Here is a 56140-nt window from a genome sequence, read left to right as displayed (position 1 = left end):
CACCGGCCCCCGTCCGCGCCCGGAGACAACCGTGTCCCCACACCCCCATGAGAGCGGGCCCGAGCCCGACGACCACCTGTTCGTGCGCCCCTACGTCGCCGTGCCGGAGGACCCGTCCGGCTCCGCCTACCCCGCCTGGCCCTCCGGCCCGGAGTTCCCGGAGCCGTCCGGGCCGGCGGACACGACCCAGCCGCTGCCGCCCGTGCCGCCCGCGGCCACGGCCGCTGCTCCGGTCGCCGCGGCCCGCCTCCGCACCCCCGCGCGGCGGAGGAGCCGGCTGCCGCTGACCGTCCTCGCGCTGCTGGCGCTGGCCGGGGCGGGCGCGTTGGCGTTCCTGGTGAGCGCGCCCGAACCGGCGCCCGCGCCGGCCGCGGGCCGGCCCGACCTGGCCCTGCCCGCGCTGCCCGCCCGCAGCCCGGGCGCGGGGGACTCCGACGTGCGGAGCCGGGCGGCGACGGCGGCGCCCTCGGGCTCCGCCTCCCGGCACAGCCCCACCGCGTCCCGGTCCTCGGCGAAGCCGACGGGCTCCGCGACCCCGGGGCCGGGGGGCTCCGCGAGGCAGCCGGCCGGGTCCGGGACCCTGCGCCCGGGGGACAAGGGGTCCGAGGTCAGCGCCCTCCAGGAGCGGCTGTACGCGCAGGGGTTCACGTACGTACGGGTGACCGGGGTCTACGACGGGCAGACCAAGCGCGGTGTCGCCCAGCTCCAGCGGGACCGGGACATCAAGGGCGACCCGATCGGCGTCTACGGTCCGGCCACCCGGGCGGCCTTCGGCTGAGGCCGGGAGCGGCGGAAGCGGCGGGACGCAGGCGAATGCGGCGCCCCGGCCGGAGCCCCGGCCCGGCTCACCGCCCGCCCGAGACCCGCAGCACCGCCCCCGTCGTGTACGAGGCGTCCTCGGACAGCAGCCAGGCGATGGCCCCGGCGATCTCCTCCGGCTGCCCGGGCCGGCCCAACGGGATCCCAGGGGCCGCCTTGGCCGGACGGTCCGGGTCGCCCATCGCCGCGTGCATGCCGGTCTCGATGATGCCCGGCGCGACCCCGTTGACGCGGACGCGGTCCGGACCCAGCTCCTTGGACAGGCCCACGGTGAGCGCGTCGACGGCCGCTTTGGTGGCCGCGTAGTGGACGTACTCCCCGGGGCTGCCCGTCGTCGCGGCCGTCGAGGAGACGTTCACGATGGCGCCGCCGCCACCGCGCGCCATGTCCCGGGCGGCCCGGCGGCAGCAGAGCAGGTACCCGAGCAGGTTCACCTCCACCACCCGCCGCAGGTCCTCGGTCCGGGCCTCGGCGAGCCGGCCCAGGGGGCCGGTCACCGCGGCGTTGTTCACCAGCCCCGTGACCGGGCCCAGTTCCGTCCCGGCGATGTCGAAGAGCCGCTCCACCGCGTCCTCGTGGGAGGTGTCCCCGCGTACGGTCACGCACCGCGCGCCCGCCGCCCGCACGCGCTCGGCGGTCGCCTCGGCAGCCGCACCGTCGCGCGCGTAGCCGAGCACCAGGTCGTGCCCGTCGGCGGCGAGGCGCACGCAGGTCGCGGCGCCGATGCCACGGCTGCCTCCGGTGACGACCGTGACGGGACGACGCGGCATGTGAACCTCCGTATGGACAAAGGCGGATGGGTTCCGCGCGGGCAGGCTAACACCCGGCAAATCCGCTGGACCAGCGGAAATGGCGGCGCCGAAAGTGGCCGGGACATCCGAACCCGTCCCGTCCGCCAGGAGCGCCCATGTCCACCCTGCGAGTCACCGTGGAAGAGCTGACCGTGCACGAGCATCCCAACGCCGACGCGCTGGAGCTGGCCCAGGTGGGCCTCTACCGCGCCGTGGTCGCCAAAGGCGCCTACCGCACGGGCGACTTCGCCCTCTACATACCCGAACAGGCGGTCCTTCCCGCCGCCCTGATCGAGGAGCTGGGCCTGACGGGCCGCCTCGCAGGAGGCTCCCACGACCGGGTCAAGGCGGTCCGGCTGCGCGGGGAGCTCTCCCAGGGCCTCATCTGCCTGCCCCGCGCGCTGGCCGGGACGGACCTGGCCGGCGCGGCCGAGGAGGGCACGGACTTCGCGGAGGCGCTGGGCATCGTCAAATGGTCGCCGCCCGTCCCCACGACGATGGCCGGTGAGGTCGAGGCGGCGCCCGACCTGCTGCCGTGGGTGGACATCGAGAACCTCCAGCGCTATCCGGGGATCTTCGAGGAGGGCGAGTCGGTCGTCCTGACGGAGAAGCTCCACGGCACGGCCTGCCTGCTGACCTACGTCGCGGGGGAGGAGCGGGTCCTGGTCTCCTCCAAGGGAGTCGGCGCCAAGGGGCTGGCGCTCAAGGAGGACGGGCGCAACGTCTACTGGCGCGCCGTACGCGGCCACGGCGCGGCGCGGGCCGCGGCCCGGCTGGCCGAGCGGCTGGGCGCGAGCCGGGTCGGCGTCTTTGGTGAGGTGTACGGGGCCGGGGTGCAGGACCTGGCGTACGGGGTCCAGGCCGCGACGGCCGACGCGCCGCCCGGGTACGCCGTCTTCGACGTGGCCGCCGAGATCGACGGCCGGGTGCGCTGGCTGGACCCGGAAGAGGTGTTCCCGGACGGCGAACTCCCGGTGGCCCCCCGGCTCTTCGAAGGGCCGTACGCCCTGGAGACGGTACTGGAACTGGCGAGCGGCCGGGAGACGGTCTCCGGGCGGGGCCTGCACCTGCGGGAGGGGGTCGTCATCCGGCCGGCGGCCGAGCGGTACAGCCCGGTGGTCGGCGGACGGGCCATCGCGAAGGCGGTCAGCCCGGCCTACCTCACGCGCAAGGGAGGCACGGAATACGAGTGAGCCCGCCGGCCCGCGCCGCCCGCCGCTGCCGCACCGGCCCGGCGGCGGCGTTGCGCTCGGCGGCGCGGGTGTCCTTCCGTGATGGGATGGAACCCAGGGGCGATTCCGCCGGTCCGGGTTCGAGGAGAGGCCGTATCCATGTCGCAGGACACCGAGGACACCATGCGGGCCATGGCGTACCAGACCTACGGCGGGCCGGAGGTGCTCGCCGAGACCCGTCTGCCCGTGCCGAAGGTCGCTCCCGGTGAGGTCCTCGTCCGGGTGCGCTGCGCGGCGGTCAACCCGGTCGACTGGAAGATCATGGCGGGCGGGCTGGACGGCCTGATGGACGCCGTGTTCCCCGTCGTCCCGGGCTGGGACGTGTCCGGCACCATCGAGCGGGTCGGCATCGACGCCCCCGAGTTCGCGGTGGGCGACGCCGTCATGGGGTACGCCCGCAAGGACTGGGTGCACCGCGGGACCTTCGCCGAGTTCGTCAGCGTCCCCGTGCGCTGCCTCGCGGCCAAGCCCGCCTCCCTCGACTGGCGGCAGGCGGCGGGCCTGCCGCTGGCCGGACTGACCGCGTACCAGCTGCTCACCCGTCTCGGCACCGGCAAGGACGACACGGTCCTCATCCACGGCGCGGCGGGCGGTGTCGGCTCCCTCGGGGTCCAGATCGCCGCCTCCCTCGGCGCCCGGGTCATCGGCACCGCCTCCCCGCGCAACCACGACCGGCTCCGCGAACTCGGCTGCGAACCCGTCGCCTACGGGGACGGACTGACGGAACGCGTCCGTGCCCTCGCCCCCGAGGGCGCCACCGTGGTCGCCGACTTCGTCGGGGGCGTCGTCGACGTCACCCGCGCCGTCCTCGCCGAAGGCGGACGCCACGCCTCCATCGCCGACCACGCGGTCCTGGGGGCGGGCGGCCAGTGGATGTGGGTCCGCCCCGACTCCGCGGACCTCGCGGCCCTGGGCCGCCTCGCCGACGAGGGCCGCCTGACGGTCACCGTAGCCAGGACGTTCCCGCTCTCCGAGCTCGCGGCGGCCTTCGCCCTCAGCCAGGAGGGCCACACCGCGGGCAAGATCGTCATCGAGGTGTGAAACGAGGGCCGCCCCTCCACGACGCGCCGGGCCGCGGGGCGCACCGGGCCGCGCGTCCCCTCACGGCAGGTCCGGGACCTCCCCCGACGCCCTCCAGGCGACCTCCACGCCCGGCAGGGACGCCGCCCAGGGCCCGGCGAGCGAGGCCAGGGCGGCCGCGTCCGGCGCGGTCGGGCCCAGACCGACGGCGTAGCGGGCCAGGGTGGCGGTCCGCTCGAAGGGCCGGGGCCAGGCGTGGGCCCCCGGCAGCCCGGCCAGCAGCGCCCGCAGCCGGCCCCTGACCCGGCCCAGCCGCTCCTCGAACTCCCCGGCCGCACCGCCCCGTACGGTCACCACCGCCCACGCCGCGTGCCGTCGGTGCAGCGGCGGCGGCGACAGCAGCCGGCCGAGGCCGTCCGGCTCGGCCTCCAGTACCTCCCAGGCCCGGTACAGCTCCTGGACCAGCAGGTCCCGCAGGCCCGGCCCCACCTGCGCGGTGCAGCTGCGGACCGGCGCGCAGGGGGTCAGGACCGTGACCGGGTCCGGGGAGCGGCCCGTCCCGCCCGACGGGAGCAGGGACACCGGCTCGCTCCAGTCCCAAGCGGCCCAGGTCCCGAAGAACTCCCGCCGCAGCGCGTCGGGGGAGAGGTCCCCGGCCTCCCGGACGGTCCGGGCCGCGAGGACCGCCCAGGCCAGCCCCGGCAGCCCGCCGAAGGGCGCCGAGTCCAGGCCCCGCGCCCGCGCCCACGCCTTGACCTCCCGCCCCAGCCCGGCGAAAGCGGCGTGCTGCGCGCCCACGGACCCGCGTACCGCGTCGGCGTCGTCGAGGGCGCTCAGCGCCACGGCCGCCGCCTCGCCCAGCTCCGCCCGCCGGGCCACCGCGCGCCCCGGGTCCAGCTCCCCGGCGCCGACCAGCACCAGGTCCACGTCCAGCCCCGACGCGCGCATCCGCAGCCCCGGCACCCGCGCCCCCGTCACCTCGCGCAGCCGCCGCGCCTCCGGCAGCGCGGCCGCCACCCGCGCCCGCACCCCGGCGGTGTCCACCCGCCCGGGCAGCACGGCCACCAGGTCCAGGTCGGCCCCCGGCAGCGCGCAGCCCATGCTGCGCGAACCCGCCGTCCGCACCAGCCCCTCGGGGAGGGCCGCCGCGATCCGCGCCGCGAGCTCCCCGGCGGCGCCCGCTGCCTCGGCGTCCCCCGCCGGGGCCGCGGGCCGCGTCCACCGCACGGTGCCGGTGCCCAGCTCCACCACGGCGCGGACCCGCATCGGCCCGTCCCCGCGCCGCGACAGCACCGCCAGCTCCCCGACCCGCGCCGTACGCCGGCCGGGCCCGAGCCGCTCCGCGAACTCCCGTTCCGCGCGCCGGGGATCCGTGCTGCGGCCCAGCGTCAGGTGCGGGGTCCAGCCCTCCGCGCGGCCCCGGCAGCCCGGGAACCGGTCGGCCAGGGCACGGCGCAGCTCCTGCCACGGCGCGTCACCGTCCGCGCCCGCCGCCGGATCCAGCCAGAGCGTGGCGTCCTCCCGGTGCCCGAAGGACCGCACCCCCTCCAGCCGGGCGGTGAACGGCTCCGTCCCGGCCGCGACCTCCGCCAGCAGCGGCAGAGCCTCCTCGAAGGAGGACTCCGGCACGAAGCCGAACAGCAGGTTCACGTGCGCCGGCCAGCGGTCCGCCTGCGGGTCGTGCGCCCGGCGCAGCTCCCCGACCACCGGGTCGTGCGGGGCCAGCCACGCCACCGCCGTCCGGGCCGTCGCCGGTACGCCGCACCGAGCGGTCCCCGCGTCCGGTGCCGCGTACTCCACGGTGGCCTCCACCCCGAAGTGGTCGGAGACGAACAGCCCCTGCGGGCCAGGGGAATCACCCCGCAGCGCCGCCTGCCGCACCCGCGCTCCGCCGGAGGGGCGCAGCAGGATCCGGTCCAGCCGGGCGGCCCGCCCCGACAGCGAGCACACCGCCGCCAGCGGGTTGACCCGGGGGTCGAAGGTGGGGGTGTCGTCCCCGGGCCCGTGCACGTCGCTCCACGCGTCCAGCAGCCCCAGCGCGGCGGCCGGCCCCTCGGCGCCGGACCGGCCGTCGTTGAAGTCGCCGAGCAGCGCGACCCCGGCGTCGATCCCGCCCAGTCCCTCGGCCAGCCGCGCCAGTTCGGCCTCCCGCCGGCCGGCGCCGTTCTCGGTGTGGTCGCTGGTCAGGTGCGTCGCGGCGACGACCAGGGGCCCGCCCGCGGTGTCCACGGTGACGGCGGTGACCGCCTTGTGCCGGCCCAGCGCGTGCAGCCCCGCCTCCCGCACCGGCAGCCGGCTCAGCACCAGCAGCCCGTGGTCCGGGACGTCCTCGCCCTGCGGATCGGTGCCCACGGTGTAGCCGGCCCGTACCCAGGGTTCGGCCAGCAGCAGGGCCAGCAGCGCCGGTTCGACCTCCTGGAGCGCGATCACGTCCGCGTCGGCCGCCGCCAGGTCCGCCAGCAGCATCGGCCTGCGCCGGGCGGTGGCGATGCGCGGGGCATCGTACCGGTCCCACAGGGTGTTCCAGGTCAGCAGCCGCACGCGCGCCGCGGGGTGCTGCCCCGGCCCGTCCGGACCGGGCTGGACCGGCCGCCAGCAGCCGGCCGCCGGATCCCAGGCGTGCGGGGTCCTCGCCGTGAAGAACGGGGCGGACAGCAGCCGCCGCTCGCGCACCCGCCCGGCCCCCGTCGAGTCGATCCGGTCGACGCCGGTGGCCCGGTCCCACACCAGTTCGCCGTCCGCCTCGACGAACAGCACCCGGTGCCAGGGGATGTCGCCGCCGGGCACGAAGGAGGGCAGCGGCACCCGCTTGGGCGCGGCCCCGCGCTGGAGCAGGCCGAGCGTGAACCGTGCCGGGTCGAACCGGGGGTCCCAGCGGACCTGGTGGTAGAGCTGCTCACTGGTGCGCATCACAGATCGTCCCCCTCGCCGGCCGGCCCGAGGGAGCCGGCGGTGTCCTCGACCGTGCCGCCCGCCCCGACGTACCGGGTCCGGTGCGCCTGCCCCGGGTGGGGCGGGCTGAACCGCCGCAGCTGGGCGGCCAGTACGGGCTCCGGCACGGGATGCGGCCGTACGGCGTTGCGCCGCGCCAGTTCCGCTTCCCCGACCAGCATCACCACCCGCGTGACCAGGGCGTCGCGGCGCCGTGCGACCGCACCGGCCAGGCCGCGCTGCTGCTCGGTCAGGGAGGTGGCGTCCCAGACCACCGTGCCCCCGGCGGCCAGGGCGCGGTCCAGCCGCTCCAGGCCCTCGCGCAGCACCTCCGGATTGGCCCGCTGGTCGGCGCGCGCACCCCGGGCCCCGCGCAGGTCGTCCAGGCAGATGTACGCGTCCACCCCGGGCAGGGTCCGGGCGTAGGTGCTCTTCCCGCTGCCCGAAGGCCCGCACAGCTGTACCAGGCGCGGGTACGCGGACCCGTCCCGCCAGCGCCAGGTCGCGGCCACGGCCTCCTGCGCCGAGGAGACCGAGCCCCGCCCGAAGGCCTCGCGGGCCTCCGCCCAGCACCGGTCGGCGGCGTCCGCGTCGAGGCCGCCGAACGCCCCGCGCAGTCCGGTGCGCAGCTCGCCGAGCGGGTCGGGGCCCAGCAGGCCGGCGTCCTCGGCGCACAGCGCCGACCACTGGGCGCACTCCAGCTCCTCCGGCGTCGCCGGGAGGGCCGTCGCCAGCGCGTGCAGCACCCCGAGGTCGGCGGCCGCGGCCATCCGCACCAGCCCGGCCCGCCGCTCCTCCTCCGGGAAGGGCCTGCGCAGCGCCGGATACAGGCCCACCAGGTCCGCCACCCGCCGTGCCGTGCGCATCCCGAGCGGTCCCGCGGCGAGCCGCGCCGCGAGCGCGCCGCGGTGCCCCTGGTGCAGGGCGGCGGCCAGGACCCCCGCCAGCCGGGCCTCCCCGGTGCGGCCGGCGCCGTCGAGCCGGGCGGTGACCTCCCGGACGGCACGCTCCGCGTCCGGGCCGGCCGGCGCGGGCACCCCGACGGCGGCGAGCAGTGCGGCGGGATCCGGTTCGGAGCCGGAGCGGACCGCCCACAGCGGTGCGGCCGGGCCGAGCCCGTTGGGTACCACGGGCGCGTACATCCAGTGCGTGTCGGTCCGCACATGGCCGCCCCGCACCCACTTGGCCGCGTACCGCCCGAAGTCCGCCCGGTCGAATCCGGCCGTCGTCCGTACGACGTAGCCCTCCTGGCGGGTGGTGTCGATCCGCAGCCGGCGCAGCGCCCGCTCGTCGTAGGTCCCGCGCCACAGGACGCGCGGCACGGGGACGCCGAGCCGGCCGAGGAAGCGCACCGTGCGGTCCCAGTCGAGGCAGTGGTCGCCGTCCCACACCGAGAACCCGTAGAACCAGCTGTCGAGTTCCTCGTAGGCGAGCGAGTGGCGGGCGTACACGTTCTCCCCGCAGACCCGCCACCCCTGCGGTATGCGGGCGCCGATCCGGCTCTGGAGGCCCTTGACCCAGGCGCGGGAGGGGTGGTGGGCGGAGTCGAGCGAGCGGGCGTGCAGGCCGTCCGCGTACAGGGTGGTGTTTTCCCCGTCGAGCTTCTCGGTGACGACCACCTCGCGCCCGGCCAGCGCCGAGGTCCCGGTGGCGCGGACGTCGTCCGCCGTGGCACCGGGCGACCACGGCAGGTGTGCCGTGCGGGGGTAGTGCGTACGCATGATCGGCTCCAGCTCGGCGACGGGTGCCCGGTCACTCTAGGTATCCGGAGCGGCCCCAACCACCCAATTTGCCACGTACCCGCCCGCCGGGCCCGGCCCGGGCCCGCACGGTCAGCGGCACAGGGCGACGATGGCCGGATCCACCACCCCGTGGGCCGCCTCGCACAGCCGGCCCATGTCGTACGAACGCTGCGGCGCGGGTGGGGGCGCGGGGCGTGCGGGCCGCCGCTCGCGCGGCTTCGGGGCGGGGGCGCGGTACGCGGGGCGGGCGGGCCGGGCGGGGGAGGCGCGGCGGGGCGGCCGGTCGTCGGAGCGGTGCCCGGGGCGGGGCGGGGCGACGGGCCGCCGTGGGGCACCGGCCGGCGGCGCGGGGGCCGCGGCCCCGGCGGGCGGCGACGGCACCGCCACCGGATCCGGCGCCGGTCCCAGGGGCAGGCCCTCCGCCACCGGCTGCCGGGGGGCCCACCCGGTCGGAGCGGGCGGTTTCCCGGGCGCCCGTACGGTCACGCACCCGGTGGCCGGCACCAGCAGGGCGAACACCAGGGGCAGGGACAGGGCGAGCGGCAGGCTCCGGTGCGACGGCATCCGCCCACCCTGCCGCAAGGGGGCGCCGGCGGTCGCGCCCACTCACACGGACGGGTGAGCGTACGTGGTCGGACCAGCCGCTTTCACACCGCCGGTCCGCAGCACGGACCGTAGCGAGACGGGCGTAACACGGCAATAAGGAGGCGCGCAGCGGTGGAGCGGTCACAGCGGGTGCCCGGACGTCCGCCGTAACCCGGCGCCCGGAGCCGCTGTTGCACAGGCGGCTGGTCCACCCACGGTGAACGGAGTACCGATGCCGCAGCTGACCGACGACCCCGGACGTGCGGGCACCTGGATGACCCCGGCGGAGTACGGGGCCTCGCGCGCCGCGCTCTGGACCGGGGCGACGGTCCTCGTCACCGACCCCGACGGGCGGGTCCTCGTCCAGACCGTCGACTACCGCACGGACCGGCTGCTGCCGGGCGGCGCCGTGGACGCCGGGGAGGCGCCCTCGGCGGCCGCGGCCCGCGAGATGCGCGAGGAACTCGGCGTCGACGGCCACTACCCGCGCGGGCTCGCCGTCGACTGGATTCCCGCCGACATCCCCGGCATCCCGCCCGAGATGCGCTTTCCCGGCGAGATCCTGCACGTCTACGACGGCGGCACCTGGACGCAGGAGCGCATCCGCGCCGTGCGCCTGCCCGCACAGGAGATCACCGGCATCGACTTCGCCGAGCCCGCCGACCTGCCCGCCCTGATGGACCCGGGCGACGCCCGCCGCGCCCTGTCCGCCCTCCGCGCCCGGATCAACGGCGCCGGCCCCGCCCTGCTGGAGGACGGCCGCCCCACCACCCCCACCGCCCTGGACCGCCTCGGGGTCCTGCGCGGCCGGCGCACCCCGCAGCACGGCACCTGGCACCCCGGCCCCGTCCCCGCCCGCCTGCCCGTACGGGACCACACCGGCTGGCTCTTCGCCCCCGACGGGCGGGTACTGCTGCTCATCGCCCGCGCCACCGGCGCCGCGCACCTGCCCGCCCCGAACGCGGAGCCCGCCGTCGGGGCGGTGCCGCTCGGCTACCGGTACGCCGACCGGGGGGCACTGGCCCGCACGGCGGCCCGGCTCACTGCGGTGGCCCCGGCCGCGGACCCGGCGTACGCCCGGCTGCTGGCCACCCCGGAGCAGGTGCGGGAGCTCAGCGACTGGGGCCCGGCCGGGTGGCACGAGCTCGCCGCGGTGCACGCCGCCCGCGCCCACTTCGGCCTGCCCGCCGCCTTGCGGACCCCGCCCGTGGAACTGCCCGAGCAGGGACTGCGCTGGTGAGGGACCGGGCCCGCCAATGCCGGGCCCGCGGCGGCCGGTCCCGCAGCATGGGGCCATGACCGACAGCGTGATCGACTACACCGTCTACATCCAGGCCGACCCCGACCGGGTCTGGCAGGCCCTCACCGACCCGGCCTACACCCGCCGTTACTGGGGGCTGACCTTCGAGACGGACTGGGCGGTGGGCTCGACGATGGACTGGGTCGAGCGCGGGGCCCGCACCAGCGACCCCGAGCAGGTGGTGCTGGACTGCGTCCCGGACCGCCGGCTCTCCTACACCTGGCACACCTTCAGCGCCGAGTGGGCGGCCTCCGCAGGTATCACCGAGGAGCTGCGGGCCGAGCTGGCGGGCGAGCCGCGCACCAGGGTGACGTACGAGATCGAGCCGGTCGGGGACACCCTCGCCCGGCTCACCGTCCACCACGAGGGGTTCACCCCGGGCGGCACCCTCATCGGCATGTGCTCCGCCGCCTGGCCGATGCTCGTCTCCAGCCTCAAGACCCTCCTGGAGACCGGCGCCCCGCTGCCCGAACCGGAGCCCGGGCGGCCCGGCCCGGGCCGGTGACGGCCTCCGGGACCGGCACGGCGTACCGCACGGCCACCGCCCGGTGAGCTCGCCGCGGACCTCCCGGCCCACCCCCCGCCCCGGGCCCGCGTACGGCGGTCGTGTGGAATACGTGCCATGGGCAGCCCAGAACACCAGATGCGCCGCACGCCGTCGGCCGGCCCGGCGACGACGGCCCGGCCCCCGCAGCAGGCGGGGCCGACCGACCGCTGGCGGTACGCCCGCCACCTCGACCGGCTCGCCGCCGCCGGGGCGGCCGGCGTGCCGGGGGAGGCCGCGGCGGTGGCCGAGGTCCTGCGCGACCGCGACCCGGTGATGGCGCAGAGCGCGGTGGTGACCCACCTGGACCGCAGGGCCGTACGGCTGCTGCCCGGCACCGCCTTCCACGACTGGGCCCGCGCCCTGCACCGCGTGCTCGACGGCCACGCGTTCCCCGCCCGGCGACTGCGCGAGTGGACCCTGCTGAAGGCCGTCGAGGCCGGTGGGGAGTGGTCTCGGGCCGAGCTGGCGGCCGCCTCCGACTGGTGCCAGCGCACCGCGGCCCGGTCGCCGGCCCCCGACGAGGCGCTGGCCCTGCTGGCCGCCTCCGGCCGGACCCGCGGCGTGCGCAACGCCGCGGCCCGGCGGCTGCACAGGCGCGCCACCGCCTGAGCGGGAAACGATCAGTGCGGGAGAACTCTCGCCATACGCCTGTTCGCGGGTTTATGGTCTGCCTACCTGGCCGGGTATCAGCGCCGAACCGTTGCCATTCCGCTGGAGGATGACTCCCCGTGTCGCACGTTTCACAGGCTCCCGTCACCACCCCCGACGCCGAGCCCGTACCACCCGTTCCCACGTCCTTCGACGAGGTGAAGGGCTGGTTCTCGGCGCATGACCAGGTCCTCTTCGACTGGTTCCTGACCCGCCAGAACGAGGCCGCGCCCGTGGCCGGTGACCTCCTGGAACTGGGCGCCTTCATGGGCAAGAGCGCGATCTTCCTGGGCGGGTACCTGCGTGACGGCGAGGAGTTCACCGTCTGTGACCTCTTCGACTCGCCCGCTCCCGACGACTTCAACCTGGAGGAAGTGCGGGACTCGTACCCCACCCTCACCCGCCGCGGGTTCGAGACGAACTACCTCGCCTTCCACGAGGCGCTGCCCACGGTCATCCAGGCCCCGACCTCCGTCGTCGCCGAGAAGGTGCGCCCCGGCAGCTGCCGCTTCGTCCACATCGACGCGTCCCACCTGCACGAGCACGTCGTCCAGGACATAGCCTCGTCCCGGATCGTCGCCGCCCCGGACGCCGTGGTGGTCTTCGACGACTACCGCTCCGCCCACTGCCCGGGCGTCGCCGCCGCCGTCTGGGCCGCCGTGGCCACCGGCGAGCTCCACCCGATCGCCGTGTCCGCCTCGAAGCTGTACGCGACCTGGGGCGACCCGCAGCCGCAGCAGGCGGCGCTGCTCGGCTGGCTGGAGGACCGCTCCGACCTGTGGCACGGCGTCGACGTCATCGACGGCAAGCCGCTGGTGCGGATCGGCGACGAGGGGGCCCCGGTGCCGCCCGCCCCGCAGCCGCTGCACCCGCCGGTCCCCGTTCCGGCCGCAGCTCCGGCCCCGGCCGCCCCGCGGCCCGCACCCCGGCCGGGGGTGCGCTGGCGCAGGCTGGCCAAGGACCTGCTCCCGCCGCTGGTCACCCGCGCCATCGTGGCCCGGCGGCGCCGCGCCCGGGCCTGAGGCCCGCGCCGTTCGCGTGGTCCGGCGGGCCGCCGCCCGCCGGACTTCCCCGTTCCCCGTTCCCCGGAGGCCTCAGAGGCCCTTGCGGACCCGGGCCGCGCGGCGGGCCTCGGCGGCCTGACGCGCCTCGATGGTCTTGCGGGACTCCTTGCCCTTGCCCGGGCGGCCCGGGCGGGTGCCGATGCCCCGGAAGCCGAGCTCGGTGCCGCTCGGGCGGCCCTTGGCGTCGGTGGGCAGCGCCCCGGACAGCGGAACTCCCGACGGTCGCCGCGCGCCGGTGATCCGGCTCAGCGCCGCCTCGCCGGAGCGCACCTGGGTGATGGTGGGCCGGATCTTGGCGTCGGCCATGAGGCGCACCATGTCACGGCGCTGGTTGGGGGTGACCAGGGTGACCACCTTGCCGGACTCGCCGGCCCGCGCGGTGCGCCCGCCGCGGTGCAGGTAGTCCTTGCTGTCGGCCGGGGGGTCCACGTTGACCACGAGGTCGAGGTCGTCGATGTGGATGCCCCGGGCGGCCACGTTCGTCGCGACGAGGACCGTGATCAGCCCGTCCTTGAACTGGCCGAGGGTCCGGGTGCGCTGCGGCTGGGACTTGCCGCTGTGCAGTCCCTCCGCCCGTACGCCCATGGCCCGCAGGTGCTTCACGAACTGGTCCACGCCGTGCTTGGTGTCCAGGAACATGATCACCCGGCCCTCGCGGGCCGCGATCTCGGTCGCCGCCGAGACCTTGTCCGCCGCGTGGATGTGCAGCACGTGGTGGTCCATCGTGCCGACCGAGGCCGACTGCGGGTCCACGGAGTGCGAGACCGGGTCCTTCAGGTAGCGGCGCACGAGCTGGTCGACGTTGCGGTCCAGGGTGGCCGAGAACAGCATGCGCTGTCCGGCGTGGTGCACCTGGTCGAGGATCTCCGTGACCTGCGGCATGAATCCCATGTCGCACATCTGGTCGGCCTCGTCCAGCACGGTGATCCGCACCCGCTCCAGGTGCACGTCCCGGCGTCCGACCAGGTCGCTGAGGCGTCCGGGCGTGGCGACCACGACCTCCGCGCCGGTGCGCAGGGCGCTGGTCTGGCGGCCGATGGAGAGCCCGCCGACGACGGTCGCCATGCGCAGCTTCAGGGCCTGCGCGTACGGGGTCAGGGCCTCGGTCACCTGCTGCGCCAGCTCGCGCGTGGGTACGAGGACCAGCGCGAGGGGCCGCTTGGGGTCGGCCTGCTGACCGGCCGTGCGGGCCAGCAGGGCCAGGCCGAAGGCGAGGGTCTTGCCGGATCCGGTGCGGCCGCGGCCGAGGATGTCACGGCCCGCCAGGGAGTTGGGCAGGGTGGCCGCCTGGATCGGGAAGGGTTCCCGCACCTCCTGCTCGGCCATGGTCCTCACCAGCTCAGGGGGCAGCCCGAGTTCGTCGAACGAGGCCACCGGGGGCAGTGCCGGGGTGGTGGTCCGCGGCATGGCGAACTCGCCCTGCGGACCGAGGGTCCGGGGGGCCTTGCCGGCTCCCCTGGCTCCCGGCTTGGAGCCTGCCTTCGCTCCGGCCTTGATGCCGAAACGCCCGTGAGCTGACGGGTTCTTCATGCAGAACCTTCCGTGAGGAGAGTGAGGCTCCCGGTGCCCGCACCGGATGAACGGCGACGAGCCGGGGTCCGTACCCCTCGGTACGGTCCCCGGCTCGTCGTACGCGTCCGCCCGGGCCGCAAGCGCCCCGCGCCTCAAGTTTCCCGGCCATTTTACCAGCCGGTCACCGCCCCGGCCGGGGGTCGAGCTCCCCGGACCGCACCTGGGCGAGGTGGGCCCGCATCTCGACCGTCGCCCGGCCGAACCAGTCGGCGATCACGGCGATCTCGTCGGGGGTGTACTCGGCGAACACGGCTCCGAGCCGGTCGTAGAAGGGCTGGTAGGTGGCGATGACCCGGGCGGCGGCCTCGGGGTCGGCCACCACCCGTACCCGCCGGCGGTCGGCGGGATCGGGCTGCCGGCGGGCGTACCCGGCCCGTTCCAGCCGGTTGAGCACGCCGGTGACGGCGCCGGTGGTGAGGTTCACCAGCCCGGCGAGGTCGCCGGCGGAGAGGGGCTTGTCGCAGGCGGCCAGGATGTGGGCGAGGCAGGTCAGGTCGGTGACGTTGATCCCGAGGAGCTGGGCCACCTCCTGCTGGCCGATGAGGCCGAGGGCCACGTACTGGTCCATGCGCGCGATCGCCTCCCCGGCCGTGGCCGCGGGACGGGGCTTGCCGTGCACCGACACACTCCTTAGTATCTAAGTTACTTAGCTCGTGAGATAAATGACCCTGCTCCGAGCGTACTGCCGCCTGCCCTACGAGGGGGAATCATGAGTGCCCACGGCGACGTCGACCTCGGCCACACCGTGGCCGGCTGGACCGGTACCACCCTGGCCCTGCTGGGCTGCGCCGGAGCGGGCGTGGCCCTCTGCGCGGCCTGGACGCCGGGCATCTGGCTGGGCCTCGGCCTGGTCGTGGTCGCTGGGCTGGTGACCTGGCTGCTCCACCTCGCCGGATGGGGCAAACCGAGCGGCCCCCGCCCGCGCGGGGCCTGGGACTGGCGCACCCGGGACACCGCCGCCCGCAGCGGGCACGCCGACTGCCTGGGCTGCCGGGCCGGCGGCCCCCGCCGCGCCGCGGCGGCGTCCGCGCGGCGCCCGTCCGTCGCCCGCCGTTCCACCGCTCCACTGCCCGCCACGGACGGCGACGCCTGACCCGGCCCCCGGTTGGCCGCGCCCGGTTGGCCGCGCCTGGCGTGTGGCCCGCGGGACAGGCGGGCAGTATCGAGACGGCCGCGGGTAAGCGGTCCCAGCGGAACGTTGAGAAGGATCAGTACCGATGGCAACTGGCACCGTGAAGTGGTTCAACTCGGAGAAGGGGTTCGGCTTCATCCAACAGGACGACGGCGGCCCCGACGTGTTCGTGCACTTCTCCGCGATCGAGGGGACGGGCTTCAAGTCCCTGGAGGAGAACGCCCGCGTTTCGTACGACGTCACCCAGGGGCCGAAGGGCCCGCAGGCGGAGCGCGTCGTACTCGAATAGCGCGCCCCGCCCGAGCGGTACCACCGGCCCCGCGGTTCCCGCCGGCCATGGAGCCCCCTCCGGTCGACCGGAGGGGGCTCACCACGGGGCAGGGCCCGGCCGCGGCCCCCGGCTCAGCTCTCCGAGGCCCCCTCCGGGGCGCCCTCCGAGACGCCCGCACCGTCCCCGCCGGCCTCCCGCACGGTGATCGCCGAGACCGGGCAGGCGCGCGCGGCCTCCCGGACCAGCGGGCTGCCGTGGCCGTCCGCGCGCCCGGGGAGCACCTCACTGAAACCGTCGTCGTCCTGGGTGAAGACCTGCGGCGCGGTCAGCACGCACTGGCCGGCGCCGATGCAGACGTCCTGGTCGACGGAGATCCGCACGGCGCTCACCACGTCACCGGCAGTTCGATCATGCCCTGGATGGTGTCGCCGGGCTTGAACGGGATCCGGTCGGGATCGGCCGCCAGACGCAGGCCGGGAAGCCGCTGGAACAGGGTCCCGAGGGCGATCTCCATCTCGGCTCGGGCCAGGTTCTGCCCCAGGCACTGGTGGATGCCGAAACCGAACGCCAGGTGGTGGCGGGTCGGACGGTGCCAGTCGAGCCTGTCGGGGTCGGCGAACACCGCCTCGTCCCGGTTGATCACCGAGGTGGAGAAAACCACCCCCTCGTCCGGCCGGATCGTCACCCCGCCGATCTCGATCTCCCGCGTGGCGACCCGCAGCATGCCGTCCGCGATCGACAGGTACCGCATCAGTTCCTCCACCGCCTCCGGCATCAGGGAGGGGTCGGACCGCAGCTCCGCCAGCTGCTCCGGGTGCCGCAGCAGGGTGAAGGTGCCGAGCGAGATCATGTTCGCCGTGGTCTCGTGCCCCGCGATCAGCAGGATCGCGGCCAGCGACACGAGCTCCTCGACATCGGTCTCGCCCGCCTCCAGCCGGGTCGAGACCAGCTCGTCCAGGAGCCCGTCGCCCGGATCGGCGCGCTTGCGCCGGATCAGGGCCTCCAGGTAGGCGTCGAGCCGCCCCCGGGCGTCCTCCACGTCGGCGGTCGTGGGGCCGCGCAGCAGCCGCCGCGACTGCTCCTCGAAGAACTCGTGGTCCTCGTAGGGGACCCCGAGCAGCGCACAGATCACCATGGACGGCACCGGCAGCGCGAAGTCACCCACCAGCTCGGCCCCGGGACCCCGGGCCTCCATCGCGTCGATCAGCCGGTCCACCGTCTCCTGGATCCGGGGCCGCAGGGCGGCCGTCCGCTTGACCGAGAAACTCGGGATCAGCATCCGGCGCTGCGTGTTGTGCTCGGGATCGTCCACCCCGAGCAGGGCCGTACGCCGGTTCTGCAACCCCTTGAACCGGGGGGTGGGCGCGGGGAAGGCCTCCCTGGTGCGGTCGGTGGACAACCGCGCGTCGGAGAGCAGCGCCCGCGCCTCGGCGTGCCCGGTGACCACCCATACGGAGCGGCCGTCGAAGAGGGTGACCCGGGAGAGCGGCCGCCCCTCCCGGAGTGGCCGATAGGCGGCCGGGGGGTGGTAGGGGCAGGTTCGGTCCTGCGGGAAGGCAACGGCATCGGACATGGAAAGCAACACCTCGCAAGCGATGGTTCCGTCTCGCCGGACTCCATTACATGCCTAAGGCACCTATCCCACCTATGCCACTTTCGGCCAGCCTGCCCGAGTTCACCCGCCGGACCGGCCGGGGGACGGTCCGGGGCGCGCGGGGACTACAGGTGCGCGTCCAGGAAGGCGCGCAGCTCCGCCCTCCCCATCGGGCCCGCATGGGTCGCCACTGCCTGGCCCGACCGCAGCAGGACCACGGTCGGGGCACCCGTCACCCCGTAGCGCCGCACCGTTGCGGGACAGCGCGTGATGTCGGCGCGCACGGCGGTGAACCGCGCCCCGTACTCCTCGTCCCCCGCCAGCTCCGCGACGACGGAGTCCAGCAGCCGGCAGGCCTCGACGGCCTTGGGCCAGGTGCCGGTGAAGCAGGCGAGGACCGGGCCCGGCGCCATGGCGGCGATGAAGTCGAATTCCTGGTCCTCCAGCGGCCGGTGTACCCGACTGGCCATGGGCGGTGCTCCTCGGTTCGCGTCTGACGGGACCGCCAGCCTAGGTCCTCTCCGCCCCGGTCCCCGGACCGCCCGTTGTCAGTGGCGGCTGTGAAGCTGGGCGCATGGACGACAGGATGCCGCGCCGCCGCGTCTACGGCGCCGACCACGAAGACCCCGACCCGGGCCCCCGCCCCGGCCACGTCTACGGCGAGCTCGTGGGCGGTCCCCTCGACGGGCTCCTCCTCGACGTCACCGGCTGGAGCGCCCGGCAGCTCGCCGAAGAGGCCCGGCTGCCCACGGAGATAGGCCGCTACGGCGCCGGTGGCCGCGCCCACTACCGTCGCCGTCCTGCGGACCCCGGGCGCTGGGACTGGTCGGGCGACAGCCGGTAGCGGCGCCCCCGTCTCCGGGCGCCGCCCGGCCCGGCCGCGACGGCGAGCCCCCGGACCGCCGACGTGTGACCGGGGGCTCTGCCCCTCCCTTCGGCCGCCGGGGCGCGACCGGATGCGGAGAAGGGGCGCCCGGTGGCCGGTTCCGCGGAATCTCCGAAGAATTTTCCGGAGGGCTGTCGATCCGGGCGTCTCCCGTTCGACGCAGAGGTGAGGGACGGGGAAGGCCCCCGCCCCCACGACCGAGGAGTCACCATGCCGCGCTTCCTGACGCTGATCCGCATCGACGAGCAGACCCTGACCCCCGACACCCCCTTCCCGCCGGACTTCGAGCAGCGCATGGGCGCCCTCATGGAGGAGATCACCAAGGCCGGGGTGATGCTCGACACCGCCGGCCTCCTCCCCACCTCCGAGGGCACCCGGGTCACCTGGTCCGGCGGAAGGACCACCTTCACCGACGGCCCCTTCACCGAGACCAAGGAGGTCGTCGGCGGATACGCCTTCCTCCAGTGCAAGGACAAGGCGGAGGCCCTCGAGTGGACCAGACGGTTCCTGGAGACCCACCCGGCGGAATGGACCGTCGGCGCCGAGGTCCGCGAGGTCCAGGAGATGTGACCCGGCCGCGGCCCGCTCCACGCGCCGCGTTTGCCCCGCCCCGTCGCGGCTGCTCTGATGGGTGGCCGTGACGGCAGTGAGCGCGGCCCGGGCGGTCGAAACGGTGTTCAGGATCGAGTCCGCGCGGATCATCGCCGGTGTCACCCGCATCGTGCGGGACGTCGGGATCGCCGAGGAGATCGCACAGGACGCGCTGGTCGCCGCCCTGGAGCAGTGGCCGCACTCCGGGATCCCCGACCGGCCCGGCGCCTGGCTCATGGCCACCGCCAAGCACCGGGCCGTCGACCTCGTCCGCCGCAAGGAAACCTACGCGCGCAAGCTCGCGGAGGTCGGCCGGACCCTGGAGGACGTACCGCCCCCCGACGAGCCGGCGGAACCCGACGACATCGACGACGACCTGCTGCGCCTGGTCTTCACCGCCTGCCATCCGGTGCTGGGCACGGACGCCCGCATCGGGCTCACCCTGCGCCTGGTGGCCGGTCTCACCACCCAGGAGATCGCCCGGGCCTTCCTGACCTCCGAGTCCACGGTCGCCCAGCGCCTCGTCCGTGCCAAGCGGACCCTCGCCAAGGCCCGGGTGCCCTTCGAAGTCCCCTACGGCGCCGACCGGGAACAGCGGCTGGCCTCCGTACTCGAAGTCATCTACCTCGTCTTCAACGAGGGGTACTCGGCCACCGCCGGCGACGATCTGCTGCGTCCCGCCCTCTGCGAGGACGCCCTGCGCCTGGCCCGCGTACTCGCCGCGCTGATGCCCGGAGAGCCGGAGGCCCAGGGACTCGCCGCGCTGCTGGAGTTCCAGTCCTCCCGCACCGCCACCCGCACCGGCCCCGACGGCGAGCCGGTGCTGCTCGCCGACCAGAACCGCGCCGGATGGAACCGGCTGCTCATCCGGCGCGGGGTGGAGGCCCTGCACCGGGCGGGCAGCGGCCCCTACTCCCTCCAGGCCGCCATCGCCGGCTGCCACGCGGCGGCCGCGCGCTACGAGGACACCGACTGGCGGTCCATCGCCACCCTCTACGGGAGACTCGCCGAGCTGGTCCCCTCCCCGGTGGTCGAGCTGAACCGGGCGGTCGCCGTCTCCATGGCCGACGGCCCCGGGGCCGCCCTGCCGCTGGTCGACGCCCTCGCCCGGGAACCGGCCCTGCGCTCCTACCACCTGCTGCCGAGCGTACGGGGAGACCTGCTGGAGCGGCTCGGGCGCGGTCCGGAGGCCCGCGCCGAATTCGAAAGGGCGGCCGCCCTCACCCGCAACGCCCGGGAGCGGGAGCTCCTGCTGGGCCGCGCCGCCGCCCTCCGGGAGCTCAGCCCCTGACGTGCGCCGCCTGCGGTTCGGGCCGCCGGGGCGCCGTGAGCGCGACGGGCCGGCGGAACCCGCCGCTGCGCGTCACGCTCTGCACGGTCAGCCGCAGCGCCTCCTGGAAGTCACCCATCGTGCGGCGGGCGGCCGGGGTGTCCACGTACAGCGAGTTCATGTGGAGCCCGTCCGCGTCCCGCTGGAACCACGAGCAGGTGCCGTTGGCCCGCGCCGACCACACGTGCGCGGCGGGCCGCCACTCGTCGTGCCGGTCGGCGCCCCGGCAGCGGCGCATGTCGATGTACGAGAAGAAGTTCACCGGGTACGGCCAGGAGCGGCCCGCGAACTCCTCGGGAGCCAGCAGCTGCCACGCCCGTACGAACGGCACGTCGAGGTGGCGCATCATCTCGGTGAACCCCGCCCGGACCTCGCCCATGACCTGGACGAAGTCCTTGCCGGGCGAGGCGTCGAACTCGATCGGCAGGGTGTTGACGAACCAGCCCACCGAGTTGTTCCAGTCCTCCCGCCCCCGCTCACTGACGGGCATGAACCCCCGGTACACCCCGGGCCCGCCCGCCTCGCGCAGACACACGCCCACCGAGCCGAGCAGCCCCATGAAGGGCTTGCCGCCGGCCTCGCGGCACACCTTCTCGAACACCTCGGTCTCGGCGGCGTCCAGCAGCGTGGACGCCTCGTTGACGATCGGGTACATCCGGTCCGGCTCGACGCCCAGGTCCAGCGGGAAACGGGGGAAGAACTCCCCGCCGCGGGCCGTGAACGACTTCCAGTAGTCCAGGCGCTCGTCGTCCGCGTCGATCGACAGGTAGCGGCGGCGCTGCGCGTCGGCGAAGTCCAGGTAGCTCGGAGCGGGCGGCAGCGCGGCCCGCTCCCCGCGGCGCAGCGCCTCGTAGGAGGTCAGCACGTCGTGGACGACCACGGGCATCGACATGCCGTCGCAGACGATGTGGTCGAAGGCGAGGTACACCGTCGCGGAGTCCGGGCGCAGCACCGCGCCCATCGTGAACAGCGGCCACGACAGGGTGTCGATGCTCCGGGTGAAGCGTTCCGCGAGGAACTCGCGCATCGGCTCGGCGGAGTCGAAGGTGGCGACGTGACACGCCTCCAGGGAGAGGGCACCGGCCGCCAGCGGTTCGCAGGACAACTCCCCGGCGAGCCGGCGGAACTCGCAGCGCAGCACCTCGTGCCGCCGTACGAAGTCCAGCAGGGCACCGGCCAGCGCCGCTTCGTCGAGGGCGCCCTCGATCTCGAAGGTGACGGCCACCCAGGACGCCATGGGATCGTCGTCCGCGCGGCTCTCCTCGGCGACGGTGAAGTGCTTGTCCTGGTTGAAGGACGCCTTCTTGCCCCCCTCGTCACCCCGGTCCGGGCCCTGTGGTCCGGCCGTGGCCCGCAACCGCCACTCGACCAGACGCCCTGGCTCCATGTGGTGCATCTGCAGAGGAAACTGCCGCATACGTCATCCCTTCGCCCCCCGGTTCAGCCCCGAGCCCCTAACGAGATCCGGGCCGGTGAAGTGACGCCCGAACCACCGGCGGACCGCGGGACGATGACAGCGGGCGCGGCGGGTCCCGGTCGTGCAGGCCCTCACGCCACCGCGATGACGACCTTGCCGGCCTTGGCGCGGCCCTGCTCCACGTACTCCATGGCTGCGCGGGTCCGGTCGAAAGGGACCCACCGCGAACCGGGTGACGGCCGAGCCGACCCGCACCCCCACTCCGGCGAGGTCGTTGCCCAGCACGAGGGGAAGGCGGTAGGGGAGTCCGGGCGGCGGTGACGGTCGAGGGGGGCGGCTCTGGAGCCGGCGGCACGGCACTCGGCGAGCCGGGACCCGGCCTTCTCGACCACCCGCCGCGCCGGGCTCAAGGGGCGTTCCGCGGCCCGGTGCCGGCCGCGGCGGGGTCGTCGGCGTCGTCGCGGCGGACCTCGATGCGGTCGGCGGCCAGGTCGACCGCGACGCGGTGCTCCATGCCCAGTGCCTCCAGGAACTTCTGGGGGAGCTGCACCCGGCCGGTGCGGTCCAGCATCACGTACTCGCGCTCGCTGACCGACTCCGTGCCGTGCTCGTCGGTGACCGTGCGGCGCAGCACCTCACTGCTGGTGCGGCCGTCGCGGATCGCCACGGTACGGCGGACCTCGCCCGCCACCATCGGGTCGTGGGTCACGATGACCACCGTCGCGCCCAGCTCCCGGTTCACGGTGCGGAAGGCCTCGAAGACGGCGGCCCCCGTCTCGGAGTCCAGCTCGCCGGTCGGCTCGTCGGCGAGCAGCACCGCCGGGTCGTTGGCCATGGCCACGGCGATGGCCACCCGCTGCTGCTGGCCGCCGGACAGCTCGGCCGGGCGCCGGCCCCCGAGGCCGCCGATTTCCAGGGCGTCCAGCAGCTCGGCGACCCGGGCCGCCTGCCGTGCCCGCGCCCCGCGACCGCCGCCCCTCAACTGCATGGGCAGCGCGATGTTCTGAGCGGCCGTCAGAAACGGCAGCAGGTTGCGGGCCGTCTGCTGCCAGACGAAGCCCACCGTCTCGCGGCGGTAGCGCAGCCGGCCGCGGGCGGACATCTCCAGCAGGTCGTAGCCGCCGACGGTGGCGGTGCCCGCCGTCGGCACGTCCAGCCCCGCCAGGATGTTCAGCAGGGTGGACTTGCCGCTGCCGGAGGCCCCGACCAGGGCCACCAGGTCGCCCTGGGCCACCGTCAGCTCCAGCCCCTGCAGGGCCTGCACCTCGACGCCGTCGCTGGTGAAGATGCGGACGAGGCGGTCGCAGACGATGGCGGTCCCGGCCGCGTGCCGGCGCGGCTCGGCGGCGGCCAGGGCCTGGCGCCGCAGTTCCTCGTACGTGGGCGCTTCGGTGTTCAACGTCGGTCTCCCGCTCTCAACTCGGTGGTGATCTGACGCCGGCCGTTCACCGCCGCCTCCGCGAGCACGGCCACGGCCACCAGCCCCGCCAGGCCCAGGGCCTGCGCGAGCACCGGCCGCAGGCCGAGCCCCAGACCGGCCGGCACGGGCGCGCCGACCAGCGTCGTCAGGTCGAGCGACGGGCCCAGCAGGGCGATCGCGGCCACCGCCGTCAGCGCGCCGCCCAGCGGGGCCACCAGCACCTGGGGCAGCGACTCCGTCAGCAGGAGCGCCACCCCCTGCCGGGGTCGCAGGCCCATGGTCCGCAGCCGGGCCAGCAGCGCGGCCCGCTCCGGGGCGGCCCGTACCAGCGTCAGCAGCACGGACAGCAGCGCGAAGCCCGCCGCCGCGGCCAGGGAGGTCCAGAACAGCCGCCCGGCCGCCTTCTGCAGGGGGTCGCCGGCGAACTTCGCCGACACCGCGGAGCTGGTCCGTACGAAGGTCCGCTCGGCGACCGCCGCCGGGGCGTGGGCGCGGACCAGCTCCCGCAGCCGCTCCTCGTCCACCGTGCCCAGGGCGAACCAGTGGTTGGGGTGCGCCGCCTCGGGAACCCGCGCGGTGACCGGCCCGGCCGGCATCACGACGACCGCCGCCTCCACGGATGGTTCCGCCGGGGTCCCCTCGACCAGGCCGACCGGCCGCGCCCGCAGCTCCACACCGCCCGCGACACGGATCCGGAATTCGCCCCCGGAGCCCTTCCCGGCGAGGTTCCCGCTGACCAGCACCGGGACGGGAGCGTCCGCCCCGCCGCCCCCTGCCAGCCCGGCCGGGTCGAAGCGGCCCCGGCCCGCGGCCGCGGACAGCGCCGCGTAGGCCGCCGGGTCGGCGACCACCGCCCTGACCCGCGTACCGATCAGGTCCTCGGACATCAGGAGGGCGTCCCGGTCGGTCCACACCCCGAGCGAGGTCCGTATCCCGGGCAGCGCGCCCGCCGCCCGGAGGAACTCCGGCGTCAGCTGCTCCCGGGGCGGGGCCGACACGTGGGCGTCGCCCCCGACATCGCCCCGCGCCGCCTGCAGGCGGGCCCCGTCCACGGAGGCCAGTACGGCCGACCCGAACCCGCCCGTCGTCACCGCCAGCAGCAGCGCGATCAGGGGCAGTACGGAGGGACGCGCGCCCCCCGAGTTCCCCCGGGCGGCGCGCGCGAGGCCGAGGAAGCCGGTCAGGCCGCGCCCGCGCCCCGCCGCCCGGGCCGCCAGCCGCGCCAGCGGCGGCTGGATCCGGGCCAGCAGCAGCCCCCCGCACAGCGCCAGCAGCAGCGGCGCGGCGACGAGCAGCGGGTCCAGCCCGGCCCCGGCCGGGGCGACCCCGCGCCGGCGGACCTCGGCCACGGCGGCGGCGGTGGCGGCCAGCACCAGCAGCTCCGCCACCAGCCTGCGCCGGGGTGCGGCCGCGCGCGGGCCCGACAGCAGCACGAAGGCGCGTACCGGAAAGGCCAGCAGGGCCGCGAGCGTGACGGCCGCGGCCGAGAGCAGGCCGGGCACCGGCCGGGGAGTCGGCAGCAACACGACCCCGAGGCCCGCGGCGAGCACGGCGGCGGGCAGCACGGTGACAACCCCCTCGCCCAGCAGCCGGCGCAGGACACCCGTGCGGGAGCCGCCCCGGGCGAGCAGCAGGGCAAGCTCGGCCTCCCGCCGGTCACCGGTGAGCCCGGCGGCCAGGCAGAACACCACGAGGGCGACGCCCGCCACCCCGGCCGGCCCGATCGCGGCGAGCGGCGCGGCGGCCTGCCGGCGGGCCTCGGCGGCGGCGAGCAGTTTCGGCAGTTCGGAGGTGATCCGGATGTCGGGGTGGCCGGTCTCGGTGATCAGCCGGTTGGCGGTGGGACCCGCCACGTACGAGGCGATCTGCTCGGCCGCCTCGGACTGCCGGTCGGCGCGCAGCGCGCCGGTGTCCACCGGCAGCCGCCAGAAGTCCGTCGCGCGGGTGCCCCAGCCCGCCAGCCGGCCGATCCCCTCGGGGCCGACCAGGGCGGACGCCTCCCACCAGGACTTCTCCTGCTTCTGGTCCCATGTGAGACAGGCCTGCAGGAGGCAGGTGGTGGCGGTGTCGCTCCAGTAGACGCCGCCCGGGTCGTTCGGGGTGAACAGGCCGACGACCTCGATGCCCATCGGCGAGGCGATGCCCGAGGAGCCCTCCAGCACCGATCCCACCGTGGCGCCGATGCTGTCGGCGGCGCTCTTGGACAGGGCGACCGGGACGGTCCCCTCGCCGCCGCCGGACGGCCAGCGCCCCTCGACGAGCCGGCCGTGAGAGGCGATCTGCGGCAGGTGCAGCAGGCCCAGGTTGGGCGCGATGCCCGAGGGGCGGGCGAGCCCGGGGCCCGTCAGGGAGCGCGAGTCCTTCGCGCGCACCCCGTAGACGGGGCCGGAGTCCGCCAGGCGGTAACCCGGGCCGACGGCGGCGCGCAGTGCGGCCAGCGAGGAGTCCAGGAAGGCCGGGAGGTCCCCGCTCCGCGCGGTCTGGGCGGTGGCAACGAGGCTGGTCGCGGCCGGGCCCTGCTCGGCCAGGTAGGCGCGCAGGGCCTGGTCGGCGCCCCGGTCGAGGGCGCGCGGCAGCGCGGTGGCCAGCAGGACGGAGACGAGGACCAGCACGGCCGACAGCAGCGTGGCCAGCGGAGCGGCGCGCAGCCGGGTCCGCACCCAGCCGGCCCCGCCGCCCCGCCCGGGCGCGGCGGTCCGAGGGTCGGCGGTCGGGCCGGTCATAGCTCCTCCACGTGGCGCAGGCGGGCGGCGGCGCCCCGGGACGTGCGGTCGCCGCGGCCGCGGACCAGCGCCGACAGCAGCGGCACCGCCGCGATGGCGGCGGCCAGCAGCAGGGTCCGCAGGCCCGGCAGGTCGGCCAGGACCGGTGGTACCGGGCGCCGCGCGGCGGGGGTGAGCACCATCAGCGGCACCGTCAGGTGCACGATGGCCGTGCCCACCGCCAGCCCCACCCCGGTCCCGAGCGCGACGAGGACCAGGCCCTCGGCGGCGGCCGCCCGGGCCAGGCCCCGCCGGGGCGCCCCGAGGGCCAGGAGGATCGCGGACTCCCGGGCCCGCAGCCGCGCGGCGGCCGCCGCGGCGGCGGCGAAACCGATGGCGGCCAGCACCGCGCTGGACAGGGCGAGGGCGGCCAGCGCGAGGCGGGGGCCGGCGCTCAGCGGGTCGTCCAGCAGCCCGGCGGCCACCTCCTCGCGCAGCAGCACCCGGTGCGAGCCGGCGCCCGCGCGCAGTTCGGCGGCGGCCCGCGCGGGCGCGGGGTCCGAGGCGGAGGCCGCGGGCAGCCACCACTCGTCGGCGCCGGGCAGGGCCCGCCCGTCGGTCGCGGCGAGCAGCCGGCCGGCGGCGCCGACGTCGACGGCCACCGCCCGGTCGCCGGACGCGGGCAGGGCTCCGACGGCGGCGGTGATCCGTACGGGGACGGTGGCCGAGCCCAGCGGCACCGTGATCCGGTCACCGACGCGGGCCCCGACGGCGGTGAGGTAGGCGCGGGTGGCGATGCCCGGCAGCTCGGCGGCGGCCGGCCCGCCGGTGGTGAGGCTGAGGGCGTGACTCCCCACGGCGGCACCCGAGTACCGCAGCCGCAGCAGTGCCCCGTCGGCCGGCAGCAGCCGGGCGGCCGGGTTCCCGTCCGCCGCCGGGGCCACCAGGTTCCAGGCGGGCGCGGCGGCCCGGACGGGGACAGCCGGTCCGCCCGCCGTCTCCGTGACCGAGACCCGGAGCAGCGCCACCTCCGCGTCGACTGGTGCTTCGGCGTCCGGCCGGCTGGACCAGCCCTTCTCGGAGCCGTACGACAGGGCGAGCCCCGCGAGGGACAGCGGTTCGGCGGCGGCCCCGAGCGGGGCCCCGGTCAGCGCCGCGACGTCCACGGAGAGGGTGCCCTCGCCGGTGTCCGGCAGCGCCTGGACCGGCGCCCGGTAGGTCAGCCCGAACCGGTCGCGCAGCAGCACCCCCAGCCGGGCGCCGCCGCTCGCGCCGAAGGCCCGGACCGACACGTCGAGGTCGATCCGCCGCGGCCGGCCCGGCAGCACGATGCCGGCGCCGTCCGGGATTCCGGCCGCCAGCGGGGCGAACAGTTCCGCCATGGGGCGCCGGTCCCGCAGGTCGGCCCGCAGCGGCACCCGCCGGGCGACGGCGGCGGCGTCCAGCGCGAGCAGTTCCCCGTCGGCGCCACCCGGCAGCCCGTGGGGGGAGCGCACCACCGGGATCGCCCGGTCGCCGCCCGGCAGTGACGCGTACCGGCCGGCCCGGCCGGGGGCGGTCAGGTCGCTGCCGGTGACGCGCAGCCCCCCGGCGGTGGCGAACTCCGCCTGGTCGCGCTGCGAGGCGGACCAGGCGGTGTGCTGGCCGAGGGCGAGGACCCCGCTGGACACCGAGAGCACCAGCAGCAGTACCGGTCCGGTGGCCCGACCGGGGCGCCGCGCGAGCTGCCAGCCCACGAGCGCCGGGCCGAGCCCGCGGCCCCGGGCGGCGATCCGGCCGCCGAGCCGCGCCGCGAACGGGAGCAGCCGCAGCACGAGCAGCGTGCCCGCGCACAGCGCCAGGGTGGGCGCGGCCACCAGGACGGGGTCGACGCCGAGTGCGCCGCCCGGCCCGGTACCGGCGCCGCTGTAGCGGTCGAGCCGGCCGTACGCGAGGACGGCCAGCGCCACCGTGGCGAGGTCCAGGCCGGAACGCGCCGCCCCCGACACCACGGCCGCACGGCGCCCGGCCCGCCGCAGCACCGCGGCCGCGGCCCCGCGCAGCACGGCGGGCAGGGAGGTCAGCAGGACGCACGCGAGCGCGCAGCCCGCCGCGGCCGGCCACAGCAGCCATGCCCCGCCGGTCTCGACGGGGGCCTCGGCCAGCGGCCCGTACCGGCCCGCCAGCCGCAGCAGCGGCGGGGTGAGCAGCGGGGCCAGGACCGCCGAGGGCAGGGCGAGCAGCAGCGCCTCGGCCGCCGACAGCGCCCCGAGCCGGCGGCGGGAGGCGCCGCGCGCGGTGAGCAGGACGCGCTCGGGTTCCTGGCGGTCCGTCAGCAGGTGGGCGACCAGCAGCAGGGCGGCGCCGGCGAGCACGGCCAGCTGGAGCGCCCCGACCAGCAGGGTGGAGCGGGCCACCCGCTGTCCCGTCTCCAGCGCGGCGGTGAAGTCCCGCAGATCCGTGGTGACGACGAGGCCGGCGGGGCCCTTGGTGCCGGTCTCCGGCGCCAGGGGACGCAGGCGGTCGAGGTCGGCGGCCCGGGCGGCGCGGAAGTCGGGGGTCAGCAGCGTGGCGCGGCCGTTCTGCACCAGGGCGCCGCCGGTGAAGGCGGAGTCGTCTACGAGCAGGGGGCCGTAGCTGGTGAAGGAGGCGACCTGCACCTCGCGTCCGCCGAGCGGATCGAGCCGCCAGTACGGCGAATCCGGTTCGGCCGCCCGGTAGACGCCGGTGACGACGACGTTCAGCGGCGCCCCGCCGTAGCGGTCTTCCAGCCGCACCTCGGCCGGCAGCGCCCGGGCGGTCAGCCCGAGCCGGTTCAGCGCGGCCTCGGGCGCGGCCACCGGGATACGCACGGGGCGGTCCGCGACCGGCTCGGGCCACTGGCCCGCGAGGAGCCGTACGCGGTCGCGGCCGAGGGCGGCGAGGAGGGTCAGGTCGGGTTCCCGGCCGGGGGCGCTGGGGCCGGGCAGCCCGTACGAACGGCTCCGCGCCACGCTCTCGATGCCGACGGGCACGCCGGCGAACAGGGTGTCCGCGAAGCTCCGTACGGCGGCGTCGTCACCGGACCGGGCGGCCGACGCGTGGTCTCCGGTGAGGACGACGGCGGTGCTCGACCTGCCGGCCGGGCCGGTCAGTGCCTGCCGGAGGCCGGATTCCCCCACGCCGCGGGTGAAGGCCAGCAGCGCGGTCAGCGTGGTCGTGGTGATGAGCGCGGTGAGCAACACGGCGGCGGCGAGCGGCAGTCGGCCGCGCAACCGGCGCACGACAAAGCCGATCATTGTGCCTGTTCCTTCCCCCGAACCGGACCAAGGGCACCGGATAGCGGACGATGCTGTCAGATTCGGTCCATAAGAGGAAGGGACTTGCGTGATTGATGTGACAGATGAGCAAATTCGGACGCGAAGGTAGGACAGTGCCTGGCCGAGGGGGAGCCCACCATGACGCAGCGACCACACCGACAGGGCACCGGGGCCACCCCCGCCACCGCGTCCACCGCCCCGCCCATGATGGCGGTGCGCGACCTGCGCAAGAGCTTCGGCGGCGGGACGAACGCCGTACACGCCCTGCGCGGCGTCTCGTTCGAGGCGCGGCGCGGCGAACTCACCGCGCTCAAGGGCCGGTCGGGCTCGGGCAAGACCACCCTGCTCAACCTGGTGGGCGGCCTCGACACCCCGAGCGGGGGCACCGTCGAAATCGACGGGACCGACCTGTCCACCCTGGACGAGAGCGGTCTTCTCGCGCTGCGCCGCGACCGGATCGGCTTCGTGTTCCAGTCGTTCGGGCTGATCCCGGTCCTCACCGCCGCCGAGAACGTCGGCGTCCCGATGCGCATGCGCAAGGTCCCGGCACAGCGGCGCGAGGAACGCGTCCGCACCCTGCTGGCCCTGGTCGGCCTCGCCGAACACGCCGGACAGCGCCCCGGGGAACTCTCCGGCGGTCAGCAGCAGCGCGTCGCACTCGCCCGCGCCCTGGCCAACGAACCCGCCCTGATCATCGCCGACGAGCCCACCGGCCAGCTGGACTCCGAGACCGGCCGTTCCATCATGCGGCTGCTGCGCGCCGTGGTCCGCAGCGAGGGCGTCACGGCCCTGGTCGCCACCCACGATCCGCAGCTGATGGAACTCGCCGACCACGTCGTCGAGTTGCGTGACGGCCGGGTCGTCGCGCCTGCCGGGCCGGACCGCTGACCGGCGGCAGCCGCACTCGTACCCGGGCCCGGAGGCCGTCGCGCGGGGCCGGAGGCGGGATCCGGCGCCCCGGCGTCAATCACCCGCGTGGCGGTGGGGCGCGCACGCCCCCGGCGGGCGGCCATGACGGACAGTGGGGCGCGTGGATGCCGATGCGGAAATGGATCTGGACGAGATCGTCGACGCGCTGTACCGGCCGCACCCCGCCGGGTTCACGGCGGCGCGGGACGCGGCCGCGGCACGCGTGAAGGAGGCCGGGGACCCGGCGGCGGCCAAGCGGATCGCGGCACTGCGGCGGCCGACGCTCGCGGCCTGGGCGTCCAACACGCTGGTCCGCGCGAAACCCGACGAGACCGAGCAGTTCCTCCAGCTCGGGCAGACCCTGCGCGCGGCGCACCGTTCCCTGGACGGGGAGCGGCTGCGGGACCTGTCGCACCAGCAGCACGTGGTGATCGGTGCCCTGGCGCGGGAAGCCGCACGGCTGGCCGAGGAGGCGGGGACTCCGGTTTCCGAGACCGTGGTACGGGAGCTGGAGCAGATCCTGCGCGCCGTCCTCGCGGACCCCGTCGCGGCCGCGACGTGGGCCTCGGGGCGGCTCGTACGGGCCCCCGCGCCGGTGTCGGATTTCCCGGCGGTCGACCCGGGCGTGGCGCTGCCGTCCGCGGTGCCGGAAGCCGGGGTGCGGGAGCCGGGGGCGCCGGAACCGGGGCCGTCGGAGCCCGCCGCGCCGGACACCGCCGCCGCTACCGAAGCCGGAGCCGTCGCCGGTACCGAAGCCGGTACCGCCGCCGAGCCCGTCGACCGCGCCCGCGCGGCCCGGATCGACGCGGCCCGGGCCGCCGCCGAGGACGCGGCGTGGGCCGCCTCCGCCCGCGAGGAGGAGCTGCGGATGGCCGAGCAGGCCCGGCAGCACGCCGTGGCCCGTGCGGCGGAGGCCGACGCCGTGGTTGCGCGGCTGCAGGAGGAGACCGAGCAGGCGCGGGCCGCGCGCGACCTGGCGTACGAGGCGGTGGCCGAGGCGGAGGCCGGCCACCGCCAGGCCGAGCGGGCGGCCCGCGAGGCCCGTCACGCGGCGGCGTCCGCCCAACGCCGCCTGCGCCGGCTGTAGACGGTGTCCTCCGGGGTCACGCGGTGGGCGGGACGGTCGCGCCGGTGGTCCGGGCCGCACGTACGGCAGGGACCCAGGCATCGCCGGGCCCATCCGCCCCGAGCGGTGGTCCGCGCCCCGCCCCCGCACCCCCGCCCCCGGCGCGCGGCCTACGGGACCGGCCTCGACGCGGACTGCCCGGCGGCCGGGCGCTGCTGGGGCGGGACGGCGGCCCGGGCGGCGCCGCGGCCCGCCACCGGCATCAGCTGGCCGGTGGCCGCGAGGGCGAGACGGGAGAACAGGGTGCCCGAGAAGCCGAACAGGAGAGCGATGGCCAGGGAGATCGGCCGGGCGGGCGCACCCCAGGAGTTGTCCAGGAACACCTGGCCCAGGAGGTTCAGCTCGGGGTCGGCGAGCATCCGGACCAGCAGCAGGCCACCGGGCGCGGCCAGCGCGCCGCCGACCGGTGCCAGCACCAGAACGCCCCAGGAGGCGGGGCGCTGTGCGCGCATCACGCCGATCAGCGGCGACAGGAACCCGCCCAGTCCCCCGAGGAGCAGCGACAGACGGTGGTCGAGCACCAGGCCGACGAGCAGTACCGCGCCGAGGCCGGTCAGGGCCAGCCACAGGGCGATCCGCTGGAGCTCGTACTCCCGCTCGAAATCGCCGTCCTCCTGCCAGGACAGCTGCTCGGTGACGGCGATCAGCAGGGCCCGTTCGGCCGGGGGGTCGCCCGCCCGCGCGGCGAGCTCCGCGACGAGGGAGTCGTTCGCCGGGTCCTGGTCCGAGGCCAGGCGCAGCCGCAGGACGCGGCTGCGTACGGTGATCTCCTCGGCGTCCTCCAGGCGCAGCAGCTGGCTCTCGGCCTCGTGCAGCACGCGCCAGGCGGAAGCGAGTTTGGAGAGGGGGATGGCGACCGCCCAGCGCCCGGGGAGCAGGCGCCAGGCCACCTGGCCGTTCCTCTCCAGCCGGTCCAGCCGGTCGGCGACCGCCTTGAGGGCGGCGGACGGGCCCGCCGGTCCGGCCGCGCACACGTCGACGCGGGCCCGGCAGTCGTGGATGCGGGCCTGGAGCAGCCGGTACCGGGGAGCGGCGATCAGACCCCGGCTGGTGATGTACACCACCACCAGGTAGCAGCCGCAGACCAGCCACAGCGCCCAGCGCCCGTCCCGGAAAAGGTGCTCCACCACCCCAATCCCCCTTCGGCGCCCGCCCGTCGCCGACGACGGGAACAGGGGCATCTTCCTACGCGGGACCGGCCCCTGTCCGGACTTCCGGACCGGCGCACGCCCCCGGTCCGTGCGGCGCCCGCATCACGGGGCCCGAAAGCCGCGTCGGCGGCCGGGGTTACCGGGCCGGAACCTCCTCGGGCCCCGCCGCACGCCGCAGGGCCTCCGTCAGCGAGGCTGCGTACGGCTGCGGATGGGGGCGCCGCGGGACGGCGACGCCGATCTGGCGGGCGGGTCGGGGCGGCGCCAGGGGCACCACCGCCGAACCCTCGGGCGGGGCCAAGGAGACGTGCGGGATCAGGGTGACGCCGACGCCCGCGCCGACCAGGGTCTGCGCGAAGAAGTAGTCGGTGGTGGAGGCGGCGACCCGCAGCTCGAACCCGGCCCGGTCCGCGTACCGGCGCAGGAAGGCCTCCGTCTTGAGGCAGCCCAGCACCCAGCGGTCCCCGGCCAGCTCCGCCGGCTCGAGCCGGTCCCGCCCCGCCAGCCGGTGGCCGCGCGGCAGGACCGCGTACAGCGGGTCCTCCAGCAGCGGCAGCCACTCCAGCCGCGCGGCGGACGGCACCGGTCCCGAGGACGGCAGCGGCCCGTCGAAGGCGTACGCCAGTGCCAGGTCCGCCGCCCCGCCGCGCACCATCGCCAGGGAGGCCTCCGGCTCGGCCTCCAGCACCGTCAGCTCCACCTCCGGATGGGCGGCCACGAACTCCGGCAGGGCGCGGGGCAGCAGGTGCCGGCCGCCGCTGGTGAAGGTGGCGAGCGTCAGCCGGGGCCGGCCGGCGGCGAGCCGGTCGATCCGGGCGCGGACCTGGTCCAGCTCGGCGGTGATCGTCTCGGCCGTCTCCACCAGCAGCCGCCCCGCCTCGGTGAGGGTGACTCCGCGCGTGCTGCGCACCGCCACCGGGTGGCCGAGGCCGCGCTCCAGCGAGGCGATGTGCTGGGAGACGGCCGAGGGCGTCAGCCGCAGGGCGGAGGCGGCGCGGTTGAAGCTGCCGTGTTCCGCGACGGCCCGCAGGACGCGCAGCCGGTGCACATCGATCAACAGTTTTCCTTACGGTCCGTTCAGCGGGTCATCGGTTCTGCCGGGGACCCTACAGCGGCAGAGTCGGGGCCATGGAAAAGGTTCTGGTCATCGGCGGCAGCCGCTACTTCGGCAGACATCTGGTCACCCGGCTCCGCGACGCGGGCAGCGCGGTCACCGTCCTCAACCGCGGCTCCTGCACCCCTCCGCCCGGCATCGCCCACCTGCTCGCCGACCGCGACGACGAGCAGGCCCTGCGCGCGGCGCTCGGGGCGCGCGCCTTCGACGTGGTCCTCGACCAGGTCTGCTACACCCCGCACCAGGCGGCCGTCGCCCGCCGCGTCTTCGGCGGCGGACGGGCCGGACGCTATGTGATGACCTCGACGATGGAGGTGTACGACCCCGCGACCTTCCGCACCCCGCCCCCGGCCGACCGGGCCGGGGCCGCCGTCCGCCCGGTGGCGGAGGACGCGTTCGACCCGCTGGACCTCCCGGCCGGTCTCCCCGGCTACGCCGAGGGGAAGCGGCGGGCCGAAGCGGTGTTCCTGCGGGACGCGGCCTTCCCGTACGTCAGCGTCCGCTCCGCGCACGTACTGGGCGGGGGCCGGGCCGACTTCACGGGACGGCTGGCGCACTACGCCGGGAGGATCGCCGACGGGCTGCCGGTCGCCGTCCACGGGGACGCGTACGAGACCTCCTTCGTCCACCACCGGGAGATCGCGGAGTTCCTGGCCTGGGCGGCCGCCGGGACCTTCACCGGGCCGGTCAACGCGGCCTCCCACGGCCCGCTCGACGTCACGGCCCTCACCGGCCTGGTGGCCGCCCGGGTCGGACGGCCGGCCCGCCACCGCGTCGTGGGCGCGGGGGAGGAGGCCTCCCCCTTCTCCTTCGACCGGGCCTACGCCCTCGACAACACCCGCGCCACCCGTCTCGGCTTCACCTTCCGCCACACCCGTGACTGGCTGCCCGGAGCCGTCGACGAGGCGGTCCGCGAGACCACCGGCCTGCCCGGTCCCGCCGACGTCCTCAGGCGCACAGCGCGATGAGGTCCGCGATGCCGTCGGCGTAGGCCGCCGACACCGAACCGGGCCGCCCCGCCCGGCCGCCGCGCAGCAGCGGCAGGCCGGCCCGGACGTGCGCGGCGCACTGGCCGTAGAGCCCCGCCTCGTACGGGGTCCCGTCGTCCTCGGAGTTCAGCAGCGCCAGCAGCGTCCACAGCAGGGCCTCGCGGGTCGCCAGCCGGGGCGGGCCGGCCGACCAGACGGCCATCAGCACCGCACAGGCCGCCGGGGCGGGGGGCCACAGCCGCGAGCGGGCGAAGATGTGCCCCTCCAGCGCGTGGTAGGCCGCCGGGTGCCCCTCGGCCGCGTCCCACAGGGTGCCCGCGAGATGCCCCGCCGAGCGGCCGCAGCCGCAGACGAAGGACTCCCAGTCGTACCGCGCGATGGTCTCCCGTACGCCGTCGGGCACCAGCGGGCTGCCGAGCGGCTGTTCCTTTCCTCTCATGGGGCCCAAGTATGTAAGCGGGCCCCGGCCCGGTCGAGCAGGCTGACCGCGGGCCGGCCGGGCCGGCCGCGACGAGCGGCGGAACCGGCCGGCGGCCGGCCACGTCTGAGAGCCCGTGTGGATGAAGAGAAGGATCCTGGCGTTGCTGTTCGCCCTGCTCGCGACCCAGATCGGATCGCTGGTCAGCCCCGCCCACGCGTGCGGCTGCGGGGCGATGGTGCCCGACGGCGCCTCCCGGATCGGGGTCGACCGGGAGAGTTCCGTCGTGCGTTGGGACGGCCGGACGGAAGAGATCGTGATGCGCTTCACCGTCGGCGGCGACGCCCGCCGCGCGGCCTGGATCATGCCGGTCCCCGGCCGGGCCACCGTGGAGCTCGGCGACCCGGCCCTCTTCCGGCAGCTGACCGAGCTCACCAGGCCCGAGCGCAGGACCCGCACGTACTTCTGGCCGCGCGAGCGGGACTGGCCCTTCTCCTCAGGCCGCGGGGACACCTCGGCCGCAGCCCTGCCCGGAGCCGGCAGCCCGGTCGGCGTGGTCGGCCGCGAGCGGCTCGGCGACTTCGACGTGGCCCGGCTGACCGCGACCGACCCCGGGGCCCTGCGCACCTGGCTGGAGGACAACGGCTTCGAGCTGCCCGAGCGGCTCGCCGCCGAACTGAAGCCGTACGTCGACCAGAAGTGGGAGTACGTCGCCGTCCGCCTCGCCCCCCGCGAGCCCGGCCGGACCCTGCGCGGCGAACTCGAACCGCTGCGCATCCGCTTCGACAGCACCCGCCTGGTGTACCCCATGCGGCTGTCCCGGCTGGCCCGCACCCCGCAGTCCCTCGGCCTCTACGTCCTCGCCGACCACCGGATGGAGCCCGGCTCGGCGATCGGCGGCGCCGACCCCGAGGTCACCTTCGCCGGGACCGTCGCGCCGAAGGGCGCCCTGGGCGAGCTGACCGGCGGCAAGCCGGTGTTCCTGACCGCGATCGACCAGCGGTTCCCCGACCCCTCCCGCATCGACGGGGACCACGAACTGCGCGCCACCGCCAAGGACACCCCCTACCGGCGGGCCGTCTACCGCGACGAACTCCTCATGGCGGGCGGGGTCCCCGTCTGGCTGCTGACGGTGGGCGGCGTGCTGGTGGCGGCGACGGCCGCAGCCGTGTTCCTGGCCGTGCGCGGGCGCCGTCCGTCCCGCTCGCCCGGCCCCGGGAATCCGCTTGACCTGCCCGAAGGCGCCTGACACCGTCCCGACGGTGATCACCTTTCCCGCGTACGACGGAACCCGCCTCGCCTGCCACGCCAGCGGCGGGGGCACCCCGCTGATCTGCCTCCCCGGCGGCCCCATGCAGGACTCCGCCTACCTCTCCGGCCTGGACGGCCTCCTCCCGCACCGCCGCCTCGTCCGGCTCGACCTGCGCGGCACCGGCGGCTCGCAGGCCTGCGAGGACCCCGCCGGCTACCGCTGCGACCGGCTCGTCGACGACGTGGAGGCCCTCCGCGAACACCTCGGCCTGGAGACGGTGGACCTGCTGGCGCACTCCGCCGGCGCCAACCTGGCCGCCCTGTACGCCGCCCGCCACCCCGGACGCGTCGGCCGGCTCCTGCTGGTCACCCCCAGCGTCTTCGCCGTCGGCATCCCCGTCGCCGGGGACGACCGGCTCGAGGCCGCCCGGCTGCGCGCCGCGGAGCCCTGGTTCGCACCGGCCTACGCGGCGCTGGAGGAACTCGTCGCGGGCCGGGCCGCGGCGGACACCATGGAGGCCGTCGCCCCCTTCTGGTACGGCCGCTGGGACGGGGCGGCCCGCGCCCACCGGGCCGCCGAGGCCGGGCAGAAGAACCACGAGGCCGCCGCCGCGTACGGAGCCGAGGGCGCCTTCGACCCGGGCGCCACCCGCGAGGCACTCGCCGGGCTGGCCGCACCGGTACTGCTGCTCGCCGGCGAGGCCGACCTGGCGGCCCCGCCGCGCGCGATGGCCGCGTACGCCGGACTGTTCCCGGACGCCCGGTTCACCGTCCAGCCAGGAGCCGGCCACTTCCCGTGGCTCGACGACCCGGTCGCCTTCGGCGGCGCCGTGGCGGAGTTCCTCGCCTAAGGGCCGTGGATGCGGGCGATGTCCCGACCGCGGCCGGGCTTTACGGGATCCCTCAGGCGCCGTCAGCGGGAGCCGGGGCCCAGGAGGTGGTGAGGCCGTCGAGCCAGGAGGGCGGCAGCTCGGCGGCGTCCCATTCCTGCCGCAGCGCCGTGGGCGCCGCGTCGAGCCGCTCCAGCACGGCGATGCTGGTGGGGGAGTGCAGCAGGGAGTGGCGGCCGTGGAGCGCGATGGTGCTGCCGGGTCCGTACCGGGCGTACAGCCCTTGCAGGCGGGCGCGGTGGTCGTCGGCGAACCGCGTGAGGCGTCCCGCGTATGCGGCCCGCCGTCGGGGGCTCATGGTCGCGAGGACGGCGGTGAGTACCTGCTCGGAGACTTCCGGATCGAGGTCGGAGGCGGTGCTGAAGGACAGGTAGAGGGGGGTCACCGCCACCTTCGCCCGTTCCACCTCCATCCTCCGGACGGGCGTACGGGCGTCCCGCGAGGCTTCCGACGCGCCGGCGCCGACGGCACGGGCCAGGGCTCGTTCGGCGATGTCGCCGAGTGCGTCGGTGAGGGCGCGGGCGCCGTCGAGCCGGCCCGCTGCGTAGGGTTCGCCCTTTTCCCCGGGGATGGTCGCGGCGGTCGCGCCGATCTCCCGGTGGGCGGCGGCGAGTACTCCGGCCTCGACGAGCCCGATCAGCTCGTCGGCGGCGTCGGAGGGAACCCCCGCCCGGCCCAGGAGCTGGACGAGTGTCGTCCTCGCGTTGTGGAGACTGGCCGGGTCCAGCTGTTGCGGGTCTTCGTCGGCGGGGTTCATGGAATCCTCGTCGTCATGGGTCGCGCCGCAGGCGAGTCTACGCACATCGCCCGCCGGGTCCGCCACCCGGACGCGCCCCCGGCCCGCCCGCGCGGGCTACCGGGCCCGGCGCAGGGCCAGGGCGGCGAGGGCTTCGGGGGCGCCGGCCTGGCCGCGGACGCCGGGGAAGGCGTTGACGTCGACGATGAGGGGGTCGCCGTCGGCCGTGGTGATGACGTCCACGCCGTAGACGTCCAGCGCGAAGACCGCGCCGACCCGCAGGGCCAGTTCGTCCACTCCGCCGGGCAGCCGGCCGGGGAACCGGCCCGGCTCCTCGGGTCCGGTGGCCAGTTCGGATTGCCGCAGACCGGTGAAGACCCGATCGCCTATCACCCACAGCTTGTGGTCCCAGCCGCTGTTGGGGGTGAACGGCTGCACCACGACCGGCTCCCGTTCCCAGCCCGCGGCGGCCAGCTCGCGCAGCCCCGCCGGGCCGTCGACGCGGGCGACGAGGTCGTGCTTGCGGCTGTGCCGGCTCTTGACCACCACGGGCCAGGCGGGCTGCTCGGAGGCCCCGGCCTCCGCGAGCGAGCCGAAGGTGCGGGTGGCGGCGAAGGGGAGTCCGGCCCGCCGGGCCAGCTCGGCCATGCCGGTGCGGTCCTGGCAGCGCCCGGTGGCGGCCGCCGAGTTCAGTACGGGCGCCCCGCGCCGCTCCAGTTCCCGCGCCAGGGCCAGGGCCGAGGGGGTCCGCGCCTTCAGCAGGTACACGTCCGCCCGTGCCCCGGCCGCGGCGGCCGCCCCGGCCTCCGGGTCCAGTACCCGCACTTCGTGCTCCGGCGCGAGCAGGGCGGCGGTGGCCGCCAGCAGCGGGTGCCCGGCGTCCGGGGTGATCAGACCGACCCTCACGCGCCGTCCCCCGCCGCCGCCTGCGCGGGCACGGCCACCGGCCGGGCGTACGGCCGCACGGGCGGGCGGGGCACGGCGGCCGGGCGGGCGCCGCCCGAGCGGGCCAGGTCCAGCACGGCGCGCGCGACCCGCGCGGCCGCGTCCGGCACCTGGCGGAAACTCGGGAAGTCGTTCACGTCGACCACGACCGGCCCGTCGGGACCCAGCAGCACGTCGACCCCGTACAGGTCCAGCCCGTACACCTCGCCCACCCGGGCGGCGATCCGCGCCACCTCGGCGGGCAGCCGCACCCGGCGCTCGCGGACGGGGGCGTCCGGGTGCAGCGGGGAGCGGCGCTCGGTGGCGTACGACTCCCCGCCGACGCAGTACACCTTGAGGTCGGTGCCGGAGTTCGGGACGTAGGGCTGCGCGATGAGCATCCCCTCGCCCGCGAGCTCGGGCAGCAGGCCGGCGAGCCGGTCCGGCGACGCCAGCAGGTGCACGCCCCGGCCGGAGCTGCCGTCGGCGGGCTTGACCACCAGCGGGTACGCGGAGTCCGGCAGGCCTCCCAGGAGTTCCGGCCGGGCGAGGGCGTAGGTGGGCGGCATCGGCAGGCCCCGGGCGCTGCCGAGCGCGGCGGCCAGGGCCTTGTCCCGTACCCCGCGGATCGAGCGGGCGTCGTTGACGGTGGTGGTCCCGGCCGCGGCAGCGGCTTCCAGCAGGGTGAGCCCCGGCCCGCCGGACACCGTCTTGAGCACCCAGGCGTCGTGCGCGCCGGCCCGGACCAGGCCGTCCATGCGCAGCAGGGAGCCGCCCGGCCGGACGACGTCCACCTGGTGGCCCCAGGCGGTCAGTTGCCGGACGACCTCGTTGGGCATGCCGTCGTGGCGGTAGTGCTCCTCCACCAGGAAGCAGAGCCTCATGGACCTTCCCCGTTTTCCGGACGTCCGCCGATTCCGTCCGGCGAGTGGTGACGTCACAGGATGCCACGGCATAGCCCCGAAACCGCTCCAGAAGGATCCTAACTGGGCACTACTCAACGTAATGTTTGTCAAGACCTTTCCTAAACGATCACCAATCCTCTTATAGTTGTGGCTCGTTGCCACAGGAACCCTCTCTTCCATTTACGCCCGGTTTGAGGCTTTGATTGATGACGGCGTCGCCCACCCCCCTCCGCCCCTCCGCGCTCGCCCTGCTGGTCACCGCAGCGGCCGCGGGCGCTCTGTCCACGGCGGCGGTGGCCGCGGCCCCGTCGGCCGTCCAAGTCCCGCTCGCCTGGTTCTCCTTCTCCGGCTCACTGCTGCTCGCCGTCGCCGCCTGCGCCGTCACCTGGTGGGCGCGCACCGCCCGGCAGCTGCGCGGCCGGCTCTCCCACCTGGCCGGCGAACTCTCCGCCCGTGACGCCCACATCGCCCGGCTGACGGCCGACGGGGCCCGCGACGCGGCGGCACGCACCGCCGAACGCACCCGGCTCACGACGGCCCACGCCGCCGAGGTGGAACACCTGACGGCGGCCCACGCCGCCGAACAGCTCCACCTCACCACCGCCCACGCCGCCGAACTCGACCGGATCAACGCCGCCCACGCCCTCGAACTGGACCGGATCACCGCCGCCCAGCTCGCCACCCGGGAGCGGCTCGGCGACGAACTGCGCCGCGCCCAGTCGGGCCGCGCCGCCGCCATGGCCGCCGCCGCCAACGCGGCCGGCCGGATGCAGGCGCTCGCCACCGGAATGCTGGCCGACCTGCGGGACATGGAGCACAGGCACGCCGACGAGGCGGTCCTCGGCGACCTGCTCCACCTCGACCACCGCACCGCCCAGGCCGGCCGCCTCGCCGACTCCATCGCCGTCCTCACCGGAGCCCGCTCCGGCCGCCGCTGGGCCAGGCCCATCGTCATGGAGTCCATCCTGCGCGGCGCCATGGGCCGCATCGGCGGCTACCAGCGGGTCCGGCTGCACTCCACCAGCGAGGCCGCCGTCGCCGGGCACGCCGCCGAGGGCGTCATGCACGCCCTCGCGGAACTCCTCGACAACGCCGCGAACTTCTCGCCGCCGACCGCCGAGGTCCACGTCTACGTGGAGGAGGTGCCGGCCGGGGTCATCATCACCGTCGAGGACAGCGGACTCGTCATGAGCGAGGTCCAGCTGCGCCGCGCCGAACAGGCCGTGTCCGCCGGCTCCCCGGACCTCGCCGGGCTCTCCGGCACCCGCCTGGGCCTCGCCGTCGTCGGCCGCCTCGCCCGCAAGCACGGGCTGACCGTCTCCTTCCGCCCCTCCGCGCGCGGCGGCACTGGCGCGCTGATGATGATCCCCGAGGAACTGATCAGCCACGCGCCGGCCGAACCCGTGCCCGCCCCGGCCCTCCTCGCGGCCCCCGAGCCCGCCGCCCTGGCGGCGCCCGTACCGGCCAGGCGCACCGAGCCCGACCCCGCCGGTTCCGAGCCGGCCCCGCGGACCGGGGCGGAACCCGCCCGCGGCACCCCCGTAGACTCCGCCGAGTCCGAAACCACCGGCCGCAACCCGGTGCTCGGCGAGAGCGGACTGCCCCAGCGGCGGCGCGGCCGGACCCTGGCCGCCGCCCAGCCCCCGACCAGGCCCGGGGCCGACGCCACGGGTGCGGCGGCCCGCACCCAGGCCGCCCCCGGCGGCGCGTCCCGGTCCGCCGCCCGCTTCGGCAGCTTCCGCCAGGCCGTACGCGGCACCGCGGCCCCGGCGCAGCAGCAGCCCACGAACCCCCCGCACCCGGAAGGCAACGACACCCCATGACCGGCTCCACCACCGACGAGACGCTCAGCTGGCTCCTGGAAGGACTCCTCGAGCGCACCCCCGGCGCCCGGCACGCCCTCGTGCTCTCCCGCGACGGCCTCAAGCTGTGCCGCACCCCCGAGCTGTCCGTCGACCAGGCCGACCAGCTCGCCGCGATCGCCGCCGGCATCCAGAGCCTGTCCCACGGGGCGTCCATCGAGTTCGGCGACGGCACCGGAGGAGTTCGCTCCGCCATGGCCGAGTTCTACGGCGGGATCCTCTTCATCGTCGAGGCCGGCGAGGGCGCGCACCTCGCGCTCGTCGCCGCCGAGGACGCCGACGCCGGCCTCGTCGGGCACAACATGTCCGAGCTGGTGGAGCAGCTGAGCGAGCATCTGATCGCCAGGCCCCGGGGATGAGCCGCGTCAGGCCGGGCCGGGACGACTCCCCGGACCGGCTCTACACCCTCACCGGCGGCCGCAGCAGCTCCGGCAGCGACGCCTTCGACCTGGTGACCCTGATCGTCGCCGAGTGCGACCCGGTCCCCGGCATCCAGTCCGAGCACGCGGCGATCCTGCGGATGTGCCGCTTCCCGACGGCCGTGGTGGAGGTGGCGGCCGAACTGGGCCTGCCCGTCTCGATCGTACGGATCCTCCTCGCCGACCTCCTCGCGGCCGGGCGGATCAGCGCGCGGCACCCGCGCCTCACGACGTACCGCCTTCCCGACCCCGACATCCTGGAGCAGGTGCTCGTTGGACTCCGCAACATCTGACCGGGCCGAACCCCGGCAGGCCCTCAGCAGCACCGCCGACAACGGCCTCAAGATCGTGATCGTGGGCGGCTTCGGCGTGGGCAAGACCACCATGGTCCGCTCGGTCAGCGAGATCCGCCCGCTGAACACCGAGGAGACGATGACCAAGGCGGGCGAGGCCGTCGACGACACCGACGGCGTGGGCGCCAAGACCGCCACCACCGTCGCCTTCGACTTCGGCCGCATCACCCTCGACGCCCACAACGTGCTCTACCTCTTCGGCGCCCCCGGCCAGGAGCGGTTCTGGTTCCTGTGGGACCGGCTCTTCTCCGGCACCCTCGGCGCGGTCGTCCTCGTCGACACCCGCCGCCTCGCGGACTCCTGGTACGCCATCGACCGCCTCGAACACCACGGCACGCCCTTCGTCGTCGCCTGCAACGACTTCGGCGGACCGGCCCACACCGCCGAGCAGATCCGCACCGCGCTCGACCTCCCGCCCGAGGTGCCCCTGCTGTTCTGCGACGCCCGCTCCCGCGCCTCCAGCAAGCAGGTGCTGATCTCCCTCGTCGAACACCTCCAGCACCGCCACAGCCACCGGCCCGACCAGCCGGCCGTCGTCCCGCACACCCTCCCGGAGCCCACCCCGTGACCACGCCCGAGCCACAGCCCGTCTACCTGGGCGGCCCCCGCTTCCAGAGGGACCCCGCCGAGCTGTACCGGGAGATGCGCCGCGACCACGGCCCCGTCGCCCCGGTCGTCCTCGACGGCGACGTCCCAGCCTGGCTGGTCCTCGGTTACCGCGAACTGCACCAGGTCACCAGTGACCCGCAGCTCTTCTCCCGCGACTCCGACCTGTGGAACCAGTGGGACCGCATCCCGGCCGACTGGCCGCTGCTCCCGATGATCGGACGCAAGCAGCCGTCCATCCTCTACACCGTCGGCGAACGCCACCGCGAGCGCGCCGCCGTCATCTCCGACGCGCTGGAATCCGTCGACCCCTTCGAACTCAGGGGCCACGCCGAGCGCTTCGCCGACGAGCTGATCGACGGGCTGTGCGGCAAGGGGCGGTGCGACATCGTCGGCGAGTACGCCATGCTCCTGCCCCTGCGCGTCCTCGCCCGCATCTACGGGTTCTCCGACGAGCAGGGCCCGGGCCTCGTCACCGCCATGAACGACATGATCAACGGCCGGGAGGGCGCCCTGGCGGGCCAGCGCCACCTCGGCGAGTCCATGTACGCGCTGCTCGCGGCGAAGGCCGCCGCCCCCGGCCCCGACGTGGCCTCCCGGATGCTGGCCAACACCGCGGGGTTCACCGTCGACGAGATCGCCCAGGACCTGATGGTGATGATGGCCGCCGGCCACCAGCCCACCGCCGACTGGATCGGCAACTCGCTGCGCCTGATGCTCACCGACGACCGCTTCGCCGCCTCCCTGGCGGGCGGCCGGCACAGCGTCGGCGAAGCCATGAACGAGGTGCTCTGGGAGGACACCCCGACCCAGAACGTCGCCGGCCGCTGGACCACCCGCGACACCCACCTCGGCGGCCGCCGCATCGGCAGCGGCGACCTGGTCCTGCTCGGCCTGGCCGCCGCCAACGCGGACCCCCACGTACGCACCGGCGCGGGCGCCCTCACCGGCGGAAACAACGCCTTCTTCTCCTTCGGCCACGGAGAGCACCGCTGCCCCTTCCCGGCGCAGGAGGTCGCCGAGGCCATCGCCCGCACCGGCATCGAGGTCCTTCTCGACCGGCTCCCGGACGTCGACCTCGCCGAGCCCGCCGCCGGACTCACCCGGCGCCCCTCGCCCTGGCTGCGCGGCCTCACCGCCCTCCCCGTGACCTACACCCCGACCCCCGCGCTTGGAGCCACCCCGTGACCTGCCCGATCGACCACACCGGCCCCGCCCCCCTCACCCTCGACCCCTTCGTGGCCGACCTCGACGCCGAGAGCGCCGCGCTGCGCGCCGCAGGCCCGCTGGCCCGCGTCGTCCTCCCCGGCGGCGTCGCCGTGTACGCCGTCACGCACCACGCCGAGGCGCGCAAGCTCCTCACCGACCCCCGGGTCGTGAAGGACATCAACGTGTGGGGGGCCTGGCAGCGCGGCGAGATCCCCCTCGACTGGCCGCTCATAGGCCTGGCCAACCCCGGCCGCTCCATGCTGACCGTCGACGGCGACGAGCACCGCCGGCTGCGTACGCTCGTGGCCCAGGCCCTGACCGCCCGCCGGGTGGAGAAGCTGCGCGCCGGCATCGAGGCCCTCACGGCCAGTTCGCTCGACCGGCTGGAGGCCCTCGCGGACGACGGGACGGTCGACCTGAAGGCGCACTTCGCCTACCCGCTGCCGATGAACGTCATCAGCGAGCTGATGGGCGTCGACGCCGCCGAACACCCGCGCCTGAAGGCGCTCTTCGAGAAGTTCTTCTCCACGCAGACCCTCCCCGAGGAGGTCCCCCAGATGATGGCGGACCTCGGCGCGCTCTTCTCCCGGATCGTGGAGTCCAAGCGGGCCAATCCCCGCGACGACCTCACCAGCGCGCTGATCGCCGCCTCCGAGGACGGCGACCGCCTCAGCACAGCGGAGATCACCAACACCCTCCAGCTGATGGTCGCCGCCGGGCACGAGACCACCATCAGCCTGATCGTCAACGCCGTCGTCGCCCTGGAGACCCACCCCGAGCAGCGGGCCCTCGTCCTCAAGGGGGAGGTCCCGTGGGAGAACGTCGTCGAGGAGACCCTGCGCTGGTCCACCCCCACCTCGCACGTCCTCATCCGGTTCGCCACCGAGGACATCGAGGTCGGCGACCGGGTCCTGCCGAAGGGCGAGGGGCTGATCGTCTCCTTCGGCGCGCTCGGCCGCGACGAGGCCCAGCACGGCGAGGACGCGGGCGAGTTCGACATCACCCGCACCCCCAACCGGCACATCGCCTTCGGCCACGGCCCCCACGTCTGCCCCGGCGCCGCCCTGTCCCGCCTGGAGGCCCTGGTGGCCCTCCCGGCGCTCTACGCCCGCTTCCCGGACCTCACGCTGGCCGTCGCCCGAGAGGAACTGCGCAACAAGCCGGTCCTCACCCAGAACGACCTGTACGACCTCCCCGTGCGGCTGCGCGGCTGAGCACACGGGCCGGAACAGGGGGGGGCTGGAGTACGGGCGGGGCACGCGCCGGAACCCGCGCCGAAAAGAAATGGTAGTCACACCAGGGCCGTTGCTAGGTTGATGACGTGCCGAAGCTGAATCAGATCATCGCAGTCGAAAAGGGCGTCAAGTCCAAGTCCCTCCAGGAGCTCACCCAGGCTCACCACGACGTGCAGAAGCCCGCCCTCCTGGCCGGCATCTCGCGTACGTACCAGCCCAAGGACGAGGAGGGCGAACAGCTGCCGCCCGAGTCCACCCGGGTCCAGGTCAAGGCGGAGGACGTGCTGCGGGCGACGGCCGGCACCCTGACCCGCCTGTTCGACGTGACGGCGACCAAGGACTGGGCGAACCGCACCGCGGCCGCCGACGTCGTCGTCGACGGCAACGTGCTGCTCGCCCAGGTCCCGGTGCCCTACCTGCTCTTCCTCGAGAAGCAGCTGACCGACCTGCACACCTTCGTGCGCAAGCTGCCCGTCCTGGACGCCTCGGAGTCCTGGAACCTGGACCCCTCCACGGACTCCTGGAAGACGGAACCGGTGCGCACGATCCGCACCAAGAAGGTGCCGCGCAACCACGTCAAGGCCGAGGCCACGGAGAAGCACCCCGCGCAGGTGGAGGTGTACTACGAGGACGTCGCGGTCGGCTACTGGACGACCGTGAAGTTCTCCGGCGCCCTCCCGGCCCGCCGGGTCAACGAACTCCTCGACCGGGTGGAACGGCTCCAGCAGGCCGTGAAGTTCGCCCGCGAGGAGGCCAACGGCGCCGAGGTCACCGACCAGCGGGTCGGGGACGCCGTATTCGGCTACCTCTTCGGGTAGCCCCACGAACGCCCCCTGTGTGACAGGGGGTGCGCGAGAGCGCAAGCTGAAACTGACGTTGAAGCTGAAACAGGGGTGTCACTGGGGGTTCGAATCCCTCCCCCGGCACACGTGCCGGGGTGGCCCAAGCCGGTAGAGGCGGCCCCTTGAATCTCAGATTATCGCTCCAGTCTCAGCATTCGCCGCCGAACACCGGATCGACCGAGCGGGGACGATCACCGACGGATGGGGGTTCAAGTCCCTCCTGCGCCTCTTCGCGGCGCGGTAGTTCAAAGGTAGAACACGTCGGCCTCAGAATGATCCCCGCTCTTAAACGGCGCCGGTGTGCGCAATTGGGTGGCACCGAGGGGCCCGGGAACTGGACATGTTCCCGGGCCCCGTCACGTTCCCGGGCCCCGTCTCCTTCCCCCGCCCCGCCGGTCCCCGGAGCCCTGTCCCGTTCGCCCCGCCGTGTACGGCGCGCCGTACGAGGACGCGAGCGCCAATGGACACCCCGTGCGCCCTCCCGGACCCCATGGGGCACGGAAATGATGAGCACGTCGCACATGAACCAGGTGATCCGCGGTCCCCGCCCCTCGGCCGGGCGGACCGGCGGCGAAAGGAGTTCACCAGGACCCGCGCGGTCGCCGCGGGTCCCCGTACCGCGCCCGGCGCGGGCTACACCGGCACGGACACGTAGGTCCGGCCCGCGTCGTTCACCACCTGGACCTCCTTGACGTCCGAGGGGTCCACGGCCGCGGAGCCGTCCAGGGCGGCGCCCTTGCCCTCGCCGTGCTCCGCCGTGCCCACGACCCAGCCGCCCGCCACGGACCGCGTACCGTCCCGGGAGACCACCACCAGCCGGCACCGCTCGCCCGCCGGCACCCCGGTCACCGCCGCGCGCAGCCGCACCCACTTGGCCGCCGGCGTCAGCTGTACGGTCATCCGCGCGCCGGTGCCCGCATCGGTCGCGGAGGCCACCCGGGTCCCCGCCACCGGCGGCGAGGGCGCCGCCGGCGCGGACGGCGACGGCGGCGGCGGGGGCGGGGGCAGCGCCCCGGCGTTCCCCGCGTCCGCGCCCACCCGGGCCCCGGCCCAGAACACCGCCGCGAGGGAGGCCGCCGCGGCCAGCCCCACCACCGCGGTCCTCCACCGCGCGGCCGCCGCCCGCTCCCCGCGCACCTGCCGCAGGGTCCGCTGGAGCATCAGGTCGCCGCCCTGCGGCGGCCCGTCCAGGAAGGCCTCCTCGGGCACCTCGCCCAGCGCCCTCTCCATCTCCCGCAACGCGGCCACCTCCTCCCGGCACCGCACGCAGTCGCCGAGGTGCTCCTCGACGCGCCGTGCGTCCTGTCCGTCCAGGACGCCGAGCACGTACGGGCCGAGCAGTTCCATGTCCTCCTCGTGCCGCTGCCGGTTCACGCCACCACCTCCCGCAGTCCGCCGGGCTGCTGGGGCGGCCGGCCGGTTCCTCTCCTGTGCCCGCCGTCGGCGGTGCCGTCCCCGAACACCTCGCGCAGCGCCTTGAGGGCGTAGTGCGAGCGCGACTTGACCGTCCCCGCGGGGATGCCGAGGCGGTCGGCGGCCTCGGCGACGCTGTGCTGGCGGTAGTACAACTCCGTCAGGACGGCCCGGTGTTCCGGCGACAGCCGGTCCAGGGCGCCGAGCACCGTCATGGCGTCCACCACCGCATCCGCGTGGTCGCCCTCCACCGGGGGAGCGGCGGCCGACCCGGAGACCTCCGGCGGCCGCGCGGCCTTGGCCCGGTACCGGTCCGTGATGATGTTCCGCGTCACGGTGAGCAGCCAGCCGCGCACCGAGCCCTTCCCGTTGACCAGGACCTCGGAATGCCTCCAGGCCCGGATCAGGGTTTCCTGGACGACGTCCTCGGCGGCGGCGCGGTCGCCGGTCAGCCGGGTGGCGTAGGCGAGCAGGGCGTTGCCGTGTTCCTCGTACACCGCCCTGATCAGCGCCTCGTCGGTCGAGCCCCGCCGAGTGCGGGGCCACAATGGTCCGGGCATTGCACCCTCCGTCCGCCTCCGTATTGCGTCGTGCGGTCGGAACACGCCCCGAAGGGCCCGCCGGTTCATGTGACCCCCGTCACTCACATCCGGCAGGTAGGGCCTTCGTTGAGGCAGCCGACGAGTTCGGCCATCCGCGCGTCGGACATCACGTCCACGAACATCGCGTGATCCGTCCTCGGGCTGTGCCGCTGCTCCGGGAAGGAGTCGAGCGCGATGGGCACCCCGGGCGGCACCGCGTAGGCCAGCGACAGCCGCAGCTCGGGCACCGGGAACGTGCCCTGCGGGCAGACGCCCCGCGCGGAGGGGAACGCGAGGTGCGAGCGGTGGTCGGCGGCAGCCGTGTCCAGCCCGTTCCAGCAGCTGGGGAAGACGAGCGTACGGGTCACCAGCTGCCCGGCCGGGCAGCGCGGGTAGCTGGTGGTGGAGCGGCCGGGGGAGTGCGAACAGCCCCAGCGGGCCCGGACGTCGGCCCCGCTCCCGGCCGTGGCCGCCACGGCGTCCCCGGTGACGGCCCGCAGGAAGCGGGGCATCGGCACCACCTTGCCCACGGGGCTGCCCCGGAACTCCACCCGCACCGAGGCCTCGGCGAGGATCTCGCCCGCGTTGCCGTGCCCGGCCGCCCGCTCGTGGGGCCGGCCGCCCGGCCGGTCGGTGCGCCGCAGGACGGGCCAGTAGTACGTGGAACGGTCGCCGCCGGCGCAGCTCGTGCCGGCGGCGGCCAGCGAGGCGTCGGTGGACAGGGCGTCCGTGGACAGATTGCCCACGTACGCGTGGGTGTGGTGGGCACCCGCCCGCAGACCCGGCGACACCACCACGTTGTCCTGGTTCCAGTGCCCTTGTTCGTTGCGCCCGCACTCCACCGTCACCGTCCCCGTGGAGGCGTCGGGCCCGGCCGGGGGCGGGGCGGGCCCGGGCGGGACGTCGCCGATGTCCACACGGTCGCCGGACGCGGGGACGGCGGGCCGCGGCGCCGCGGCGGTCCGGGCTGCCCCCAGTACGGCCGCGGCCAGCCCGGCACCGAGCAGGAGGCACACGAGCAGCGCCAGCAGGCGGTTTCCGTTCCCCATGACGGTCACGGTCGCCGGTGGCGCGCCGGGCCGTCAACCGGGCATCCGTACGAGGCGGTCCCCGCGTTTTCGTAGGTGCCGCGGGGGTGCGCGGACGGGGGGCGAGGTTGGCCCGTCCGGTGCTTGTCCGGCCGCGGGCCCGGCCGCGAGAGTTCTCCGTATGACACCGGAAGAGCTCCTGCACGCCTTCGCCCGCACCCGTGCCTCCCTCGACGGCGAGGAGACGGTCTTCTGGTGGACCGGCGACATCCACTCCTGGGCGCCCGGTGAGCCCTACCGCCGCCTCTTCGGCTTCGAGGGCCTCAACGCCGCCCGGCTGGAGGCCGACGAAGAGGGCGGGGGCTACCGGATGCTCTCCCGCGAGGCCGCCTTCTACCTCGACCCCGCGACCCGGGAGATCCTCGACACCTGGCAGGGCAAGCCCGTCGTCCACGTCTGGAACGATCCGGCCAACCAGCGGTTGCGGCCCTTCCCCGTCCCGCGCACCGAACTGGGCGACCAGGTCTGCTTCAGCCTGGAGATCCCCCTCGCCTACCCCTCCCCGCTGCCGGTCGCCGACTACCCGCTGAACTCGGCCGACGACACCTACCGGGCCCTGGAGCTCTTCCAGTTCTTCACCTCCGCGGCCGCCCTCGCCGGTGACGCCCCGAGCGTCCCCGCCACCATGTCGTGGACCCGGATGTCCCCCTGGCTGCCCTGGATGGAGCAGGGGCAGCGGCCCGGCGGACTCACCTTCCACTGCCGGGGCGTCAAGCTCGGCTCGTACACCGAGGTGCCCGAGCGCACCCGCGCGTACATCGCCGCCCACCACCCGGAATTCGCCCGCGCCCCGGAGAAGTGGGCCGGACCCAACGAGTCGAGCTGGACCTACTTCCGCCGGCTCAACCCGCGCTGACCTGCCTCCCCCCCCCGCCAACCCCCGGAGGGAGAGGGGCCCCACAGGGTGCGGACAAGGGTTTTCCCCGTATCGGGTTCACCCCCGCGTTGCCTACTGTCTGCCCACCGGCGATCTTCCGGCCCCCGGGCGGACCCCGCACCAACCCCACATGGTGTGAAACGACCGAGGACGCGCTGATCGCCGGGTACGCCGTTGCCCTGCCCCGCCGTCGCGGCCGGGCGACGTGGCGCGCGGCGGCGGCCGGGGCGGGATCGACCAGCCCGCCCAGGCCCCGCTCCGCCTGTTCCACCTCCCACACTGCACCCACCGGCCGCTCCGGCCTGCCCGGATCCGGCCCGTAAAAGGGGAACAACGTGCACGCACCCAGACGCCGGCTCATATCCGTCGTGGCCATGTCCGTCACCCTGCTCGCCGGCTCCGCCACGGCCGCGGTGGCCGTGACCCCCGCGAACGACCCGGCCTCCACCCTGCCGGCCGCCGCGGCCCCCACCGCCCCCGCCGCCGCCCCGGTCGAGAACCTGATCGTCGGCTACAAGTCCTCGGCCTCCGAGGCCAGCTCGAACGACGCGGCCGCGAACGACGCCGCCGCCAAGGGCAAGAAGGCCGGCAAGAAGGCCACGTTCGACCGCCGTCTGGGCACCGGAGCGGCCCTCGTCAACCTCGGCGGTGCGACCACCCCCGCCGACGCCGCCGCCCTGATGGACCAGTTCCGCGCCGACCCGGACGTCGCCTACGTCGAGCCGGACTCCCGCGCCTACGCGATGGCCACGCCGAACGACACCGAGTACGCCAAGCAGTGGGACCTCTTCGAGCCCACCGCCGGCATGAACGTGCCCGCCGCCTGGGACAAGACCACCGGTTCCGGCGTCACCGTCGCCGTGCTCGACACCGGTTACGTGGCCCACTCCGACCTCGCCGCCAACGTGGTCGCCGGCTACGACTTCATCAGCAGCTCCACCGCCGCCCGCGACGGCAACGGCCGCGACAGCAACCCGGCCGACCAGGGCGACTGGAGCGCGGCCGGCGAGTGCGGCACCGGCTCCAGGGCCAGCGACTCCTCCTGGCACGGCACCCACGTCGCCGGCACCATCGGCGCGGCGACCAACAACTCCAAGGGTGTCGCCGGCATCGCGTACAACGCCAAGATCCAGCCCGTCCGCGTGCTCGGCAAGTGCGGCGGCGCCACCTCGGACATCGTCGACGCCATCACCTGGGCCTCCGGCGGCACCGTCGCGGGCGTCCCGGCGAACGCCACCCCCGCCAAGGTCATCAACATGAGCCTCGGCGGCTCCGGCGCCTGCACCGCGAGCTACCAGAACGCCATCAACGCGGCCGTCGCCCGCGGCACCACCGTCGTGGTCGCCGCCGGCAACAGCAACGCCGACGCGGCCGGCTTCTCGCCCGCCAGCTGCAACAACGTGATCAACGTCGCCGCCAGCAACCGCACCGGCGACCGCTCCTTCTACTCCAACTACGGCGCGATCATCGACGTCGCCGCCCCGGGCGGTGAGACCCGCCGCGCCACCGACACGCCCGGCACCGTCACCACCCCCGAGAACGGCATCCTCTCCACGCTGAACGCCGGCACCACCACCCCCGGCGCCGAGATCTACAAGCCGTTCCAGGGCACCAGCATGGCCGCCCCGCACGTCGCGGGCCTCGCCGCCCTCCTCGTCGCGGCCAAGCCCTCGCTGACCCCGGCGCAGATCGAGTCGGCGATCAAGACCAACGCCCGCCCGCTGGCCGGCACCTGCACCGGCGGCTGCGGCACCGGCCTCGCCGACGCCACCGCGACCGTCAACGCCGTGACCTCGACCCAGCCCACCCCGGCCTTCGAGAACACCGCGGACTTCGCCATCGGCGACAACGCCACGGTCGAGAGCCCGATCACCGTCTCCGGCGTGACCGGCAACGCCCCGGCCACCCTCAAGGTCGGCGTGAACATCACGCACACCTACACCGGTGACCTGAAGGTCGACCTGGTCGCCCCCGACGGCACCGTCTACACCCTGCACAACCGGGCCGGCGGCAGCGCGGACAACATCAACCAGACCTACACCGTCAACGCCTCCTCCGAGGTCGCGAACGGCACCTGGAAGCTGCGCGTCAACGACAACGCGGGCGGCGACACCGGCAAGATCGACTCCTGGAGCCTCGGCTTCTGACCCGGTTCGCACCGGTCCCGGCGGAGCCCCCCAACTCCGTTCTGACGGGCCGATAGTACGGACCAATCCTGTGCGCTGGCCTGCCGGTACCTCCCGTACCGGCAGGCCGGCGGCGCTTTCCTGTCACCTGACTGAATTCTGCGTCACAATCCGGGTCCGTCGGGGGGCTGACCTCGTATTGTCGCGTCTCACAGGAAGGGCACAGGAGCAGGGGCGCGAAAGGCTGGTGGCTGTGCGTGGCGGCGACGGGGAACGCTGACACCAACGTCGGACACGGCGCACTCATCGAGGCGGTCGACCGGGCGCTGGCCACGCACGGCCGCGCCGTCCTCACGGGAGTCGCCGGTTCGGGAAAGACCGAGGTGGCGCGCGCCGTCGCGGCCGCCGCCGCCCGGCGGCGCGAAACCGTCCTGCGCCTCGCCCCCGAGGCCGTCGACCGGGAGATACCCGAGGCCTCGGCCGCGGCCCTCCTCGCCTCCGTACCCCGCACCGCCCTGGACCGCCTCGCCGGACCGCAGCGCACGGCCGTCGCCCTCCTCCGCCGCGAGGCCGACGCCCCCCGCGCGGGCCGCGACCACGTCGCCCTGCGCCTGGCCGTCGTCGAAGTGCTCCGCACCCTCGCCGCGTCCGGGCCCGTCCTGCTCGTCCTCGACAACGCCCAGTGGCTCGACCCCGAGAGCACCGACCTGCTCCGCTTCGTCCTGCGCCTCACCCCGCCGCGCGTACGGGTCCTCGCCGCCGAATGCGTCCGGGACTCACCCGTCGCCGAATCCCTCTGCGGCCCCGGCACCCCCGTCGTCCACGTCCCCGCCCTCGGCGCCGACGAGGTCGCCGAGCTGCTGCTGCGCCACGGCCTGCCTGCCCGCCTCGCCGGCCGCATCCACCAGGCCAGCGGCGGCAACCCCCGCCTCGCCCTGGCACTGGGCCACTCCCTCGCCGAAGCCGCCGCCGGACAGGGCGGCGGCGCCCACCACGCCGACACCCTGCCCGTCACCGGCCAGGCCCGCGACGTCGCCCGCAGGCTCCTCGCCGCCGCCCCCGGCAGGGCCCGCCCGACCCTGCTCCTCGCCGCGCTCGCCGCCCGCCCCACCACCGCCCTGCTGCGCCGGGCCGGACGCCCCGACGCCGAGGCGGAACTCGCGCAGGCCGAACGGGCCGCGCTGGTCACCGTCGGCGAGGACGGCACCGTCGCCTTCACCGCCGGCGCCCTGCCGACCGCCCTGGCCGCCGACGCCGGCTGGCCCGAGCGGGCCGCCGGGCACGCCGCGCTCGCCGCCGCCGTGGACGACCCCGTCCAGGCCGTACGCCACCGCGCGCTCGCCGTCGACACCCCCGACGCGGACCTCGCCGCCGAGATCACCCGGGCCGCCGACGCCTGCCGCCGCCGGGGCCAGCGGGCCCTGGCCGCCGAACTCGGCCTGCTCGCCGCCGAACGCACCCCCGCCGCCTTCCCGCACGAGGAACTCGCCCGCCTCGTCGGCGCCGCCGAGGACGCCGGCTGGGCCGGCCGCGCCGACCTGGCCCGCCGCGCCACCCGCGCCGTGCTCGCCCGCGACGCCTCGCCCGCCCAGCGGGTGCGGGCCCGGCTCGCGGTGATCGACGCCGCCGGCCAGGCCCTGGCCGACCTCGACGAGACCATCGCCCACGCCGTGGCCGACGCCGCCGGAGACCCCTCCCTCCAGGCCGCCGTCCAGCTGCGGATCGCCTGGAAGCACAACATCGGCGACGGCGACCCGGTCCGCGCCCGCGACGCCGCGGCCGAGGCCGGAGCGCTCGCGAAGGCCGGGGGAGACCAGGTCGCCGAAGCCATGGCCCTGACCGTCCGCGCACGGATGGGCCGCATCCTCGGCGACCCCGACGCCGAGGACATCCTGGCCGAGGCCCTCGCCCTGCCCGCCCCCGAGGTCCCCCTCGGCATGCGCAACGCCCCGCAGTTCCTCGCCGTCCGCCACGCCCTCTTCGACGACCGGCTTGCCGACGCCCACCGCCAGCTCCTCGTCCTGCTGCCCGCCGTCCAGCGCACCGGCTCCGCCGAGGACGTCTTCGAGGTGCTGCGCAGCATGACCGAGGCCGAACTGCGCCGGGGTCACTGCGCCCGGGGCGCGGCCCACGCCCGCCGCGCCCTGGAGCTCACCATCGAAGCGGGCCTCTCACCCGGCCCGGCCTGGTACGTGGCCGCCACCGCCGAGGCCGCCGGCGGCAGCTTCGCCCGCGCCGCCGCCTATGCCCGCCGGGGCATCCGGGCCTCCGAGGAGGAGGGTGACCAGGTGTTCCTCTCCCGGGGGCTGTACGCGCTCGGCTCGGTGGAACTGGCCACCGGGGACGCCGCGAAGGCCGTGGCCACCCTGCGCCGGGTCGCCGCCCTGGAGGAGGCCCAGCAGGTGGTGGACCCCTCCATCCTGCGCTGGCACGGGGAGCTCGCCGAGGCGCTGGTCGCCGCCGACGCCCCGCACGAGGCCGTCGTACTGCTGGACCGGGTCACGCCCGTCGCCCGCTCCCTCGGCCGGACCACCGTGCTCGCGGCGCTGGACCGGGCCCGCGGCCTGTGCCTGTCCGCGCAGGGCGAGCCGGAGCGGGCGGTCGCCCTGCTGGAGGCGACCGCCGAACGGTTCGGCGCCCTCGGACTGCCCCTCGAACACGGCCGTACGCTGCTCGCGCTGGCCCGCGTGGAGCGCCGGCGCCGCCGCCGCGCCCCGGCCCGGGACGCGCTGCGGGCCGCGGCCGAGCTGTTCGAGGCCGCCGGAGCCGCGCCCTGGCTGGAACTCGCCCGGGAGAACGCGCCCGAGAGCTGCGGTCCGCACCCCGGGGTGGAGGCCCTGACCGAGGCGGAGGCCCGGCTCGCGCTCCTCGTCGCCGGGGGTGCCAGCAACCAGGAGGCGGCGGCGAAGCTCTTCCTGAGCGTCAAGACCGTGGAGTCCCGGCTCACCCGGATCTACCAGAAACTGGACGTCCGCTCCCGCGCCCAGCTCGCCACGGCGCTGCGCGGCCAGTGAGCCGGCCCCCGCCCGCCGTCAGCAGCTCAGGTTGTTCCCCGGGGTGACGCCCAGCAGCTGCGTGAAGCTCTGGTACTTGCCGACCCGGCTCTGCACCTGCGCCGGGTTCCCGCCGTTGCACTCCAGGGCCCCGTTGATGGAGCGGATCGTCTCGCCGAAGCCCGCGCCGTTGACCATGGCGGCGTGCGCGGTCATCGTGCCGGGGCCGTTCTGGGTGTTCCAGTACCAGAGCGCCGTCTTCATCGCGACGGCCGGGTCCCGCTCCACCAGGTAGGGGTCGGCGAGGAGGTTGATGCCGAGGGCGTCGCCCGCCGCCTTGTAGTTGAAGTTCCAGCTGAGCTGGATGGGGCCGCGGCCGTAGTACGCGGCCTGGCCGGCGGGGCAGCCGTAGGGCTGGGAGGCGTCGCAGTAGTGCGGGTAGTTGGCGGTGTTCTGCTCCACTATGTGCACCAGCCCGCCGGTCTCGTGCGAGACGTTCGCGAGGAAGGCGGCCGCCTCGCGCCGCTTGACGGTGTCGTCGCCGGTGCCGGCGAACCCGGGGTAGGCGGAGAGCGCCGCCACCAGGCCGTTGTAGGTGTAGAAGGGGTTCCGGTCCGGGAACATCTGGTTGAACTGGGCCTCGCTGACCACGAAGCCGGACGGGTTGCCGGTGCCCGGGTCGGGTTCCTGGCCCCCGCCGCCGCAGGCGCCCTGGTCCGACCAGACGCCCCACTGGCCGGTGGTGCCGGGTGTCTCGCCCTGCGTCCACCACTTGGCCTGCCAGTTGTGGCCGCCGTACGAGGCGCTCGTACCGCCCGTGTAGACGGCGGAGGAGCTCCAGGCGCCGGCGCAGGCGGGCGCCGCGGCGGCGGGGGAGGCGGGCAGGGCGACGGTCAGGCCGAAGGTCACGGCGGCGGCCGCGGCGAGGGAGAGGGCGCGGCGGCGTAGCGTGCGTATCACGTAACTGCTCCTGGAGTGGGGGGAATTGTCGCCGTCATGTGGGGGCGGCGACTACCGCCACTGAACCGAAAGTGGTCTGGACCTGTCAAGGTCTAGACCAGAGTCGTTACGTGGGGCCGGACGTGCCGGAGCGGGGGGGGGGGGGGGGGGGGGCGGCCCCCCCGGGGGGGGGGGGGGGGGGGGGGGGGGGGGGGGGGGCGGGTCGTCGGTTCTTCGAGCCGAGCGGACGTCCGGGGCCGGGGCGGGTTGGTTTTGGTGCACTGGCTGGCGTGCTGGTCTTCGCGCGGAGGT

The 56140-nt window shown here is 75.6% G+C and carries 50 protein-coding genes and 1 pseudogene; 27 read left to right on the top strand and 24 right to left on the bottom strand.

Annotated features, from left to right (window positions below):
- Positions 1-31 precede the first annotated feature (31 nt).
- A complete protein-coding gene (locus ACFY7H_RS11090) occupies positions 32-778 on the top strand; it encodes a peptidoglycan-binding protein (protein WP_388936405.1) in 747 nt (248 codons plus the stop codon).
- Positions 779-845: 67 nt separating this feature from the next.
- Here the strand turns inward: ACFY7H_RS11090 and ACFY7H_RS11085 are convergent, their stop codons facing one another.
- Complete coding sequence (locus ACFY7H_RS11085) at positions 846-1589, bottom strand: SDR family NAD(P)-dependent oxidoreductase (RefSeq protein WP_388936402.1); 744 nt, start codon at positions 1587-1589, stop codon at positions 846-848.
- A 137-nt stretch (positions 1590-1726) separates the two neighbouring features.
- On the opposite strand from ACFY7H_RS11085, the gene ACFY7H_RS11080 reads away from it, so the two are divergent.
- Entirely contained in the window at positions 1727-2803 is a 1077-nt protein-coding gene (locus ACFY7H_RS11080) for an RNA ligase (ATP) (protein WP_388936399.1), read from the top strand.
- Positions 2804-2965: 162 nt separating this feature from the next.
- Positions 2966-3883, top strand: coding sequence for an NADP-dependent oxidoreductase (locus ACFY7H_RS11075; protein WP_388937477.1), 918 nt, complete (start codon positions 2966-2968; stop codon positions 3881-3883).
- A gap of 60 nt (positions 3884-3943) precedes the next feature.
- Here ACFY7H_RS11075 and ACFY7H_RS11070 read toward each other — a convergent pair whose 3' ends face one another.
- From ACFY7H_RS11070 to ACFY7H_RS11060, 3 genes are all read right to left on the bottom strand, one after another.
- Positions 3944-6772, bottom strand: coding sequence for a poly(A) polymerase (locus ACFY7H_RS11070; protein WP_388936397.1), 2829 nt, complete (start codon positions 6770-6772; stop codon positions 3944-3946).
- Positions 6772-8514 (bottom strand): RNA ligase family protein, encoded by a 1743-nt coding sequence (locus ACFY7H_RS11065; RefSeq protein ID WP_388936395.1) that lies wholly within the window; start codon positions 8512-8514, stop codon positions 6772-6774. Before ACFY7H_RS11065 ends, ACFY7H_RS11070 begins: the two co-directional genes overlap by 1 nt.
- 111 nt (positions 8515-8625) lie before the next feature.
- Complete coding sequence (locus ACFY7H_RS11060; RefSeq protein WP_388936392.1) at positions 8626-9099, bottom strand: hypothetical protein; 474 nt, start codon at positions 9097-9099, stop codon at positions 8626-8628.
- A 253-nt stretch (positions 9100-9352) separates the two neighbouring features.
- On the opposite strand from ACFY7H_RS11060, the gene ACFY7H_RS11055 reads away from it, so the two are divergent.
- From ACFY7H_RS11055 to ACFY7H_RS11040, 4 genes are all read left to right on the top strand, one after another.
- Positions 9353-10360 (top strand): NUDIX domain-containing protein, encoded by a 1008-nt coding sequence (locus ACFY7H_RS11055; RefSeq protein WP_388936390.1) that lies wholly within the window; start codon positions 9353-9355, stop codon positions 10358-10360.
- A 55-nt stretch (positions 10361-10415) separates the two neighbouring features.
- Positions 10416-10925, top strand: a complete 510-nt coding sequence (locus tag ACFY7H_RS11050) for an SRPBCC family protein (protein ID WP_388936387.1) — start codon at positions 10416-10418, stop codon at positions 10923-10925.
- A 117-nt stretch (positions 10926-11042) separates the two neighbouring features.
- Positions 11043-11576 carry a hypothetical protein gene (locus tag ACFY7H_RS11045; protein WP_388936385.1) on the top strand — a complete coding sequence of 178 codons (534 nt, stop codon included), beginning with the start codon at positions 11043-11045 and terminating at the stop codon, positions 11574-11576.
- Between the two features lie 119 nt (positions 11577-11695).
- Positions 11696-12637 (top strand): class I SAM-dependent methyltransferase, encoded by a 942-nt coding sequence (locus ACFY7H_RS11040; protein ID WP_388936383.1) that lies wholly within the window; start codon positions 11696-11698, stop codon positions 12635-12637.
- A gap of 72 nt (positions 12638-12709) precedes the next feature.
- On the opposite strand, the gene ACFY7H_RS11035 is transcribed toward ACFY7H_RS11040, so the two are convergent.
- Positions 12710-14209 carry a DEAD/DEAH box helicase gene (locus ACFY7H_RS11035; protein WP_388936380.1) on the bottom strand — a complete coding sequence of 500 codons (1500 nt, stop codon included), beginning with the start codon at positions 14207-14209 and terminating at the stop codon, positions 12710-12712.
- A gap of 163 nt (positions 14210-14372) precedes the next feature.
- Positions 14373-14870: a MarR family winged helix-turn-helix transcriptional regulator gene (locus tag ACFY7H_RS11030; protein WP_388936377.1), complete on the bottom strand. Its 498-nt coding sequence runs from the start codon at positions 14868-14870 to the stop codon at positions 14373-14375.
- Positions 14871-14960: 90 nt separating this feature from the next.
- Here ACFY7H_RS11030 and ACFY7H_RS11025 point away from each other — a divergent pair, with 90 nt between their 5' ends.
- Both ACFY7H_RS11025 and ACFY7H_RS11020 read left to right on the top strand, forming a co-directional pair.
- Positions 14961-15344, top strand: a complete 384-nt coding sequence (locus ACFY7H_RS11025; RefSeq protein WP_388936374.1) for an HGxxPAAW family protein — start codon at positions 14961-14963, stop codon at positions 15342-15344.
- A gap of 124 nt (positions 15345-15468) precedes the next feature.
- Positions 15469-15672 carry a cold-shock protein gene (locus ACFY7H_RS11020; protein WP_388936371.1) on the top strand — a complete coding sequence of 68 codons (204 nt, stop codon included), beginning with the start codon at positions 15469-15471 and terminating at the stop codon, positions 15670-15672.
- 113 nt (positions 15673-15785) lie between these two features.
- Here ACFY7H_RS11020 and ACFY7H_RS11015 read toward each other — a convergent pair whose 3' ends face one another.
- From ACFY7H_RS11015 to ACFY7H_RS11005, 3 genes are all read right to left on the bottom strand, one after another.
- A complete protein-coding gene (locus ACFY7H_RS11015; RefSeq protein ID WP_388936368.1) occupies positions 15786-16034 on the bottom strand; it encodes a ferredoxin in 249 nt (82 codons plus the stop codon).
- A gap of 5 nt (positions 16035-16039) precedes the next feature.
- Positions 16040-17227, bottom strand: coding sequence for a cytochrome P450 (locus tag ACFY7H_RS11010; RefSeq protein WP_388936365.1), 1188 nt, complete (start codon positions 17225-17227; stop codon positions 16040-16042).
- Between the two features lie 146 nt (positions 17228-17373).
- The gene (locus tag ACFY7H_RS11005) at positions 17374-17718 is read right to left on the bottom strand and encodes a thioredoxin family protein (RefSeq protein ID WP_388936362.1); all 345 of its coding nucleotides are present in this window, start codon (positions 17716-17718) and stop codon (positions 17374-17376) included.
- A 104-nt stretch (positions 17719-17822) separates the two neighbouring features.
- On the opposite strand from ACFY7H_RS11005, the gene ACFY7H_RS11000 reads away from it, so the two are divergent.
- The 3 genes from ACFY7H_RS11000 (at position 17823) to ACFY7H_RS10990 (ending at position 20016) form a co-directional block, all read left to right on the top strand.
- Positions 17823-18092 (top strand): hypothetical protein, encoded by a 270-nt coding sequence (locus ACFY7H_RS11000; protein ID WP_388936360.1) that lies wholly within the window; start codon positions 17823-17825, stop codon positions 18090-18092.
- 252 nt (positions 18093-18344) lie between these two features.
- On the top strand, positions 18345-18704 hold the full coding sequence (locus ACFY7H_RS10995) for a YciI family protein (protein ID WP_388936357.1): 360 nt from the start codon (positions 18345-18347) through the stop codon (positions 18702-18704).
- 76 nt (positions 18705-18780) lie between these two features.
- Positions 18781-20016, top strand: a complete 1236-nt coding sequence (locus ACFY7H_RS10990; protein ID WP_388937475.1) for an RNA polymerase sigma factor — start codon at positions 18781-18783, stop codon at positions 20014-20016.
- Here ACFY7H_RS10990 and ACFY7H_RS10985 read toward each other — a convergent pair.
- From ACFY7H_RS10985 to ACFY7H_RS10965, 5 genes and pseudogenes are all read right to left on the bottom strand, one after another.
- The gene (locus ACFY7H_RS10985) at positions 20006-21472 is read right to left on the bottom strand and encodes a condensation domain-containing protein (RefSeq protein ID WP_388936354.1); all 1467 of its coding nucleotides are present in this window, start codon (positions 21470-21472) and stop codon (positions 20006-20008) included. The two genes, ACFY7H_RS10990 and ACFY7H_RS10985, sit on opposite strands and share 11 nt — an antisense overlap.
- A gap of 201 nt (positions 21473-21673) precedes the next feature.
- Positions 21674-21778, bottom strand: a pseudogene (locus ACFY7H_RS10980) (NADP-dependent oxidoreductase); the annotation flags it as partial.
- 100 nt (positions 21779-21878) lie between these two features.
- Entirely contained in the window at positions 21879-22871 is a 993-nt protein-coding gene (locus ACFY7H_RS10975) for an ABC transporter ATP-binding protein (RefSeq protein ID WP_388936351.1), read from the bottom strand.
- Positions 22868-25615: a hypothetical protein gene (locus ACFY7H_RS10970; protein WP_388936347.1), complete on the bottom strand. Its 2748-nt coding sequence runs from the start codon at positions 25613-25615 to the stop codon at positions 22868-22870. The genes ACFY7H_RS10975 and ACFY7H_RS10970 overlap by 4 nt, the downstream gene beginning before the upstream one ends.
- Positions 25612-28851, bottom strand: coding sequence for an FtsX-like permease family protein (locus tag ACFY7H_RS10965; RefSeq protein WP_388936345.1), 3240 nt, complete (start codon positions 28849-28851; stop codon positions 25612-25614). The genes ACFY7H_RS10970 and ACFY7H_RS10965 overlap by 4 nt, the downstream gene beginning before the upstream one ends.
- 159 nt (positions 28852-29010) lie before the next feature.
- Here ACFY7H_RS10965 and ACFY7H_RS10960 point away from each other — a divergent pair, with 159 nt between their 5' ends.
- Both ACFY7H_RS10960 and ACFY7H_RS10955 read left to right on the top strand, forming a co-directional pair.
- The gene (locus tag ACFY7H_RS10960; protein WP_388936343.1) at positions 29011-29760 is read left to right on the top strand and encodes an ABC transporter ATP-binding protein; all 750 of its coding nucleotides are present in this window, start codon (positions 29011-29013) and stop codon (positions 29758-29760) included.
- 142 nt (positions 29761-29902) lie between these two features.
- On the top strand, positions 29903-30868 hold the full coding sequence (locus ACFY7H_RS10955) for a hypothetical protein (protein ID WP_388936340.1): 966 nt from the start codon (positions 29903-29905) through the stop codon (positions 30866-30868).
- 149 nt (positions 30869-31017) lie between these two features.
- Here ACFY7H_RS10955 and ACFY7H_RS10950 read toward each other — a convergent pair whose 3' ends face one another.
- On the bottom strand, positions 31018-32037 hold the full coding sequence (locus ACFY7H_RS10950; RefSeq protein ID WP_388936337.1) for a hypothetical protein: 1020 nt from the start codon (positions 32035-32037) through the stop codon (positions 31018-31020).
- A gap of 157 nt (positions 32038-32194) precedes the next feature.
- Complete coding sequence (locus ACFY7H_RS10945; RefSeq protein WP_388936334.1) at positions 32195-33115, bottom strand: LysR family transcriptional regulator; 921 nt, start codon at positions 33113-33115, stop codon at positions 32195-32197.
- Between the two features lie 71 nt (positions 33116-33186).
- On the opposite strand from ACFY7H_RS10945, the gene ACFY7H_RS10940 reads away from it, so the two are divergent.
- Positions 33187-34140, top strand: a complete 954-nt coding sequence (locus tag ACFY7H_RS10940; RefSeq protein WP_388936331.1) for an NAD-dependent epimerase/dehydratase family protein — start codon at positions 33187-33189, stop codon at positions 34138-34140.
- Here ACFY7H_RS10940 and ACFY7H_RS10935 read toward each other — a convergent pair.
- Positions 34121-34600, bottom strand: coding sequence for a hypothetical protein (locus tag ACFY7H_RS10935; RefSeq protein ID WP_388936328.1), 480 nt, complete (start codon positions 34598-34600; stop codon positions 34121-34123). The genes ACFY7H_RS10940 and ACFY7H_RS10935 overlap by 20 nt on opposite strands.
- Positions 34601-34721: 121 nt before the next feature.
- On the opposite strand from ACFY7H_RS10935, the gene ACFY7H_RS10930 reads away from it, so the two are divergent.
- Both ACFY7H_RS10930 and ACFY7H_RS10925 read left to right on the top strand, forming a co-directional pair.
- Positions 34722-35828, top strand: a complete 1107-nt coding sequence (locus ACFY7H_RS10930) for a DUF2330 domain-containing protein (protein ID WP_388936325.1) — start codon at positions 34722-34724, stop codon at positions 35826-35828.
- A gap of 13 nt (positions 35829-35841) precedes the next feature.
- Positions 35842-36681, top strand: a complete 840-nt coding sequence (locus tag ACFY7H_RS10925; RefSeq protein WP_388936322.1) for an alpha/beta fold hydrolase — start codon at positions 35842-35844, stop codon at positions 36679-36681.
- A 52-nt stretch (positions 36682-36733) separates the two neighbouring features.
- On the opposite strand, the gene ACFY7H_RS10920 is transcribed toward ACFY7H_RS10925, so the two are convergent.
- The 3 genes from ACFY7H_RS10920 to ACFY7H_RS10910 form a co-directional block, all read right to left on the bottom strand.
- Positions 36734-37477, bottom strand: a complete 744-nt coding sequence (locus ACFY7H_RS10920) for a hypothetical protein (protein ID WP_388936319.1) — start codon at positions 37475-37477, stop codon at positions 36734-36736.
- Positions 37478-37573: 96 nt separating this feature from the next.
- Positions 37574-38362 (bottom strand): RimK family alpha-L-glutamate ligase, encoded by a 789-nt coding sequence (locus ACFY7H_RS10915; protein WP_388936317.1) that lies wholly within the window; start codon positions 38360-38362, stop codon positions 37574-37576.
- Positions 38359-39264, bottom strand: coding sequence for a RimK family alpha-L-glutamate ligase (locus ACFY7H_RS10910; protein WP_388936314.1), 906 nt, complete (start codon positions 39262-39264; stop codon positions 38359-38361). The genes ACFY7H_RS10915 and ACFY7H_RS10910 overlap by 4 nt, the downstream gene beginning before the upstream one ends.
- Before the next feature lie 227 nt (positions 39265-39491).
- On the opposite strand from ACFY7H_RS10910, the gene ACFY7H_RS10905 reads away from it, so the two are divergent.
- From ACFY7H_RS10905 to ACFY7H_RS10875, 7 genes are all read left to right on the top strand, one after another.
- On the top strand, positions 39492-41108 hold the full coding sequence (locus ACFY7H_RS10905; RefSeq protein ID WP_388936311.1) for an ATP-binding protein: 1617 nt from the start codon (positions 39492-39494) through the stop codon (positions 41106-41108).
- Positions 41105-41506 (top strand): roadblock/LC7 domain-containing protein, encoded by a 402-nt coding sequence (locus ACFY7H_RS10900; RefSeq protein WP_136214855.1) that lies wholly within the window; start codon positions 41105-41107, stop codon positions 41504-41506. The genes ACFY7H_RS10905 and ACFY7H_RS10900 overlap by 4 nt, the downstream gene beginning before the upstream one ends.
- Positions 41503-41859 (top strand): DUF742 domain-containing protein, encoded by a 357-nt coding sequence (locus ACFY7H_RS10895; protein ID WP_388936307.1) that lies wholly within the window; start codon positions 41503-41505, stop codon positions 41857-41859. Before ACFY7H_RS10900 ends, ACFY7H_RS10895 begins: the two co-directional genes overlap by 4 nt.
- Positions 41840-42487, top strand: a complete 648-nt coding sequence (locus ACFY7H_RS10890) for an ATP/GTP-binding protein (protein ID WP_388936304.1) — start codon at positions 41840-41842, stop codon at positions 42485-42487. The genes ACFY7H_RS10895 and ACFY7H_RS10890 overlap by 20 nt, the downstream gene beginning before the upstream one ends.
- On the top strand, positions 42484-43713 hold the full coding sequence (locus ACFY7H_RS10885; RefSeq protein ID WP_388936301.1) for a cytochrome P450: 1230 nt from the start codon (positions 42484-42486) through the stop codon (positions 43711-43713). Before ACFY7H_RS10890 ends, ACFY7H_RS10885 begins: the two co-directional genes overlap by 4 nt.
- The gene (locus ACFY7H_RS10880) at positions 43710-44948 is read left to right on the top strand and encodes a cytochrome P450 (RefSeq protein ID WP_388936299.1); all 1239 of its coding nucleotides are present in this window, start codon (positions 43710-43712) and stop codon (positions 44946-44948) included. Before ACFY7H_RS10885 ends, ACFY7H_RS10880 begins: the two co-directional genes overlap by 4 nt.
- 107 nt (positions 44949-45055) lie before the next feature.
- Positions 45056-45787: a hypothetical protein gene (locus ACFY7H_RS10875; RefSeq protein ID WP_388936297.1), complete on the top strand. Its 732-nt coding sequence runs from the start codon at positions 45056-45058 to the stop codon at positions 45785-45787.
- 657 nt (positions 45788-46444) lie between these two features.
- Here the strand turns inward: ACFY7H_RS10875 and ACFY7H_RS10870 are convergent.
- The 3 genes from ACFY7H_RS10870 to ACFY7H_RS10860 all read right to left on the bottom strand — a co-directional run bounded on the left by ACFY7H_RS10870 (position 46445) and on the right by ACFY7H_RS10860 (position 48854).
- On the bottom strand, positions 46445-47185 hold the full coding sequence (locus ACFY7H_RS10870) for a zf-HC2 domain-containing protein (RefSeq protein ID WP_388936295.1): 741 nt from the start codon (positions 47183-47185) through the stop codon (positions 46445-46447).
- Positions 47182-47784, bottom strand: a complete 603-nt coding sequence (locus tag ACFY7H_RS10865) for a sigma-70 family RNA polymerase sigma factor (protein WP_388936292.1) — start codon at positions 47782-47784, stop codon at positions 47182-47184. The genes ACFY7H_RS10870 and ACFY7H_RS10865 overlap by 4 nt, the downstream gene beginning before the upstream one ends.
- An 83-nt stretch (positions 47785-47867) precedes the next feature.
- Positions 47868-48854, bottom strand: a complete 987-nt coding sequence (locus ACFY7H_RS10860; protein WP_388936290.1) for a DUF1996 domain-containing protein — start codon at positions 48852-48854, stop codon at positions 47868-47870.
- 160 nt (positions 48855-49014) lie between these two features.
- On the opposite strand from ACFY7H_RS10860, the gene ACFY7H_RS10855 reads away from it, so the two are divergent.
- The 3 genes from ACFY7H_RS10855 to ACFY7H_RS10845 all read left to right on the top strand — a co-directional run bounded on the left by ACFY7H_RS10855 (position 49015) and on the right by ACFY7H_RS10845 (position 54910).
- Positions 49015-49749: a DUF1838 family protein gene (locus ACFY7H_RS10855; protein ID WP_388936287.1), complete on the top strand. Its 735-nt coding sequence runs from the start codon at positions 49015-49017 to the stop codon at positions 49747-49749.
- Positions 49750-50144: 395 nt separating this feature from the next.
- Positions 50145-51917, top strand: a complete 1773-nt coding sequence (locus ACFY7H_RS10850) for a S8 family serine peptidase (protein ID WP_388937474.1) — start codon at positions 50145-50147, stop codon at positions 51915-51917.
- Positions 51918-52153: 236 nt separating this feature from the next.
- Positions 52154-54910, top strand: a complete 2757-nt coding sequence (locus ACFY7H_RS10845; protein ID WP_388936285.1) for an AAA family ATPase — start codon at positions 52154-52156, stop codon at positions 54908-54910.
- Positions 54911-54928: 18 nt separating this feature from the next.
- Here the strand turns inward: ACFY7H_RS10845 and ACFY7H_RS10840 are convergent, their stop codons facing one another.
- Positions 54929-55849: a glycoside hydrolase family 19 protein gene (locus ACFY7H_RS10840; RefSeq protein ID WP_388936282.1), complete on the bottom strand. Its 921-nt coding sequence runs from the start codon at positions 55847-55849 to the stop codon at positions 54929-54931.
- Between the last annotated feature and the right edge of the window lie 291 nt (positions 55850-56140).

Origin of the sequence: Streptomyces sp. NPDC012794, assembly GCF_042901085.1 — a bacterium.
GTDB lineage: Bacteria > Actinomycetota > Actinomycetes > Streptomycetales > Streptomycetaceae > Streptomyces.
Note: the sequence above shows the minus strand (reverse complement) of the source record. Positions and strands in the feature narration are given on the sequence as shown.

Excerpts from the sequence above, each read along its gene's own strand:
- ACFY7H_RS11085 (WP_388936402.1), bottom strand. The coding sequence starts at position 1,589 with ATGCCGCGTCGTCCCGTCACGGTCGTCACCGGAGGCAGCCGTGGCATC.
- ACFY7H_RS11080 (WP_388936399.1), top strand. The coding sequence starts at position 1,727 with ATGTCCACCCTGCGAGTCACCGTGGAAGAGCTGACCGTGCACGAGCAT.
- ACFY7H_RS11075 (WP_388937477.1), top strand. The coding sequence starts at position 2,966 with ATGCGGGCCATGGCGTACCAGACCTACGGCGGGCCGGAGGTGCTCGCC.
- ACFY7H_RS11070 (WP_388936397.1), bottom strand. The coding sequence starts at position 6,772 with ATGCGCACCAGTGAGCAGCTCTACCACCAGGTCCGCTGGGACCCCCGG.
- ACFY7H_RS11065 (WP_388936395.1), bottom strand. The coding sequence starts at position 8,514 with ATGCGTACGCACTACCCCCGCACGGCACACCTGCCGTGGTCGCCCGGT.
- ACFY7H_RS11060 (WP_388936392.1), bottom strand. The coding sequence starts at position 9,099 with ATGCCGTCGCACCGGAGCCTGCCGCTCGCCCTGTCCCTGCCCCTGGTG.
- ACFY7H_RS11055 (WP_388936390.1), top strand. The coding sequence starts at position 9,353 with ATGCCGCAGCTGACCGACGACCCCGGACGTGCGGGCACCTGGATGACC.
- ACFY7H_RS11050 (WP_388936387.1), top strand. The coding sequence starts at position 10,416 with ATGACCGACAGCGTGATCGACTACACCGTCTACATCCAGGCCGACCCC.
- ACFY7H_RS11045 (WP_388936385.1), top strand. The coding sequence starts at position 11,043 with ATGGGCAGCCCAGAACACCAGATGCGCCGCACGCCGTCGGCCGGCCCG.
- ACFY7H_RS11035 (WP_388936380.1), bottom strand. The coding sequence starts at position 14,209 with ATGAAGAACCCGTCAGCTCACGGGCGTTTCGGCATCAAGGCCGGAGCG.
- ACFY7H_RS11025 (WP_388936374.1), top strand. The coding sequence starts at position 14,961 with ATGAGTGCCCACGGCGACGTCGACCTCGGCCACACCGTGGCCGGCTGG.
- ACFY7H_RS11020 (WP_388936371.1), top strand. The coding sequence starts at position 15,469 with ATGGCAACTGGCACCGTGAAGTGGTTCAACTCGGAGAAGGGGTTCGGC.
- ACFY7H_RS11010 (WP_388936365.1), bottom strand. The coding sequence starts at position 17,227 with ATGTCCGATGCCGTTGCCTTCCCGCAGGACCGAACCTGCCCCTACCAC.
- ACFY7H_RS11005 (WP_388936362.1), bottom strand. The coding sequence starts at position 17,718 with ATGGCCAGTCGGGTACACCGGCCGCTGGAGGACCAGGAATTCGACTTC.
- ACFY7H_RS11000 (WP_388936360.1), top strand. The coding sequence starts at position 17,823 with ATGGACGACAGGATGCCGCGCCGCCGCGTCTACGGCGCCGACCACGAA.
- ACFY7H_RS10995 (WP_388936357.1), top strand. The coding sequence starts at position 18,345 with ATGCCGCGCTTCCTGACGCTGATCCGCATCGACGAGCAGACCCTGACC.
- ACFY7H_RS10985 (WP_388936354.1), bottom strand. The coding sequence starts at position 21,472 with ATGCGGCAGTTTCCTCTGCAGATGCACCACATGGAGCCAGGGCGTCTG.
- ACFY7H_RS10970 (WP_388936347.1), bottom strand. The coding sequence starts at position 25,615 with ATGACCGGCCCGACCGCCGACCCTCGGACCGCCGCGCCCGGGCGGGGC.
- ACFY7H_RS10965 (WP_388936345.1), bottom strand. The coding sequence starts at position 28,851 with ATGATCGGCTTTGTCGTGCGCCGGTTGCGCGGCCGACTGCCGCTCGCC.
- ACFY7H_RS10960 (WP_388936343.1), top strand. The coding sequence starts at position 29,011 with ATGACGCAGCGACCACACCGACAGGGCACCGGGGCCACCCCCGCCACC.
- ACFY7H_RS10940 (WP_388936331.1), top strand. The coding sequence starts at position 33,187 with ATGGAAAAGGTTCTGGTCATCGGCGGCAGCCGCTACTTCGGCAGACAT.
- ACFY7H_RS10935 (WP_388936328.1), bottom strand. The coding sequence starts at position 34,600 with ATGAGAGGAAAGGAACAGCCGCTCGGCAGCCCGCTGGTGCCCGACGGC.
- ACFY7H_RS10930 (WP_388936325.1), top strand. The coding sequence starts at position 34,722 with ATGAAGAGAAGGATCCTGGCGTTGCTGTTCGCCCTGCTCGCGACCCAG.
- ACFY7H_RS10920 (WP_388936319.1), bottom strand. The coding sequence starts at position 37,477 with ATGAACCCCGCCGACGAAGACCCGCAACAGCTGGACCCGGCCAGTCTC.
- ACFY7H_RS10910 (WP_388936314.1), bottom strand. The coding sequence starts at position 39,264 with ATGAGGCTCTGCTTCCTGGTGGAGGAGCACTACCGCCACGACGGCATG.
- ACFY7H_RS10905 (WP_388936311.1), top strand. The coding sequence starts at position 39,492 with ATGACGGCGTCGCCCACCCCCCTCCGCCCCTCCGCGCTCGCCCTGCTG.
- ACFY7H_RS10900 (WP_136214855.1), top strand. The coding sequence starts at position 41,105 with ATGACCGGCTCCACCACCGACGAGACGCTCAGCTGGCTCCTGGAAGGA.
- ACFY7H_RS10895 (WP_388936307.1), top strand. The coding sequence starts at position 41,503 with ATGAGCCGCGTCAGGCCGGGCCGGGACGACTCCCCGGACCGGCTCTAC.
- ACFY7H_RS10865 (WP_388936292.1), bottom strand. The coding sequence starts at position 47,784 with ATGCCCGGACCATTGTGGCCCCGCACTCGGCGGGGCTCGACCGACGAG.
- ACFY7H_RS10860 (WP_388936290.1), bottom strand. The coding sequence starts at position 48,854 with ATGGGGAACGGAAACCGCCTGCTGGCGCTGCTCGTGTGCCTCCTGCTC.
- ACFY7H_RS10855 (WP_388936287.1), top strand. The coding sequence starts at position 49,015 with ATGACACCGGAAGAGCTCCTGCACGCCTTCGCCCGCACCCGTGCCTCC.
- ACFY7H_RS10850 (WP_388937474.1), top strand. The coding sequence starts at position 50,145 with ATGTCCGTCACCCTGCTCGCCGGCTCCGCCACGGCCGCGGTGGCCGTG.